At 66.4% G+C, this 57,671-nt stretch carries 50 protein-coding genes and 3 pseudogenes; 21 read left to right on the plus strand and 32 right to left on the minus strand.

All coding sequences use genetic code 11. The features are described from left to right. The first annotated feature begins 293 nt into the window (after positions 1–293). From ACIQ9G_RS10655 to ACIQ9G_RS10685, 7 genes are all read left to right on the plus strand, one after another. The gene (locus ACIQ9G_RS10655) at positions 294–830 is read left to right on the plus strand and encodes an SLATT domain-containing protein (RefSeq protein WP_403608117.1); all 537 of its coding nucleotides are present in this window, start codon (positions 294–296) and stop codon (positions 828–830) included. A gap of 2 nt (positions 831–832) precedes the next feature. Next, a complete protein-coding gene (locus tag ACIQ9G_RS10660) occupies positions 833–1,702 on the plus strand; it encodes a nucleotidyltransferase (protein WP_403608119.1) in 870 nt (289 codons plus the stop codon). Between the two features lie 408 nt (positions 1,703–2,110). Continuing rightward, positions 2,111–2,857: a hypothetical protein gene (locus ACIQ9G_RS10665; RefSeq protein ID WP_403608121.1), complete on the plus strand. Its 747-nt coding sequence runs from the start codon at positions 2,111–2,113 to the stop codon at positions 2,855–2,857. Next, the gene (locus tag ACIQ9G_RS10670; protein WP_403608123.1) at positions 2,854–3,393 is read left to right on the plus strand and encodes a restriction endonuclease; all 540 of its coding nucleotides are present in this window, start codon (positions 2,854–2,856) and stop codon (positions 3,391–3,393) included. The genes ACIQ9G_RS10665 and ACIQ9G_RS10670 overlap by 4 nt, the downstream gene beginning before the upstream one ends. An 897-nt stretch (positions 3,394–4,290) precedes the next feature. Next, positions 4,291–4,452 carry a hypothetical protein gene (locus ACIQ9G_RS10675; RefSeq protein ID WP_403608125.1) on the plus strand — a complete coding sequence of 54 codons (162 nt, stop codon included), beginning with the start codon at positions 4,291–4,293 and terminating at the stop codon, positions 4,450–4,452. Positions 4,453–4,717: 265 nt separating this feature from the next. Then, positions 4,718–5,809: a DUF262 domain-containing protein gene (locus ACIQ9G_RS10680; protein WP_403608127.1), complete on the plus strand. Its 1,092-nt coding sequence runs from the start codon at positions 4,718–4,720 to the stop codon at positions 5,807–5,809. 2 nt (positions 5,810–5,811) lie between these two features. Continuing rightward, positions 5,812–6,567 (plus strand): HEPN domain-containing protein, encoded by a 756-nt coding sequence (locus ACIQ9G_RS10685; RefSeq protein ID WP_403608129.1) that lies wholly within the window; start codon positions 5,812–5,814, stop codon positions 6,565–6,567. Between the two features lie 211 nt (positions 6,568–6,778). Here the strand turns inward: ACIQ9G_RS10685 and ACIQ9G_RS10690 are convergent, their stop codons facing one another. Both ACIQ9G_RS10690 and ACIQ9G_RS10695 read right to left on the minus strand, forming a co-directional pair. Further along, positions 6,779–7,147, minus strand: a complete 369-nt coding sequence (locus ACIQ9G_RS10690; protein WP_403608848.1) for a hypothetical protein — start codon at positions 7,145–7,147, stop codon at positions 6,779–6,781. A 30-nt stretch (positions 7,148–7,177) separates the two neighbouring features. Beyond that, positions 7,178–7,366: pseudogene (locus ACIQ9G_RS10695) on the minus strand (HNH endonuclease); the annotation flags it as partial. A 403-nt stretch (positions 7,367–7,769) separates the two neighbouring features. Between ACIQ9G_RS10695 and ACIQ9G_RS10700 the strand changes: the two are divergent. Continuing rightward, positions 7,770–8,306, plus strand: a complete 537-nt coding sequence (locus tag ACIQ9G_RS10700) for a hypothetical protein (protein WP_403608131.1) — start codon at positions 7,770–7,772, stop codon at positions 8,304–8,306. A gap of 62 nt (positions 8,307–8,368) precedes the next feature. On the opposite strand, the pseudogene ACIQ9G_RS10705 reads toward ACIQ9G_RS10700, so the two are convergent. The 17 genes and pseudogenes from ACIQ9G_RS10705 to ACIQ9G_RS10785 all read right to left on the minus strand — a co-directional run. After that, positions 8,369–8,416, minus strand: a pseudogene (locus ACIQ9G_RS10705) (hypothetical protein); the annotation flags it as partial. Between the two features lie 1,171 nt (positions 8,417–9,587). Further along, positions 9,588–10,262, minus strand: a complete 675-nt coding sequence (locus ACIQ9G_RS10710; RefSeq protein WP_403608132.1) for a hypothetical protein — start codon at positions 10,260–10,262, stop codon at positions 9,588–9,590. A 265-nt stretch (positions 10,263–10,527) separates the two neighbouring features. Next, complete coding sequence (locus ACIQ9G_RS10715) at positions 10,528–10,752, minus strand: hypothetical protein (RefSeq protein ID WP_403608134.1); 225 nt, start codon at positions 10,750–10,752, stop codon at positions 10,528–10,530. 44 nt (positions 10,753–10,796) lie between these two features. Next, on the minus strand, positions 10,797–11,030 hold the full coding sequence (locus ACIQ9G_RS10720; protein ID WP_403608136.1) for a hypothetical protein: 234 nt from the start codon (positions 11,028–11,030) through the stop codon (positions 10,797–10,799). A 473-nt stretch (positions 11,031–11,503) separates the two neighbouring features. Continuing rightward, positions 11,504–12,642, minus strand: a pseudogene (locus ACIQ9G_RS10725) (IS3 family transposase). Positions 12,643–12,962: 320 nt separating this feature from the next. Beyond that, a complete protein-coding gene (gene dpdD, locus ACIQ9G_RS10730; protein WP_403608138.1) occupies positions 12,963–15,050 on the minus strand; it encodes a protein DpdD in 2,088 nt (695 codons plus the stop codon). Next, the gene (gene dpdK / locus ACIQ9G_RS10735) at positions 15,047–15,568 is read right to left on the minus strand and encodes a phospholipase D-like domain-containing protein DpdK (RefSeq protein ID WP_403608140.1); all 522 of its coding nucleotides are present in this window, start codon (positions 15,566–15,568) and stop codon (positions 15,047–15,049) included. The genes dpdD and dpdK overlap by 4 nt, the downstream gene beginning before the upstream one ends. Then, the gene (gene dpdJ / locus ACIQ9G_RS10740; RefSeq protein WP_403608142.1) at positions 15,565–20,085 is read right to left on the minus strand and encodes a protein DpdJ; all 4,521 of its coding nucleotides are present in this window, start codon (positions 20,083–20,085) and stop codon (positions 15,565–15,567) included. Before dpdJ ends, dpdK begins: the two co-directional genes overlap by 4 nt. Beyond that, positions 20,082–20,771: a hypothetical protein gene (locus tag ACIQ9G_RS10745; RefSeq protein ID WP_403608144.1), complete on the minus strand. Its 690-nt coding sequence runs from the start codon at positions 20,769–20,771 to the stop codon at positions 20,082–20,084. The genes dpdJ and ACIQ9G_RS10745 overlap by 4 nt, the downstream gene beginning before the upstream one ends. Beyond that, positions 20,768–23,803: a protein DpdH gene (gene dpdH / locus ACIQ9G_RS10750; protein ID WP_403608146.1), complete on the minus strand. Its 3,036-nt coding sequence runs from the start codon at positions 23,801–23,803 to the stop codon at positions 20,768–20,770. Before dpdH ends, ACIQ9G_RS10745 begins: the two co-directional genes overlap by 4 nt. After that, positions 23,796–24,686: a protein DpdG gene (dpdG, locus tag ACIQ9G_RS10755; protein ID WP_403608148.1), complete on the minus strand. Its 891-nt coding sequence runs from the start codon at positions 24,684–24,686 to the stop codon at positions 23,796–23,798. Before dpdG ends, dpdH begins: the two co-directional genes overlap by 8 nt. Next, a complete protein-coding gene (dpdF, locus tag ACIQ9G_RS10760; RefSeq protein ID WP_403608150.1) occupies positions 24,686–27,280 on the minus strand; it encodes a protein DpdF in 2,595 nt (864 codons plus the stop codon). Before dpdF ends, dpdG begins: the two co-directional genes overlap by 1 nt. After that, positions 27,273–30,584 (minus strand): protein DpdE, encoded by a 3,312-nt coding sequence (gene dpdE / locus ACIQ9G_RS10765; RefSeq protein WP_403608152.1) that lies wholly within the window; start codon positions 30,582–30,584, stop codon positions 27,273–27,275. The genes dpdF and dpdE overlap by 8 nt, the downstream gene beginning before the upstream one ends. 768 nt (positions 30,585–31,352) lie before the next feature. Then, the gene (gene dbpB / locus ACIQ9G_RS10770) at positions 31,353–32,456 is read right to left on the minus strand and encodes a DGQHR domain-containing protein DpdB (protein ID WP_403608154.1); all 1,104 of its coding nucleotides are present in this window, start codon (positions 32,454–32,456) and stop codon (positions 31,353–31,355) included. A gap of 37 nt (positions 32,457–32,493) precedes the next feature. Next, positions 32,494–33,714, minus strand: a complete 1,221-nt coding sequence (gene dpdA / locus ACIQ9G_RS10775) for a tRNA-guanine transglycosylase DpdA (RefSeq protein ID WP_403608156.1) — start codon at positions 33,712–33,714, stop codon at positions 32,494–32,496. Beyond that, on the minus strand, positions 33,711–34,844 hold the full coding sequence (dbpB, locus tag ACIQ9G_RS10780; protein ID WP_403608157.1) for a DGQHR domain-containing protein DpdB: 1,134 nt from the start codon (positions 34,842–34,844) through the stop codon (positions 33,711–33,713). Before dbpB (ACIQ9G_RS10780) ends, dpdA begins: the two co-directional genes overlap by 4 nt. Next, on the minus strand, positions 34,841–35,737 hold the full coding sequence (locus ACIQ9G_RS10785) for a hypothetical protein (protein WP_403608158.1): 897 nt from the start codon (positions 35,735–35,737) through the stop codon (positions 34,841–34,843). The genes dbpB (ACIQ9G_RS10780) and ACIQ9G_RS10785 overlap by 4 nt, the downstream gene beginning before the upstream one ends. A 123-nt stretch (positions 35,738–35,860) precedes the next feature. Here ACIQ9G_RS10785 and queC point away from each other — a divergent pair, with 123 nt between their 5' ends. The 5 genes from queC (at position 35,861) to ACIQ9G_RS10810 (ending at position 39,236) form a co-directional block, all read left to right on the plus strand. After that, complete coding sequence (gene queC, locus ACIQ9G_RS10790) at positions 35,861–36,556, plus strand: 7-cyano-7-deazaguanine synthase QueC (protein ID WP_403608159.1); 696 nt, start codon at positions 35,861–35,863, stop codon at positions 36,554–36,556. 2 nt (positions 36,557–36,558) lie between these two features. Continuing rightward, the gene (queE, locus tag ACIQ9G_RS10795; RefSeq protein WP_403608160.1) at positions 36,559–37,194 is read left to right on the plus strand and encodes a 7-carboxy-7-deazaguanine synthase; all 636 of its coding nucleotides are present in this window, start codon (positions 36,559–36,561) and stop codon (positions 37,192–37,194) included. Next, positions 37,194–37,550: a 6-carboxytetrahydropterin synthase QueD gene (gene queD, locus ACIQ9G_RS10800; protein WP_403608161.1), complete on the plus strand. Its 357-nt coding sequence runs from the start codon at positions 37,194–37,196 to the stop codon at positions 37,548–37,550. Before queE ends, queD begins: the two co-directional genes overlap by 1 nt. Before the next feature lie 4 nt (positions 37,551–37,554). After that, the gene (locus tag ACIQ9G_RS10805) at positions 37,555–38,328 is read left to right on the plus strand and encodes a GTP cyclohydrolase I FolE2 (protein ID WP_403608162.1); all 774 of its coding nucleotides are present in this window, start codon (positions 37,555–37,557) and stop codon (positions 38,326–38,328) included. Positions 38,329–38,765: 437 nt separating this feature from the next. Then, positions 38,766–39,236: a VUT family protein gene (locus ACIQ9G_RS10810; protein WP_403608163.1), complete on the plus strand. Its 471-nt coding sequence runs from the start codon at positions 38,766–38,768 to the stop codon at positions 39,234–39,236. Positions 39,237–39,501: 265 nt separating this feature from the next. Here the strand turns inward: ACIQ9G_RS10810 and ACIQ9G_RS10815 are convergent, their stop codons facing one another. From ACIQ9G_RS10815 to ACIQ9G_RS10830, 4 genes are all read right to left on the minus strand, one after another. Further along, positions 39,502–40,416: a protein NO VEIN domain-containing protein gene (locus ACIQ9G_RS10815; protein ID WP_403608164.1), complete on the minus strand. Its 915-nt coding sequence runs from the start codon at positions 40,414–40,416 to the stop codon at positions 39,502–39,504. 396 nt (positions 40,417–40,812) lie between these two features. Beyond that, the gene (locus ACIQ9G_RS10820; protein WP_403608165.1) at positions 40,813–42,036 is read right to left on the minus strand and encodes a hypothetical protein; all 1,224 of its coding nucleotides are present in this window, start codon (positions 42,034–42,036) and stop codon (positions 40,813–40,815) included. Next, positions 42,029–42,247, minus strand: a complete 219-nt coding sequence (locus tag ACIQ9G_RS10825) for a hypothetical protein (protein ID WP_403608166.1) — start codon at positions 42,245–42,247, stop codon at positions 42,029–42,031. The genes ACIQ9G_RS10820 and ACIQ9G_RS10825 overlap by 8 nt, the downstream gene beginning before the upstream one ends. A gap of 796 nt (positions 42,248–43,043) precedes the next feature. Beyond that, positions 43,044–43,466: a hypothetical protein gene (locus ACIQ9G_RS10830; RefSeq protein WP_403608167.1), complete on the minus strand. Its 423-nt coding sequence runs from the start codon at positions 43,464–43,466 to the stop codon at positions 43,044–43,046. A 102-nt stretch (positions 43,467–43,568) separates the two neighbouring features. Here ACIQ9G_RS10830 and ACIQ9G_RS10835 point away from each other — a divergent pair, with 102 nt between their 5' ends. The 5 genes from ACIQ9G_RS10835 to ACIQ9G_RS10855 all read left to right on the plus strand — a co-directional run bounded on the left by ACIQ9G_RS10835 (position 43,569) and on the right by ACIQ9G_RS10855 (position 46,751). Next, a complete protein-coding gene (locus ACIQ9G_RS10835) occupies positions 43,569–44,261 on the plus strand; it encodes a hypothetical protein (RefSeq protein ID WP_403608797.1) in 693 nt (230 codons plus the stop codon). A 73-nt stretch (positions 44,262–44,334) separates the two neighbouring features. Further along, complete coding sequence (locus ACIQ9G_RS10840; RefSeq protein ID WP_403608798.1) at positions 44,335–44,790, plus strand: GNAT family N-acetyltransferase; 456 nt, start codon at positions 44,335–44,337, stop codon at positions 44,788–44,790. A gap of 614 nt (positions 44,791–45,404) precedes the next feature. Then, positions 45,405–45,830, plus strand: a complete 426-nt coding sequence (locus ACIQ9G_RS10845; RefSeq protein ID WP_403608168.1) for a YrdB family protein — start codon at positions 45,405–45,407, stop codon at positions 45,828–45,830. A gap of 247 nt (positions 45,831–46,077) precedes the next feature. Further along, entirely contained in the window at positions 46,078–46,341 is a 264-nt protein-coding gene (locus tag ACIQ9G_RS10850; RefSeq protein WP_403608169.1) for a CopG family transcriptional regulator, read from the plus strand. After that, entirely contained in the window at positions 46,338–46,751 is a 414-nt protein-coding gene (locus ACIQ9G_RS10855; protein WP_403608170.1) for a PIN domain-containing protein, read from the plus strand. The genes ACIQ9G_RS10850 and ACIQ9G_RS10855 overlap by 4 nt, the downstream gene beginning before the upstream one ends. A gap of 90 nt (positions 46,752–46,841) precedes the next feature. On the opposite strand, the gene ACIQ9G_RS10860 is transcribed toward ACIQ9G_RS10855, so the two are convergent. From ACIQ9G_RS10860 to ACIQ9G_RS10890, 7 genes are all read right to left on the minus strand, one after another. Beyond that, positions 46,842–47,291 (minus strand): hypothetical protein, encoded by a 450-nt coding sequence (locus ACIQ9G_RS10860; protein WP_403608171.1) that lies wholly within the window; start codon positions 47,289–47,291, stop codon positions 46,842–46,844. A 152-nt stretch (positions 47,292–47,443) separates the two neighbouring features. Continuing rightward, on the minus strand, positions 47,444–48,121 hold the full coding sequence (locus tag ACIQ9G_RS10865) for a DUF429 domain-containing protein (RefSeq protein ID WP_403608172.1): 678 nt from the start codon (positions 48,119–48,121) through the stop codon (positions 47,444–47,446). A 198-nt stretch (positions 48,122–48,319) separates the two neighbouring features. Next, a complete protein-coding gene (locus tag ACIQ9G_RS10870) occupies positions 48,320–48,937 on the minus strand; it encodes an ester cyclase (protein ID WP_403608173.1) in 618 nt (205 codons plus the stop codon). 129 nt (positions 48,938–49,066) lie between these two features. Beyond that, positions 49,067–49,348 (minus strand): hypothetical protein, encoded by a 282-nt coding sequence (locus ACIQ9G_RS10875; RefSeq protein ID WP_403608174.1) that lies wholly within the window; start codon positions 49,346–49,348, stop codon positions 49,067–49,069. A gap of 330 nt (positions 49,349–49,678) precedes the next feature. Beyond that, positions 49,679–49,873: a hypothetical protein gene (locus ACIQ9G_RS10880; protein WP_403608175.1), complete on the minus strand. Its 195-nt coding sequence runs from the start codon at positions 49,871–49,873 to the stop codon at positions 49,679–49,681. Between the two features lie 47 nt (positions 49,874–49,920). Then, complete coding sequence (locus tag ACIQ9G_RS10885) at positions 49,921–50,574, minus strand: class I SAM-dependent methyltransferase (RefSeq protein WP_403608799.1); 654 nt, start codon at positions 50,572–50,574, stop codon at positions 49,921–49,923. 565 nt (positions 50,575–51,139) lie between these two features. Beyond that, complete coding sequence (locus ACIQ9G_RS10890; protein WP_403608176.1) at positions 51,140–51,871, minus strand: hypothetical protein; 732 nt, start codon at positions 51,869–51,871, stop codon at positions 51,140–51,142. A 317-nt stretch (positions 51,872–52,188) separates the two neighbouring features. On the opposite strand from ACIQ9G_RS10890, the gene ACIQ9G_RS10895 reads away from it, so the two are divergent. Beyond that, a complete protein-coding gene (locus tag ACIQ9G_RS10895) occupies positions 52,189–53,946 on the plus strand; it encodes a beta-ketoacyl-[acyl-carrier-protein] synthase family protein (protein WP_403608177.1) in 1,758 nt (585 codons plus the stop codon). 59 nt (positions 53,947–54,005) lie between these two features. Here the strand turns inward: ACIQ9G_RS10895 and ACIQ9G_RS10900 are convergent, their stop codons facing one another. After that, positions 54,006–55,070: a Ku protein gene (locus tag ACIQ9G_RS10900; protein ID WP_403608178.1), complete on the minus strand. Its 1,065-nt coding sequence runs from the start codon at positions 55,068–55,070 to the stop codon at positions 54,006–54,008. 73 nt (positions 55,071–55,143) lie between these two features. Here ACIQ9G_RS10900 and ligD point away from each other — a divergent pair, with 73 nt between their 5' ends. Next, complete coding sequence (gene ligD, locus ACIQ9G_RS10905; RefSeq protein ID WP_403608179.1) at positions 55,144–56,025, plus strand: non-homologous end-joining DNA ligase; 882 nt, start codon at positions 55,144–55,146, stop codon at positions 56,023–56,025. 96 nt (positions 56,026–56,121) lie between these two features. Here the strand turns inward: ligD and ACIQ9G_RS10910 are convergent, their stop codons facing one another. Further along, positions 56,122–56,925, minus strand: a complete 804-nt coding sequence (locus ACIQ9G_RS10910) for a nuclease-related domain-containing protein (protein WP_403608180.1) — start codon at positions 56,923–56,925, stop codon at positions 56,122–56,124. A 98-nt stretch (positions 56,926–57,023) separates the two neighbouring features. Here ACIQ9G_RS10910 and ACIQ9G_RS10915 point away from each other — a divergent pair, with 98 nt between their 5' ends. Next, the gene (locus ACIQ9G_RS10915; protein WP_403608181.1) at positions 57,024–57,530 is read left to right on the plus strand and encodes a dual specificity protein phosphatase family protein; all 507 of its coding nucleotides are present in this window, start codon (positions 57,024–57,026) and stop codon (positions 57,528–57,530) included. The last annotated feature ends 141 nt before the right edge of the window (positions 57,531–57,671 follow it).

Below are 57,671 nucleotides of genomic sequence, written 5' to 3' on the forward strand. Positions count from 1 at the left end.
CTTCTTTTACAAACCCCCCCCTCTGTCTAACCCCCCCCCCCCCGGGCGGGGGGGGGGGGGGGGGTGGGGGCCCCCCCGCTCGGCGCCCCGCGGGCCCCCCCCACCCCCCGCCACGCCAGCGACTCCAAGCCAGTACGGACGAGAGACCCTCTGCGGCTGGCGCAGTAGGCTCGCGGCACGTGGCTAACCAGCCCTAATTATGAATAAAGTAACCAAACTGTCAATTTATTCACAATTCGTCGACCTTAACATACTGCTTCCTTTGGGACTCAAAGGCAAGTTATTGTCTTCTGGTGACAGAAGAAAGCACTCGAGAGGCACGGCGCAAAAAATCTATCGAGACGGAACTAAAGCGCCTCGAAGAGAGCGCCATGTATAGCTCACAAATGCAGTTTGAGCAAACAAAACAATGGAGAGGGGTAAACCTTATTTTGGGGCTACCTGCGAGCCTACTCGCCGCCATCGCAGGGACTGCTGCACTAGTAAATACGGGAGGTCGAGTAGCCGCAGGAATCATAGCGCTTGCCTCAGCAGGATTTGGCGCCACCCTTACAACAGTCAATGCATCACATCGAATGAATCAGGCCGCTGCAGCAGCGAACGCATACTTGGAAATCCAAACAGCAGCCCGCCAAACGCGAGAGATAGACCTACCTTATCTATCAATCGAAGAGGCGAGAGCCCTCCTTGTGGAGTTGACCGCGCGCCGCGACGAACAAAACAAGACGGCCGAGCCACCCAATAGACGGTCTTACAAAAGAGCTCAAAAGAACATCAATTCCGGCGGTCAAACTTACACAGTGGATGGAACGGAATCACCCGAGGAGTAACAATGGCACTGTCTGTCGCGCAAGGATTCTCGATCTTCTTGGACAGGCTCATCCCTCTGCAATCCCAGCGAGCGGCGACAGCCAGGCATCGAGCCAGCGTCGAAACGTCGCTGCGAAATGCTCTATCCGTGAGCCTCTTTCGGGAAACGGGCTCGTTTACGCATGGAACAGGCGTGCGCAATCACGCAGACGTGGACCTACTAGTCAGCCTCAAAGGAGCTAGGCCAGGCAGTTCAGACACGGCCCTGTCCTGGGTCCGTAACGCACTGGCAGCCAGCTTCCCCTATACAGTAGTCCGCACTAGCCGTCCGGCAGTCGTCATCGAATTTGCCAACGGGGACGAGACCTGGGAGGTGATTCCCGGATTTATTACTAGCCGCGGACCGGCTGATGTATCTGTTTACGACATTCCTGGGCCATCAACAGGATGGATCGACTCGGCACCCACAGCACACTTGAAGTATGTAACGGAGGTAAACGCAGAGGCAAAAATTGCAGGAGGTGCGAAGAAGCTCGCCCGCCTCGCAAAAGCCTGGAAGTACTACAACCGTGTTCCGATCTCCTCTTTCTACCTGGAGATGAGGGCCGCAAAATATCTGTCCAGAGACTCCCTTTTTGACCCCACGATGGATGTTTGTCTATACCTAGAGCACCTGAAAAGCATCGGGCTCGCTTCAATGCAAGACCCAAAGGGAGCCTCCGGCAAGTTCTACGCATGCTCCACCACTGCTAAGGCTGAAGATGCCCTATCAAAGCTTTCTACTGCTGCGACTAGAGCCAGGAAGGCTTTGAACGCCACCAACTCTGGGGACATTGATACCGCATTTCGCTACCTTGATTTGCTGTTCGGTGGAAGGTTCCCTGCCCGCTAACCGCGGTTGCAGCGCAATGCCAGCCCGAGGCGACGGCTGCACGAATGTACAGCGGCTACGACCCGTTGCTCTGGAGATGGCATGGCGGCCCCGAATGATCTTCCGGCTCTTGAGCTAGTTGGTCTTCCATGCAGGCCCTGACTTGGTTGTGGACGGCGTACACACCCGGGCACCGGCCCCTAGCAGCCGCCGTCCATGCCGTGCGGGGCCCGTACAGCCAGAAGTGGAGCGATCGGAGCTGCAACCCAGTACTGTGCCGCTGTGAGATGCCTACTGTCCTCAAGTGAGTACGCCTCAGACACAGTCCCCGAGGCCCTCGCCATCGCAGGGATCGAGTTTGTACGTAGTAAAGACCTCCGTACGGATTGGCTCACGGAGGACACTGCCGATGTCGACTTCCTTTGTGCAGTGCTGGACGGAACGGGGCGAGATGAGCCGCCGGCCATCTACCTTGAGATCGGTGTTGCCCTCGGCCGTGAGCTGCCTGTCTTGATCATCGCTGCACCAAACAGGCGACTCCCTCTTGCTATTGCAGGGCTTCAGAGGGTGGACGTAGGTCTAGAAAACACTGAAGCCATCGCGCACCACCTTCACATTTTCGCTTCGGCGCTCGACTCCCGCAGACCATCCAGCCGGGAAATAAGCCACAGGTTGAAATCTGAGAGGGGAACGTCAAAACGCTTGCGTGCCCAACTCGAAGCCCTTTCTCTGGAGCCTAGCAACTGGAGATCAAACCTTGGCGAATTGAGTCGCGAATACGAGCGCCTCGTGCAGAGTATTCTGTCATCTGCAGGCGCCGAATCCTCGTCTTCGCAAACCGACGGGGGATCTGATGTCGCTGCTTGGATTGATCACGCCAGTGAGATCCTGGGTGGGCCCATCCTGGTGCAATGCAAGATTGCGGCTAGAATCGACAGGAAAACTCTCCAGCTCGCGGCAGAAAAATTAACGAGCACACTTGGATTCCGTTCGGTTAAGTTTGGGCTCATCGTCTACCATAGTCTAGAAAACCCGCACTATAAAGCGCAATTCCATAGTCCCTATCCTGTCTGGGCATTTTCTGCTTCAGAATTGATCGACATGACCGAGCAGGACTCGCTCAGTGACACGATCATCACGCTTCGGAACGAGTTGATGCATCGGCAGGGGTCATGACCGACCTTCATGTTGTGACACTGACGCGGCTTCTCGATACCGCCGAGGATATGGCAAACACAACGGCGATGCGCGGACGGTCCTACGAGGATGCACTCGACCATGCCATGAGTCGCATTTCTGGTTGCCAAGTGCAACGCAATAGCCTGAACGAGTTTAAGTCTGAGGAAGTCGATCTCTCTGTAAGTAACTACCGAGAGATGAACGGCCTACGGATGTTGCCAGAAATCTTTTTGGTCGAATGTAAAAACTGGAGCAAGCCAGTTGACTCCATGGCCGTGGCCTACTTCGCCACCAAAATCCGCCATCGCGGATGCAGCCTCGGGGTCCTTGTAGCGGCTCAAGGCGTGACCGGAGATCCCGTCGAACGGACGGCCGCGCTTCACCAGGCCGGTCAGTCGCTAGCCGAAGGAATCAAGATTCTCCTGATTACGACTAAGGATCTCAGGAGCCTGCAAACGATCTCAGACCTAGTCAACCTCCTTCATCGCAGATTTCTCGACCTACATGCCGCAGGAACGATGACTCTTGCGTAATTGGGTCCCTAAGGCCGCCTACAGGCAGGGCGTTTGGTTCCCCTGTCAAGCACCTCGTCAATGCGATGGATGTCCACACACGCCGAGGCCAAATGCAGCCCAGGTGCCCTACGGCCCGGCCGGCAGAGCTTGCTCCGGTCGACGGCATAGCAGCGTGGCTGCGGCCGGTGGGTGCGGAGCGAGGCATACGCGTGCCTGCTCGGTCGGCGCACCCACCATCGTGGCGGACTGTCGTCGGCTGGGGCACAAGCACCGTGATTCCCAGCCGTGTTCAAGGCGAAGGCGTGAAGCCGGCGGACTGGTCCAGGTGGCGGTGCGGTCTGACACGGCCACGGCCGCCCCGCGCAGCATGGGTGGACAGGCGGTCAGACCGAGTTCCTAAAGCGGGTGTCGCAGGTTCGAATCCTGCCGGGGGGCGCGAGGGGTTGCCTCCCGCGCTGGCCCTTCGTCGTGTCCGGGGTCGTGCCACACGCGTGCCATCTAGTCCACCCGTAGTCCACATCCCCAAGGCGGAAGCCTCTCCCCCACCCTTACAAATCATGGCTCCGAGACGATCGGCGATGGTCCGGTCACGGTCGCTGGTCATGTGCTGGTAGATCACGCGGCCCGGGAGCTGCTGTGCCCCATCCGCGTCATCAGCTCCCGCGTACTGGCCCCGCCGTCGAGGCCACGGTGTTGCCCGTGTGCCGAAGATCGTGGAAGTGCAGCTCAGCTGAGACGCCCGCAGCCTTCCGGGCCTTGCCCCAGTCGTCGCGGAAGTTGCTCCGCAGCAACTGCCCGCCCTGCAGCCCGACAAAGAAGTGACCCTCACGGCCAGGAGCGGCGAACTCCCTGCGATTCGGGGAGCTGGCGCCCCTGCGGCGCTGGGCCATCGACCTGGAAGGGCTGACCGTCACCGTGCGCCGCGCTCAGGCCGAGCTGCAGGCCGGCTGGCTCTTCGACAAGGCGCCGAAGTCCGCGGCCGGCGTGCGCCCCGTCTCCTTCCCAGCCGCACTCCTCGACGCGGTCACGCACTACCTGGAGCAGGTGAAGACCACCGGGAGCACGAGCAGCCGATAGCGCGGCGCTATCGAGTCGGCCACAGCGAAGACCTCCGCCACCGTGAGAACCGGCCGCTCGGCACGTCGTAACGGTCCACGCCGCTGATGCGGCACGTAACCCTGCAATGCGCAAGCCGCTGTAGGTTCGTGGGGTACTACGCATGGAGTGACGGCACAGCACGTAGGAAGGCAGCGAGAAGGCTCCTGCAGTCGAAGTCCACCAGGGGGCGACGCAGCACTTGCTCCCGGGCACTGACAGTCAGCGCATCCTGCAGAAATCAACGATGGAGGGGATTTTGATGCAAGGCAAAAACCAGGACAAGGAAACCGTTAGTGAAGCCATTCAGGATGATTGGGAAGCCCTTCGATCCGACATCCGAACTCACGCCATGGACTTCAACATTGAGTCACTCGCAAGGCTTTTCGAGCAAGGAGAGTTGGTTATTCCGGCTTTCGCTCGCCCTATGGTTTGGAGTCAGATGCAGAAGTCACAGTTCATCGAATCACTCCTCCTGGACTTGCCCGTCCCGCCCCTCTTTTTTTCCGAGAATCCAGAAACCTACCAATATTCAGTACTTGATGGAGCGCAACGACTGCGCGCCGCAATTTCCTACCTGCGAGGGGAGTACGCACTCACCGGCCTCACCGACCTCATCTCGGCGAATGAAACCCATTTTGAGGATTTGCCGATTCGAATGCAGAGGCATCTCCGCATGTCCACAATGCGAGCGGTGATCATCAGTTCAGCATCGAGCACCCACGTGCAGGCGGAAGTCTTCTCTCGCCTTAACACCGGAGGGACAGCCCTAACCACCCAGGAACTGCGGAATGCTACGCACCAGGGACCGTTCAATACACTCACAGTCGAACTCTCCCGCCTGCCAGACTTTCGACAAGCAATCGGCGCAGGGCCGAACTCAACTGGCAATCTTCGCGACGCAGAATTGGTGCTCCGATATTTTGTCCTATCCGAGGAGAGGGGTCGCGATTTCGCAATTTCCCAACGCATGTTCACGGACTTTCTACGGAGGAAGAATGAATCCTCGCCATCAGAGCTCGAAAAGTATCACACGTCATTTGTAAAGTCACTGGAGAAGTGCCTAGACGCCTTTGATGACGAGGCATTTAGGCGCTGGCGCCCGGAATCCGGAAAGTCTGATCCTAGGTTTTCCGTCCCGCTTTATGATGCGCAAATGTTGGCTGTTAATGAATTTTCGCGCGGCCTGATCTTTCGACATGCGCACGAAATTCGACTCGGGATGCGCAAGCTTTTCTCAAGCAAGGAGTTCACGAACTCACTGAAAGTGACCACCGCGCACTCGCTGAACTTCAGAGTTAGCAGTGTCGTGGAGATGATTGAAAGCGTCGCGAGGTAGCGATGCCTACCCAAAAATTCACCACACAACTCGATGACGTCGAAGAGCTATTGAATCTTGCCGAGTCCATTACGCTACGCCATCCGGCGTTCTCGTACTTGTCTCAGCGGCCGACTCCAGGGCCCATTCTCGCGGGCGCAGTCGTGCTCCTTTGTGCGCGATTTGAAGAGTTCGTGAAAGACGTCGCCACATATGCGTTGGAGCAGCATCAGGAAGCAGATCCAAACCTGCTTCTTTGGGATCTCCCGGAGCAACTACAGGTGCTCCTAATCTCCAAGAACATGACGGCCGCTTTACAGGCTAAAAGATTTGGGAGGCCACGCAGTCCGGCCGATAGACTCAGGGATGGACTGGCTGTCGCCCAGGACATCGTCCAAGGGCGAATCAACGCGGGCAAAGCAATCGAAACCGGCGGGAATCCTGGCCCTGACACGGTTGCTGACTTGATGAAGCTTGTCGGCGTGGCAAAACCATGGGCTGAGATTGCGAAATACTTCGATGCGAGATATGAACCCCCCGCTAGTCCAGAACTTGCGGGCATAGCGGTTGGAGACCTGCAGGAGCGGCTTAGAGAACTCGTCGGCTTGCGAAACGTTGTCGCCCACAGCGGTGCACGCATCCCCTCCTCTCCGGCAGAGATCAGATTCGATGTTCACTTCACAAGGCATCTCGCGTCTGCGATATATCACGTGCTGAAGGAGCATGTTCACGCTTACGTGCGATCCGTTGGGAGAATTCCAGGAGCGTGGGCGCTCTAAGTGCTGTGGCAACGTAGGGAGGTTCGTGCCACAACCGTGCCAGATGCAGGAGTCAGCCACGGTCAACACCGGTGCCCTGCGGTCGAGTAGCCGCTCGCTGCCTTGGCCGACGATGCCGCAGATGAGCCCGCAGATCACCCCGCCTCTCTCCTAGAGCGGTGGCTTCCTGACAAGAGGCTAGGGACGTATGTACTCGTAACTCCAAGGCTGACTAGATGGGTTCTGCGGCGATCATGCGCTCAATGAGACCCAACCCCTTAGGCGTGAGCACCACAACACCGTCTGGCTTATCGACTGGCGACTCTCCCCAGTCGGGCACCTGTTTGAGCACTTCAACGATTCCGTCGTCAACAAGGTTTGTGACAAGCCACACCATGCCCCGATGGATCGCGATGTCGGCAAGGCCGAACGTGCTGTTCCCCTTCAACGTGGCCTGCAACATGCTGATCACTGATGGCGCACCATCACTGACCCCCTTCGCAATGTCCCCCAGCACTCGGGCGTAGATCTTAAGAATCTGGCGCTCAACGTCGGTGTAGCGGCCGTTCAGCACCTCAAGGTTCTGCTTGTACTGCAGCATCGACTTGCGATCCATCTCGCCTCGATCAAAGCGCGTATGGCACGTCGGGCACAGAGCGATCAGGTTCTCGAAAGTGTGCTCCTTAACCTTTGACCACGGCGTAATGTGTGCTAGTTCCACTGGGGTTTGTCTGCACGTGGGGATCGCACACCGGTGGCCTGATTCAACAAGTACAGCCCTCTTGAGAGCCGTTGGAATGTCTGGTCGGTCCTGAGCCATGCCGACGACCCTAGCTAGGACAAAATGTGATCAGCAAGAGCCAGCCACTGACATCCACGTTGCCCCGGGGAGGCGGACTCTGATGGCCACCACGCCGTCGTCACGGCCCCGGCCGTCGCGACTTGCTGCGGTCGACGACAGGCCCGATAGCGTGGCTGAGCAAGGGGGTGCAGCGAGACACGCGCGCGGCTCATCGGTCGGCGCCCTCGCCGTCGTGGATGACTTCGTCGGCTGAGGCCCCAGAACGTGCTTCCCGGCTGAGGCGGGAGGGTAGTGACGCCGTCGTGAGCGATGGTCAGAGGAAAGAACTACGCGATCTCGTCGTACCTGAGCGCCGACGCATGCCCACCGCCATCTTCTACGGTGAAGTCAAGTAGCCCCCACCACAGGGAAAGAGACCCGTATGCAGACGCGTACCGTGTGCCTGTCCCTCCTACTCGTGGCAGTCCTGGGCTCGGTGACCGCCTGCGGCCACGGCGCGGGCACCGCATCCAAGGAGACCGACGGCAACGCCAAGGGCAACGAGCAGACCAAGGACAGCGGCACCCTGACCGTCGCCCTGGGCCACAGGGCCAAGTGGCCCGACGGTACGACCGCCACCCTTTCCGACTTCACTCGGGGCGTCACGAGCGAGTACGCCTCTGTCAAGCCGCAGCCGTTCGTCGCCTTCAAGGTGACCGTGCACAACGGCGCCAGCGAGATAATGGACCTCACCCGGTTCTCCCTCTCCTGCGCCGACGGCGAGCCTGTCTACGACAGGACCCAGGGACTCGAAGCGGCGGGGTCGGCGGGGGGGGCGAAAAGCTACGTGGACCCGGGGGAGGACACCACCTGGAAGGACGCCTGCCCTCTCCCGAAGGACGCGCACAAGGTGCAGATCAAGGTCACGCCCGAGGCCATCGAGTACCAAACCGCGATCTTCTCGGGCGACGTCAAGTAGCCCCGACCACAACCGCCACAGGCTTGCCACTCAACTCGGGGCATCTTCAAGCAAACCAGGATTCACCCCCACTCACAGCCAACGCCATCCCCGTCTGCGTCGAGCCACGGTGCATAGCCCCTCTCGCCCTTTCGGACCGGGACGCTTGCGGGCGCACCCTGCTCGTTGGCGTAGGCCTCCCGGCGGGCCGAGTTCCAGGCGAAGGCGCCCGCTGTCCCACGCCTCCGCGAGCGGCACCATGTGCGCGATGTCCAAGCCGGACGCGGAAGTGACCCATGTGGCGTCGTAGTACGACCACCAGCGCCCGCCGGTCAGACGGCAGCCGGTGGCGGAAGGCGTTGCGGCTGTAGTCGTCGCGGGGCTCGACGGCCGGCTGCAGGCTGGCCACGGCCTCCGCGAGGAGCACGGTCTCGGCAGCATGCGCCGGCGCGGAACTAGCGAGCGGGAAAAAGAAGAAGGCGAGGGCGGCAAGGCAGCGCACCATGGTTGGAGCAGGCCCCGGTGATAGCGGATTCCGCGGGAGCGCGGTGTCGGCCTCCGGCTGCGCGCCGCCCGTATGGCGGCAATGGCGGTACCGGGGCGCGCGTGAGCGATCCCGCCCGATTTCAGGTCGTCCCCGTCCGGCAGGTCGAGGCGTGGGCGAAGGAGCAGGGCGTCGAGGTCAACGGCCGCGATCGAGCCCTCGCGAACATCCGCGAGGCGTAGGCTCACGCCTGGTTTACAGAGCTACCAAGTCCGCTGGACCGAGAACGATAAGGAGTACGTCTCCGCGGTGGCCACGGGCCGAAGAGCATGCAGGCGTACATGGAAGAGCTAAAGGCCCGCGAGGGCGTCTCCAACGTCGAGACGCTCTCCGTGAAATCGGGGGAGTGATGGGGAACCTACGCAGGTATCAGGAAATCACGACGCTGGCGAAGAGCGTGGGAGGCGTCGACAAGCTCATCAGTGCCATTGAGAAGGCCGCGTTCACGAAGGGCGCGGCTGTGGGCGCGGTGGTCGGCGGAGCTGCCGTCAGCGGAGCTGCTGTCGCGGTCAAGCGCTACCAGTCTGAAGGCAGCAGTAGCGGAGTTCGTCAGCGACTCTTGAAACTAGGAAGAGCCCCGGCCGCCGAAGGCAGCCGGGGCGGGGTCGTGACGAAGAGGTCGTGCCATACGCGTGCCAGATTCTGCGGGGAACCACGGGGATCCGCAGGCAACCATGGAACTGGCTCGCGAGACGCTGATAACCTTCCGTCGCAGGTCATCGCCACAGCGAGCCCTGGATCACCTCAGCTTCCCAAGCTCAGGGCTCATCTACGCGACCGTTCAGATGGAAGAGAAGCCACTCAAGCCAGTCCGCCGTCACTCCCAAAGACGAGGCCCAGCCGTGCATGGAGCTGACGTAGGCGGCGTATCGGGTGGGCCAGTGGCGTGTGCCGGCCGCCTTCCAACTGATCCACCCCAGGGCGTTGAGCGAACTGAAGACCCGGTCGTCGAGGATCAAGGCCCGGTCGCATGGGGCGTCGCGATCGTCCACGGCCGCGAACCACTTGGTGAAGAAGGACCGCCCCACCCCCTTGAGGGCGAACTGCCGGTAGGCCTCGATCAGGTCGCCGTCTCGGACCGCTTCGCGCGTGGACCGGAGGACAGTGGGCATGCGCGCGTCGGACAGAGCAGCTTCCGTGTACCGCGGCCCACGTCCGTTCGTGGTGCCCGAGCCCCAGATCATGACGGCCACGAACAGATCACGCAGGCTGTCGGGATCATCGTCAGCAACGCGGTCACGAAGATGGGCCAGGTCGCCCCGGCCGATGAGGCGGTCACCGTCCGACCCGCTCCCACATCCAACGCCGATATCTAGAACGTGCGCTGCTCCGTGCGACTCCAACCGCGAGCGCCACGTTTCTGGACGGAAGCGCACGGGCTTCTGTTCGCAATCGCCGTAGCGGACAACGAGCTTCCGAAGCTGCTCCATCATGCTCCCCCCTGGCCATGACGGCGGCGTGCCGTGAGCCACAGCGTATGGGAGTAGATACCAAGAGGACACGCCTATCTGCGAGACGGAAGGACGAACTCACGACCAGCACGGTCAGAATCGACAGCGCCAACGCCAAACGGTGGTTGCCGCATCGTAGGAGCGGAACACCATGGCGAGCGTGCATGGGCGGATGCCCGGCCTGCGGTACGGAACCCCCGCACCACAAGCGCACCAGATCGGGCGGCTGTCTTGGCTGGGGAGGGCGTCAGTTGCTCGTCTCCGGGCCCCAGCGTTCAGGCCCCACCGCGTGCCAGTCGATCCACGGGGACTCCGCCACCTCCGCCGGGTCGATCTCCAGCCCGGTTCGGCGCAGGAACTCGGCGACGTCGGCCACGTTGTGGGCCAGGCCGAGGATCTCGCCGTCCACGCGCACCCGTCGGCCTCCTGTGGGTGACGGCGGATGAACGATCACACGGATCGGGCCGGACATGCCTTCAGAATCCTCTGGGCCATGCGGCCCCGCATTCCAGCGCGTCATGGGTGAGGCCGCTCGCGCTTGTGTCCGTCTGGCCGTCCCAGGTCACGCAGTTCCGACCATGCTGCGGGGCTTGGACGCCGTTGCTGCCAGTGGGGATGGAAGTACAGCTGATTGGACAGCCGGTGCAGACGCCGGCGCAACTCGGTACGGCCGGGCCGCTCGGCGAGCAGTCGGTAGGTGGCACTCCACTCCTGCTGCGCCTGGGCGAGGTCGCCGGGGAACGATCGCATGGCCAGATTCAAGCATGTGTTCGATTTATTGGTCCATCGACGATGCTGCCGGCGACGTGGTCGTGGCACGCAACGAGGGGGGAAGGTAAGTCGTGGGGGATCACGCCGGGGGCGGTGAATCCTGGGAGAAGCTCGGGCCGTCCCTGGGCCGTCCGAGGTCGCTCGACAGTGGCCAATGACGACCAACGACGACCACCAGGCGCACGAGCCCCCCGCCCCTGAACAGCAAAAACCCAGCTCCCCCAAGATCCCCGGCAAGACCCAGGGTGAGAAGACATGGAGACCGCCGGTCTGACTGCAGTCTTTGACGGCAACACCAGTGCATCCTGCCGTACCAAGGGAGTCGATGCCGGACACTGCGCGGGACGCTAGCGAGTCGCATACCCAGCCCTTGGGCCTCAGGAAGGAAGGGACTGCTGCAGGATCGGGTGACAGCGTGACCTGCCCCACGGTTTGGGTTCCAGCTGCGGTGACTAACTGACGGCGGGGATGGTGTCTTGTTCGGAGAGTAGTTCGTACTCGATCGGGGTGCGATAGCCCAGTGCTGAGTGGCGCCGCTGTCGGTTGTGGAAGACCTCGATGTACTCGAAGATCGCGTTCGCCAACTCGACCCGGGTCTTCCACCGTTTGCGGTTCAGCAGCTCGATCTGCATCGAGGACCAGAACGACTCCATCATCGCGTTGTCCAGGCCGTCTCCGACCGTGCCGAACGATGGCAGGAGCCCGGCGGAGCGGATCCTTTCCCCGAAGACCCAGGAGGTGAACTGGGTGCCGTGATCGGCGTGCACTATCCCGCCTGGTTCGGGGCGCCGGTTGCGGAGGGCCATGTCTAACGCGTTGACCACGAGGGTGGAGTCCTGTCTGGAGTCGATCGACCAGCCCACGATCTTGCGGCTGAACGCGTCCAGGACCGCCGCGCAGTACACCCACCCTTCTCTGGTGCGGTGTTGCGTGATGTCGGTGACCCACAGCTCGTTGGGACGCAGCCGATGGAACTTCCGGTTGACCAGGTCATCGGCGGTGACGACACCCCGCAGGCGCTTGATCCGCACCGGCCCGGGCAGTCCGTAGATCCCGGCCTGTGTCATCAGCACCGACACGGTCCTCGAGCACACCTGGATACCCATGCCCAGGGTGAGCTCGGCGTGGACGCGGCGGTAGCCGTAGGTGCCGCGTGAGGCGACGTGGATCTCCCGGATCAGCCCGGTCAGCCACTCCTGTCGCAGCTGCCGCGGTGTGGTCGGGGTGCGCTTGTGTTTGTAGTAGTTCTGCCGGGCGACCCCGAGGATCCGGCAGCATCGGCCGCCCGGTGCCCCGGCATCGACGAGACGGTCGATCACGGGGTAGAGCCTTTTGGGGCCGCCTTGTCCTCGCCGAGGAACCTGGCGGCCTTGCGGACGATCTCGAGCTCGGTTTCCAGCTCGCGGATTCGTCGCTGCGCTGCACGCAGCTCTGCGGACTCCTCCGAGACCCTGCCAGGGCGCCGGCCGTTGTCGATGTCGTCCTGGCGCAAATGGATGCCGAGGTCAACGGCGGTCTGCTTCTGTTCTTTTCCTGCCCGCACCAAGGCGATGGCGCGGGCGCGGAACTCAGCGGGATAGGCGCGGGGCATGTCCGGCAGCCTTTCGTGAAGGCCGTCAGTTAGCCATCAAAACTGGAACCTGAGAGGTGGGGCAGGTCAAGGTGTCACCCAACCCTGCAGCAGTCCCACTCGTCGCCCTCGCGGCTACCACAATCCTAGGCGTTTGCGCAGGAATGGACATCGACAAGTAGAATCGTTGGGTCGGCGCAGCAGTTTTGCTATTCCTCTCGCATTTCATGTTTACGCTGCTGCTGATCCTGAAGCGTATTCGATCAGCTTTCTTGAACTCCCTAACCTAGATGCAGCTTGCCGATCCGCCATATAGCCACGACTCGATGCCGGGGCGGCTGTCAGTCTCCGTGCACAGTGCGCAGCAAACCATGTACCGCGGCGCGCATGAGAGAGGCTGAGCCGCTCCCGTCCGCGTAGTCGATGACGGCTGCTTTCGCGTGCTGGGTAATAAAGCCTGTTGCGGCATGTTTGGCGCAACGGGTGGCCAACACGACCACATCGGCCTGCCGGGCCTTTTGACGTAGTGGCGGGCTGCCGACGCTGTCGTGCGCACTGGCGACTTTGACCCCAGGCGCAAGTTGCTGCAGGGCTTCGCTGACGCGGTCCAGCACTCGCTGGTCGAGGGAGTAGAGCAGAACGTTGCGGCCCGCGGCCTTCTGCAGTCTGGCGTCGGTATCCTGCACTAGGTCGTCGTCAGGCTGCTCGTGCCAGTCGAGTTCGATGCCGAGTTCCAAGGACAGGCGCCGGGCCATGGCGATGTCTGCGAGGTCCAGACGTCCCTGGTGCACACTGAGCGGCAGGAGCAGTGCCAATGCGAGGGACTCGCGGGCGTCCGGGTCAGGACAAGCCTCCAAGACCAGCCGGTCTGCGAAGTCCAGCGCAATAGAGGCCCGTTCGGGAGCGACCCAGCGCTCGCACGTATCGGCGAGTTCTCCCAATAGTTGCCCGTAGACCACGGCGGAAGGGCTCGAACGCAGGACGATCTCGGTCAGTGCCTGCACAGCCAGCAGGTCACCGGGCCCTAGCCAGTCGTAGGCCAGCGCACACGTGATGAGAGCGCGAGCGCTGAGCGGTGCGGGCTGGTCGTATCCGACGCTTTCGATGAAGGCCCCAACACAGCGCCAGACCTTCCTTTGGCCCTCGTCGTGCAGTTCTTCCAGCAGGGCAGCGACTGCCCGGTCGTCAGCGGCGGGTGAGGGCCACGCGGTCCAGACCTCATGCTCCAAGATGGCGTTCATGCCGGTGTATCCGTCGGCGATCGCGCTGATCAAATCCGCCCACGAGGCGGGTATTGGTTCGACCGCGGCCCCGTCAGTGTCCTGCATTCGGGACGGCGGGGTTGACGGCTTCGGCGAAGCAACCGGGGTACCTGCCACCTCATGAGCGGGCTTGTTTTGGGAAGCGTTCTGCGGACTGAGAAGAGTCGTCGCGGCTTCCCTGAGGACAGGCGGCAGAACGTCGCGCGACGCAGTGTGCTCGATGGCGGTGAGTATGCGCTGGCTGCTGTGAAGGGCACCACGCGTCACCGCTGCCAGGAGCAGGACGACGAGTGCGTCGGCGGAGTAGGACTCCATGTCGTCCTCGAAGGGAGCCAGCGCAAGGAAGCCCCGATCGTGGAGGGCCTGTTGCGCGTGAGGCAGATCGCCGCGGCTCAGGGGCTCCTGCACGTCGCAGGAGAAGACGGCATCCAGCACCGCTGCTTTCACCGGGGCGGGCGGGTCTTGCCGCAGGACGTCGCCCAGGCCGGGGTAGTCGAGCAGTTCTCGGTCGAGTCCGAGCCGAGTGAGTCGCTTGATGTGCAGGTGGGCGAGGTTGGCGGCGGTGATGCCTCCTTGGCCGACCAGTTGATCGAGTACCGCTTGGGAGGCGGCTTGACCGCCAGCCGCCAGGGCGGCGTCGAATTCGGCCAGCAGCCGTCCGGTCGGCTTCACTGCCCGCCACAGTCGCGGCGGACGATGAGCCAACGTGTGCTGCATGAGCAGGGCCACGTCTGTCAGCCTCTGGCGGAAGCGGCGGTTTGGGTGGGTCTCGAGCCGGAAGGTGGTCGTCGCCGTTCCGGCGAACTCCTGCACCGCTGCCTCGATCGGATCGTCGGAGTCCAGGGTGCAGGGGTGCACGCCGGCGCCACTGAGGTAGGTGGCGCCGGCGAAGGCAGTGATGATGTTGCCGACGAGAGTCGCGTGAGCATCGTCGCGGGCGATGACATAGATCGCGAAGCGGTCCTGGGCCTGCTGGTAGCGCGGCAGCACGATCGGGATGTCGCTGCCGCTGCGCAGCAGATCGACGAAAGGTCGGGCTCGGTCGCCCTTGCCCGGGTCGGGATCCATGTCCGGCCAGGCGTCGTTACCCTGGCTGAAGAAGCGCTGCAGGAAGGCTTCCAGGTCTTGGGCGCTTGGGGCGGGGGCAGCCGGGCGCTCGGCGGTCACTGGTGTTCCTTCCATCGCTGGGCGAGTTCGAGGCGTGCCTGGGCCGCGTCGCTGCCTCCCACCTTGTAGCTCACCGCCTCGTCGTTCTCCAGTAGGCCCCGTACCGTGAAGTTCATGGACCCGGTGAGCATCCAGTCCCGGCCGCAGATGGTCTTCTCGTGCACGGCGGGGCTCTGGACGATGCGCACGGTGTGACGAGGGGCCAGGCGATGTAGTCGCCCCAGGAATTGGACGTTGTGCGTGTCGGGGCGCGTGACCACGGTCAGGGAGGTACCGGCCGCCGTGATCCGGGCAAGCAGGTCGGCCAACGAGCAACTGCTGGGAGGGTTGTCGTCGAACAGGTCGTCGTATGTTCCCTGGCTGTTGTCGAGGATCTTCACATCGCTGATCCATGGTGAGACCAGCCACATCACCGGTCCGGGAGACATGAGTTCTCCGACGAGGGCCATGGCCAAGATGGCGTCGGCGCGCACGCCGGTATGTCCACCGGTGCGTACGGGGCGCTCGATGCCGCTCACTGCGTGGCCTCCCGGATGTCCACTCGGACTCGCCACTGCTGGCCGTCGCGTCGCATTCCTTGCATCTCTCCGTACAGGCGTAGCACGTCCCAGTCCACGGTCAGTACGGGCACGCGGACGATGGCGTCGGACAGAGCCGTCGCGGCGTTCGTGTCGGCGGTCAATTCCACGGCGGCGTGCTGGGTTATGGCGGCCTGATAGCGCTGTTCCCAGCCGTCTTCGGTGACGTCGATGCACGGCAGTTGCTCGTCGTGTGCTGCGGCAGCGAGGAGACGGTCCAGCACGGGTGGCCGATCGAGGTAGGGCTGGTAGTGCTGAAGATGGTGCGTTCGGGCGTCCCGGCCCCGCGGCCAGAGCATGCTGAATGCCTGGTCGGCCGACAGGCCTGGGCCGGGGCCGGTGGGCAGGCGCCCGGAGCCGACGGCGTAGGCGATGACGCGGGCGTCGATTTCTACGCCGAGCCGGTGCTCGAGGGCCTGCCATGCGTCGATGAGGGCCAGGGCGCTGGCATCGGTGGTGGGGCTGCTGCCCGGGCGGAGCAGTCGGGTGGACAGGGCTGCCACGGCGCTGTGGCGTGGCGGTCCGTCGAGTGTGCTCCACGCCTTGCGAAGGTCGGTGAGTGCTTGGCGGGAGTCGGCTGCGGAGGTGCGGGCCCGTAGACCTGCCATGGCCTGTGCTGCTGGGCCGGCCGGTGCTGTGGTCACGTGGCGCAGGAGTCGGGTGACGGTGGTGTCGACGTATTCGTAGTCGTTGGGGGTCAGGGCTGTCTCGACCAGGCGCCAGAAGCGCCGTGGGTCCTCGGCGTAGTAGCGGGAGAGCTGTTCGATCACTCCCAGGCCGCCGATGGAGGTCTCGCTGAGCCATACGGTGGCCGGATGTCCGTCCTGGGGTGCAGGGACTACGTCGACGATCAGGTCGCCGTCCTGTGCGTCCGGGCAGGCACGCAGTGCTGCAGCGAGCACGGCAGCGGCCACGGTGTCGGTGTAGGCCCGCCGTGCCAGGTCGGTGGTGCGGACGGCGATGTCGGGTGTCACCAGGAGGTGTCCGGCCCGGTCCAGGGCGTCCATGACAGCGGGGACGGCGCTCAGTTCGGTGAGTGTGGCGATGAGCCGTTCGTTGGTGTGGGCGGGCTGGCCGGTGGGCTCGTCGCGGTAGAGCACACTGAGGATTTCGGCCAGGTCCTCCCGCCAGCTGCCGTCCGCCAGGGCGGCACGAATCGATGACGGATCGGGGCCGTCGTCGCTCATGCCTCGTAGGGAGAACGCCGTCAGGTAGACAAGGGCGAGCCAACCGCGCTGGAACTGGTTGGTCACCTCTGCCAGTGCCCGATCGTCGTTCACCGCCTGGAAGAAGGCAAGGGTCCGCCATTGGGGAGAGGCGAGGTAGTGGGAGATCTCGGGGCGGGTGGTGTCCAGCGGGGCGAGGGTGAACGACGCGGCGTCCACGCTGAGCCGGAATCCGAGGGCTGCGGGTTCCCCGTTGCAGGTGTAGCGCACGGTGCGGGCATCTGTTGTGCCCGAGTCGTAGCTCACCTCGAAGCGGGCTCCGGCAGTCATCCGGCGCACTTCGACGGGGTTGCCTGCTGCGTGCAGGGAGAAGCCGACGGCAGTGATGCGGTCCTGCCACGAGGAAGGACGGGGAACGTCCCCGGACAGGGGCGAGGTGTTGGTGTCGACGACGATCTGCGAGCCCCACAACGGAAAGCCTTGTGACCGGTCGGCGACCGGCCTGGGCGGCTGGCTCAGGTGCAGGCGATGGGGGCGTAGTACGACCAGCCCCGTCTGGTCGTACCCCGGAGGGAACCATCGGCCTTCGGGTGTGGGGTCCGGGACGAGGCTTTCGTCGAGTTCCAGGGTGTCCTGGCCAAGTGGGGGGACGGGCAGCCAGGTGCGGTGGTCGTTTCGCTGGTAGCCGTAACGGCGGCTGACGCGGCCGGGTACGGCTTCTCTGAGAGCCCTGGCGATCGGCAGCAGTTCGTCGGTGTTGTCCTGCACGGCGTCGCCGGCGGCCTGGCGCGCAGCGAAGGGCAGGGTCAGTGCGACCTCGGGCACGTTGAGCGGGTCGAATAGGGCGCGCGTCACGAACTCCGGCAACATGGTCCCGGGTTCGGCGCCGGGGTCCTTGTCCTGGAGGGTCTGCCAGTTGCTCTTCAGTCGGCGGGTCGCGGTGGGTACCACGCTGAGCAGCAGTGATCGCGGCTCCTCCCACAGCAGGGCCTGCACCTCGTCGGCGCTCAACTGGAGTGCCGTTTTGAGGTGACGTGCCAGATCGTCCTGGAGGGTGGCATTGGTCAGCAGACTCTCCAGCAGATACGCGAACTGCTGGCGGGCGCCGTCGTCCTGAGTCTTGATGCCGTTTCGTGGCGCGGTCAGCAGTTGCCTGGGGTCGTTCCAGATTTGGCGGGAGCGCAGTTTCCGCCCGGCCCAGTCCAGCAGCGACTGCGCTCCCTGGATCTTGATCACAAAGCGGTTGTTGACCGGGAGGTGGCGTGCGGCCACTTCCGGCTGGAACAGCGTCTCGTATGCCTGGTAGGCGAGCCGGTCCCGGCCGTAGTCGGAGAGGGTGATGACCGTGATGGGGCGCATAGCGCGCTGACGGCCGGCGCGGCCACGTCGCTGGATGAAGGCCGCTGCGTCGTGGGGTGCCTTGTGCTGGAGGACCAGTCCGACGCGCGGGTCGTTGAAACCGACTTCGAGGGAGGCGGTCGCCACCGTCAGATCGGCGTGCAGATCGACTCCGACGTCCTGCGACGACGTGCGAGCCACGCGCAGGGCATGGCTGCCCGCACCGGGGGCGAGTACATGGCCGATCTTCTCCATGAGGTCCCATGACTGACCGTCGCGGTAACGGGCGCGGTGCTGGGGGCTGGCCGGAGCGCGGAGGGCAGCGAGGGCGGGATGGCGGCCGCTTGGCCGGCCGTAGCGGTCTTGCCTTCCCTCGGCGTCACGCAGGTCGTCGTAGAAGCGGTTGGTGACGTCCAGGTCGTCGGTGAAGAGGAATCCGGTGGACCCGTACAGGGCGGCATCCTCCTCGGGGTCGAGCATGCGCCCGAAGAGCATGGCCGTTTGGATGGAGGTGGACAGCAAGCTGCTGCCGGCGATCGGATCGCCGCGCAGTGCGAGGGCGTATTCGCGGCCTTCCTCGTCCATGCTGTCGTCGACAGGCTGGATGTACTCGACGTCGTTGTCGCGCAGACCCACCAGGCGGGCGAAGAACGCATTGGCGTCGCGCAGCGTGGCGCTCAGTCCGACGAAAGTGACCGGTTTACGGACTGCCTGCTGCCATCGGCGCAGCAGGAGGGCCGTCTGTGCTCCGTGAAGCCCAGCGTAGGTGTGCACCTCGTCGAGCAGGACCAGCGAGGGGACCGCGCCTGCCTGCCAGCCCAGCAGTCGGCCGATGCCTCCTGCGGCGCTGTAGAGGTTGAGCATCTCGGTGGTGGTGAACAGCAGGTCCGGTGGCTGCTCGCGCTGGCTTTGGCGGGTGAGAGCCAGGCGCCCCTCCTGGATGACGCTCTGGCAGGTGGGGTTGAGGCATGTCAGTCGTTCTTTGTTGTTGCGGCGGTCGGCGTCGTGCCACAGGAGTTCACCGCGCTCGCATTGCGGGCACGTCAGGTAGGGGCAAATGGCGCCTTGCTGAGTCCGCTTCCAGGCTGTGCGGCCGTTGGCGCCGGATTCAAGGCGTTTGTCCTGGGGGTCGTAGGGCGTGTCTCCGTAGAGAGCTCCCAGGCGAAGCGGTCGGCGCTCGCAGCTTTGCAGGGTGGGTTCCAGTGCGTGGGCGGTACTCAGTGCCTCCCGCAGTTGGTCACGCAGCAGTTCCTTGCGTGGATACAGCGCCAGGGTATGCAGTCGGAAACTGTTCGGGCGGGCGCGTTCGGCCATGGCCGCGAAGGCGGGCAGGTAGAAGGACAGTGTTTTGCCGCTACCGGTGCCGGCGCCCACGATCACACCGCTGGAGTGCGGGCGCTTGAGGGCATTAGTCACCGCCGCGGCGGCATCGATCTGGAACCGGGCGAGGTCTCGGGAACCGATCTGCGCCTGGGCCACGAACTGCTGGAGGCGACTCCACCCCGGCAGATCGGCGAGTTCCTTCAGTGCGGTCGCCGCGGGGATGTTGCGCTGAGGGTAGCGGCGCGGCGCAATGTGCAGGCGGTAGTCGGCGACGAGTCGTTTGCCGCTCTGCCACCACGGCGTGGCCTCCTCGCGGACCTGCCAGGGGAAGAGTTGCCGCAGTTGGGCTGCCAGACGGACGGTCTCGGCCAGCCGCGTGCGATATTGCGGGGGCGAGGTGTCCGGCACCTTGAACAGCCAGGCACGCTCCCGGAATTCGTACAGCAGGTCTTCGCTCGATATGCCTGCCGCTTCCTGCGGGGCGTCGAGCAGGCAAAGATCGATGGCCTCGAGGACTTCACTCTCGGTCAGGGCGCCGTCCGTGATGCCCCAGGACACGAGGGGCAACTCGCGGTCCTCGAGCGTGTTGAGGACATGGTTGTAGAAACGAGCGCGGGGCGGTGTGATCACGTGCGCCTCCTGCGGACTTCCAGGTCAGCGTCGAGATCGACGCGACGCAGCAGTGCGATCTCCTCGTCCGTGATGTCGCTGAGCAGCAGGGCGGTGCCGGAGGCCAGGCGATCCAGGAGCGTCTGCAGTCCTTCCGGCGGCGGTGGCGCGGTCTCGAGCAGTTCAGCCAGTTCGGCGTGGGCGTTGGCGAACAGAGTGATCACAGCTGCGTCGACGTCGGCGCGAGCAGTCTTGATGAGGTCCTGGTGCAGTGCTTTGGCCCGTGCCTGGTCCTGCAACGAGAGCATGGCTTGCCGCGCCATCTGCAAGGCCGCCAGTTGGGCTTGTGACCACTGCCGCCATGCTTCCTGACTGTCCTGGGCTATGCGGTCGGCGACCTTTTGTACGGCTGTCGAAGCCCTGGTGAAGGCGGAGTTGGGAGGCAGTCCGCCGCCTTCGCAGTGGCGAGTGAACGCTGCCAGGCCCGTGTCGAGCCCGGAGAGGTCGATGTCGCCCGCCGCTGGCTGGGCCATCAAGGAGCGGGCGATACGCAGGCGTCGCTGCAAAGACATCAACTGGTTGTGCAGGACGCTGATGCGTTCGCTGATGCGCCTCGCTTCCTCCTCTCCCTTCTCCCCCTCGTTGAGCCGGCGTGCCTCCCCCTGCAGGCGCTCGGCCTTTTGCAACACGGACAGGGGCGCGCTCATCGATCCTCCTCCGGTACGCTCAGCGACCGCCACTCGGTCAAAAGTTCCTGGACACCCCTGGCCGCCTCATCGCCATGGGAGTTGGTGCGGGATGCAGCGTGCTCCAAGGCGGTGGTCAGCCATGCATCGCTGGCCTGCAGAAGGCCGCTGACCACCTGGATGGTGACGCCTCGGTCACGCACGGCCGCCGTGATGCGCGCCGCGTCGGGGGCCTCGGGCTCTTCCGCCCGCAGGAGATCGTCCTCGAGTTGGTTCAGGATCTTCCAGTCGGCATCTTGCGCCCGCGCCAGACGTTCGGTGATATCCGCCCTGGTGGCCAGCGGAACCGGGATGCTGGCATCCTCGGCCGCAAGGAGCGCATCGCGCACGGCGGCCAGGACCTGCGCCCCGGTCGTACCCCGCGGATGGTGCCGGCGTATGCCATCCAACTTCCGGCGCAGCGACGCATTTTGCGCCTCGACCATGTCCGTCCAGTCGGCGAAGTTCTTGACGGCCTTCTTCACCCACTCCGGTACGTCCGATCCCGTCACCTGCCAGTCCCACTGTGCTACCGCTCGGCGCAGCAGCGGTAGCGCCCTCGCCGCGTCGATCATCCGTGCCTTCCCTTCGCCCTGGGCCACGCCCAGGGCGTCGCGCAGCCGCTCGATGAGGGGGGGCCGGTACTGGAGGTGGCCCTCCAGGGCCCGACTCCATGCGCTTTCGCGGTCCGCGGCGTCCTGGCGCGCCCAGGAGCGTCCGTCGGCGAACGCGATCGCCAGCAGTTCGGCCTCGTCCATGCCGGGCCATGCCAGCCCGGCCAGAGCGGCCCCGATCAGGGCTGCCCGCAATCCGAGGACCAAGTCGTCATCGGTGATCTGCAGGTTCTTCTGCAGGACGGTGGTCAGCGACGCGGTGTAGCGGTCGGCGTCTGTGCTCAGCCGGCGTACGTGTTCGGCACGCTGGGCGGGCTGGCCGTTCTTGAGCAACAGCACGCTGCGCAGGTATCGGCTGTTTCGTGCCGTCCGCTTGAACTTGATCGGGGCTGTCTCCGCGCCCTGGATGTTCTCCGTTGCGCCTTCGATCGAGACCACACGGGCATTGAGAGGCCAGGCTGAGCGGATCGTCGCCTGTGTCTGTTCCCGCATCAGCGGATTGATCCAGCGGTAGCGCTGCGCAACGGCGGTCGCGATGACGGTGCGCAAGTCGCTGGCCACGGCCTGCGGCAGTACTTGTTCGCGGGTAAGCCAGTCCTCCACGGCATTGACCTTGGCCTGGAGAGAGGGAGGCAGCTTTTCAGTGGTGGTTTCCGTCTCGGTCTGCTGCTTTTCCCGCTCCGCCGGTTGGACTCTGACCGGCTGCCGAGGAGTGGCGCTGGCCCCCGAGAAGGTGCGGGGTTCAAGAGCAAAGGCTTCTATGACCGCGGACGGCAGCGCGCCGGCGTGGTCGGGGGCCCCGCCCCAGAACTCGAGGACAATCTTCCGGCGGTCTGCGTCGAGATGATCCTCTGCCTCGACGACTTCCTGTACATCGGTGGACAGCGGCTCGTCGATGTCCGCGGTGGGGAACTGGGTACGGAAACGGGCGTCGGGGAAGGTGCCTTCCTTGAGTGCGCCGGCGTGGTCGACCAGGACGGGGCGGATCACGCTGCCGAGCACGGTGCGCGGGACGAAGGCGTAGGGGTCGTTGCGCGGAGCCGTCGCGTGGATGGTGCGGACTAGGGCGGAGGAGTTGAACGGATACAGGCCGAAGCCCTCGGAGGTTACTCCGAACTGCTCATGGCATCGGGAGACCAGGTCGCAGGTCTCACAGGGATTGCGTACCTGCTGCTCGCCCTCGTTCTCCAGGGCGTCCCGCCCGACCCGGGCGGCGTTGAGATACCGTCCGACGAACGAGGTGATCTCAGATTCTCCGCGGTCGTCTCTGGTGAAGGGGACGTTGAGGTTGTAGACGTAGCCGGCGGTGGCCCGGACACGAGTGAGCGCGGTCTCCGGGAGGTCGCTGAAGTAGCCCGTGGTGACCGCCATGAGGGTGCGGATCGGGGCCAGGGTGGTGGTGCCGTAGCGGTTGGCGGCCTCGATGACCGCATCGAGGAGGTCTTTCTGCACGCCTTGGATCAGCGCGAAGTCCTCGATGAGCAGGATGATCTCCTTGCCCTTGCGGGCGTACTCCCGCCGCACCTGCAGCATGGCGTCCTGCAGGCGGCCCGCGCCCAGGCTCGCCACCCGTTTGACGGCCGCTTCCAGGTGCTGGTTCAGCAGGTCGACGGCGGCCTGCTGCAGCTGCGTGTTACCCGAGATCACATTGATCAGCTTGATCGTGACCTGGGCGGCACGGTGGAGGTCTAGCAGGTCGGTGGGGAGATCATCCATGGTGAACGCCATCGGGCGGTCCGGCTCGCCGTCCGCGCGGTCCTGCAGCAGTTGTTCCGCCAGCCTGGGAATGAACTTGCCCTGTCCGAGCATGAAGGCGCTCACGTGGGGGTCCTGCAGGACGACCGTGAGGCCGCGGGGACCGGCGAGCGGACGGGCGTGCTGAGGGACGTCCCGGGCCGTCGTAGCGGCCAGGGACTCGCTGAGGGCGTTCACCAGACTTCTGCTCAACGTGGTCGCGTCCACGCCGTCGGTGAACCGGTGGATGTCAGTGCGCAACTGAGCCAGCGCGCCGCTGTCCGCGTCGGCAAGCAGGGCGTCGATCACAGCGCGGAGGCTGGTCTTGGCCTTCTCGAGATAGATGACCTTGTATTTGTCCGAGGGGGGCAGGTTCTCGCGCACCCAGCGCACCAGGTGCGACTTTCCGGTCCCGGAGTCACCGACGATCGGCAACAGGAGCGCGCCGGTGTCGGACTGCAGCGACAGGAAGTCCTTCAGGACGGTGTTCTCGTCGATGAGCGGGCCGTCGGAGACGATGGCACGTCCGTCCAGGCCAGCCCGGCGGATGCGCAGCGGCGCATGCGTGGCCAGGAAGACCGCACGAGAGGGGCTGACCGCCTCGGTGTTGATCGTCGCGGCCGCGGTTTCGGGCGTCCAGCACAGGAAGCCGCGGAAGTCAGCCATGCTGGTCCTCCGAGATGACGATGTCGGACACGTAGTGCGACGGACGGTCGGGGTCATGAAGGGTCAAGACGCGCTGGGCGTCGGCGTCCTGCTGCAGGACGAGCCAACCCTCGTCTTCGCCGCGCAGCAGGGCGTAGGACAAGGCGGCCCCTGCTGACTGGGCGCCCGGGTCGGAAATGCCCATGGCATTGGCGTAGTCCCCGCCCGGCAGGACCGGCAGGGCGGTGCGCAGGGTTCGAGCAGCGTCGACGGCGTTGACGCGTTCTCCGACAGGCCACAGCCTTTGCACCAGCTGCTTGACGGCCTCTGTGCAGTCCGGCAGCAGGGGGCCCGCGCCGCTGGTGGGCAACAAGGGGGCTGCGGCCAGGCCCAGAGCCGGCGCCCAGTGCACGAAACGGTTCCAGCGCGTGTCGTTTCGCGACGCAGTGCCCGCGTCGGGATTGAGGTCGATGGACTGCTCGCGTTGGACGATGGCCCAGGTGGCCGGTCCGTCGAGCGGATCGCAGGAGAGGAACCATACGAGGATGCGGGTGAGGTCGCGCGAACCGGTCTGTCCTGCGTCGTCAGCCAGTCCGACATTGAGCTCATCGGCCAAGACAGCCTGGCGCAGGGCGCTGCTGAAGGACGAGAAGTCCGTGCCGTCGAGGTCGCCGGCGTGTCCGGCGAGCGAGAGGGGGTCTTTGTCCTCGGCGATCAACTGCAACTCGCGCAGGGTCCGCAGGGCTTGGTCGAAGGCCTTGTTCTCCTTGCCCTCGGTCAGGGAGGGGGGAGCCAGAAGAGCCCGCGCGCGATCGGTCGCCAGCGGCTTTCCCTCTGCGGCAAGAAGGCGAACGACGGCCCACATAAACGGTGGTATCGAGGATTCGGCGAGAAGCAGGGCCACTAGAACGACTCCAAGGCAGTACGCACCCACAAATGGGCGCGGTGGATTGCAACAAGTGGGGCGTCGGGGCGATCCGGGTGCGCCAAAGGCCGTGGATGCAGCAGGTAGGTTACATCCTGGGAATCGAAGCGCATCGCCAGATCGTCTCCCATGTGTGAGGCAGAAGAGTCCAGCAGCCAGACCATCGGGTTGGTGTAGCGGCCCAGGAGGTCCTCGTCCCTGTCGACGATGAGGGGGCGGGGGCGCACGTCGCGTTGCAGCCGTCGGGTGGCCAGGCGGGCAAGCCCCGGACCGCCGAGCACCGACATCCCCCGCACGGCCAGGTGCTCGAGCAGTTCGGGCATCAGGTCGGTGAACTCCTGCTCGTTCTCCCAGTAGATGGAAAGGCACGACAGGTCACCGCGGAACCGCTTCAGGGGGTCCTCGCGTCGGTTCGGCCACGACGGCACGGCGGGCCAGGGCTCGACCGCGAGTCGGTAGTAACCCTCCGGGGCGGTGCGCGGCGGACCCTGCTTCCGGCAGGGCGGGCATCCGCGGCAGGTGACTCCGGTGGTCAGGACGCCTTGGCGGTAGGGCACGCGGTAGTGGTCGGCGAGCGCCTCGCCCCAGCAGCGGTCGCCGCGCAGGATCTTTCGCAGCCGGCCGGCGGCGTCACGTTGGTCGTTGATGATCAGCCGACGGACGTCGTTGAATCGTTGCAGGAAGTAGGTGCGGTCGTTGGTCTGGCCGTCCACGAGGAAGACGTCGAACTGCTTGCCCAAGGACGTGTAGAACGCGTCGAGGCGTCCTTGCCAAGTCGTGTCGGTTTCCCTCTCGTCGCGCTGCGGGGGTTCGGGAATGGTCACCTTGATGAGGCCAGCTCTGACCATGAAGTTGAGAATGCGTTCGTTCCAACTGCGGTGCCGGCCGAAGCCTTCGGGCATGTCGGCAGGCAGGGCTTCGAGGCTGAGCCGGTGAGCGCCGTTGTCGGTGGCGGTGCGCCCCACCCACATGGCACGCCACCGGGCCCAGGCGCGTTCGGCGGTCAATTGCGGGCTGCGATTGATGCTTTCGGCCAGCTCCTCGTCCCCGGGAGCGGTGGCCATGTAGGCGATGCAGGGGTTCCCGTCCCGCCCGGCGCGGCCGACCTCCTGGTAGTAGCGGTCCGTAGTTTCCGGAAGGCAAGCGTGGACCACGGTGCGCACGTCGGTGAGGTCGACTCCCAGGCCGAAGGCCGAGGTGCCCACGACCACATCGAAGCGTGTGCGCTCGGCTCCGGCTGGGGTCGATCCCGCCCAGCCCTCGAGAGCCTGCCGCCGCTGGTCGTCGGTGGACTTTCCGGTGACCTGGGTGACGCGGCGAAAGCCCGCCTGGCGGAGCCGTTCAGCCCAGTCGACGGCGTCCTTGACCCGGGTGGTGTAGAGCGCCAGGGGCCGAGGCAGCATGGCGACTGCGTCGATGACGGCTTGGTTCCGGCTCTGATCGTCGGGACAGGTGTCGACGTAGTAGCTGGGCTCGTGGCGGAGTTGGGACGCCCATACCACCTGGGCTTGCCCCTCCTCGGCGAACAACTGTTCCAGAAGGCTGACTTGTTGGTGGGTGAGAGTGGCGCTCATCGCCACGGTCACTGGTGCCTGGTCCTGGGGGGCCTTGCGCAGCCAGGTACGCCGGTGGCCGGCCATGGTCTGGAACTCGGGCCGAAACCCGGTGCCCCACTGTTCGACCAGGTGCGCCTCGTCGATGACGAAGTACTGCAGCAGTCCGGCTTCAGCGGCGTCCTCCAGTGGCTTCTTCAGCGCCGTCACCACCGCTTCGGGGGAGGTGAACAGCACGCGCTGGCGGCCGGTTCGGACGTCGTCGCAAATCTGCCGCTTGGTCTCCTGCGGCATGCCGCCGGTGTAGGCGTACCGGCCGGTCGGACTCTGCCTGCCCTGGCGTGCGAGGGCGGCTTGTGTTCTGGCCTCCATGTCCAGGGCGAGAATGACGGTAGGGACGACCACGACGGACACTCCCCCGCGGGCGCCTGCCAGCAGGGCGGCGGCTTGGGCCACTGCGGTCTTGCCGTGGCCAGTGGGCAGGCACACGATCGTGGTACTGCCCGCGGGAGCCAGCGCGACGGCCCGTGCGGCCTGCTGCTGTCCCACGGAGACGTACTCCTGGTAGCCGAGCGCCTCCGTCCAATAGGGGTCGGCCGACTGGGATTCGAGGCGCCGTCGGTGCGGTGAGTCCTCCCCCAGGTGGACCTGCTTCAGGTCTTCCCGTGCGCTCTGCTGTGCTTCAGGGGTCAGGGCTCGTGGGTGCCACTCCAGGGCAAAGACGCGCAGTCCGCTTCCGGTGGGCAGCGTCCTGCACGCCATCTGCTCCCACTGCTCTCGGCTGGGCAGGGCCGCGTCCAACGGCACCTTGAGCCCGGCATGGTTGCCCCTGACCGCGGCCTCCAGCAGGACTTGGCGAGTCAGGGCGGCGATGTCGCGCCAGCCGACCGCGTCCGTGCGGTGGGCCGCTCGGTCGGCCAGGGCATCCCTCAACCGCCGCAACGTCCCCGTCGCGGTCGTCGCGGGAACCGCGGGCCAGGCCGAAAACAACGCCTGTGCGTGCGCCCACAGATCACCCATGGTGGTTCACCGTCCGGTATCCACCGCGCACGATGCAGGTGGCGGCTACCACGCGCACCGAGGGGCGGCTCAGTCCCTCTGTCAGATCCCGGGCCACGGTGACGTCCAGCAGATAGCTTTCCGTGTCGCCCAGCAGGTGGCCGGCCGCCCGTCGCGCCTGCGCCTGCGCGCTCGTCACGGCAAGTTGCTGTCGTGCCTGTTCCTGGGCCTGGACGCACTTGCTGACCAGATCGGTTGCCTGGACGAGGTGGGCGCGGGCCACGTCCTGGGCTGCTTCGGCCGCGCGGCGGTACTCCTGCCCGCCTCCGAACAAGGCGAGCAGTTGCTGATGGTTGGTGAAGTTGTAGTTCTGATCGCCCTGTCTGCCGTAGGGCTCGTCCAGCCACTCGCAGGCCTTGGGGTTGGTGAGAGGCTCTCGGTGACCAGCCGGCACCCAGACCTTGCGGGTGAACGGAGCGAGCAGGCGGTCGGCCTGGCGCCGCAGTGCCCGACCGGCTTCCGGTACGTCGTCGACGTGCTGCAAGGCGGAACCGATGTCGGCCTCCACGAGGTACTCAAACCCGAAGTACGCCTCGTCGGCGCCCCGGCAAGCCGGGTCGAAGCGTCGGAAGGCCGTGGCCTGCCCGCGTTCGTCGGCGAAGACGATACCGGCGAGCATGTCGACGAAGGGGTTGCCCGAACGGAAGAGCCGGGTCCCCGGTGCGCGCAGGGCGGTGGAGCGGTTGAACACGCCCTGGGACATGTGGGGGTGGATGCTTTCGGTGGCCGCCTTGTGGCGTCGGGGATCGACCAGGGGGCGCGAGGAGGCGACATCGAAGCAGTCACGCTGGTGACCGGCGACGGTGCGCAGGTCATGTCGGAAGCGCAGGCCGCCGCTGCTGTCGCCGGCGTAGTGCACCAGGCTCTTCCGCAGTGTGCGCCAGTCCTGTTCCAGGCGGTCAAGCGCGCCCGTGGTCTGACGTGCCTGTTCCGACGTCTCGTGGATGGACTCCAGCATGTCCATGGTGTCGATGTCCCGTTTGGCCTGGCGGAGGTCCTCACGCAGGGCAGGTGCCAGCGCCGTAAGTCCTGCGGGCCCGTCGGTCAGCGCCTGCCGCCACACTCGGGCCAGCCCTTCGGCAATGATGTCCTGCAGGGTCGAAACCGACGCCGTGAACAGGTCATATCCCTCATGGAGGAGGGCGGCCCAGGCGCCGCAGAACAGTTCGTTGCCTTCCCGGTCACCGATGCGGAACTGCTGCGCCGGCCGATTCTGCCGCAGAGATTCCACTCCCCGGTAGCGGTCCACCCTTCCGATCCGCTGCTCGAGGCGATTGGGGGACCACGGCAGCCGCATATGCACCAGCGCGTCGGCGACCTGCAGGTTCAGCCCGTCCTCGGCCGAGGTGTCGGCGACGAGGACCTGGCACAGTCCCGCGTCCTGCGGGGCACGCCATGCCTGGACCGCACGTTCGCAGGCGTCCGCGCCGGCTTCCGTCGTATGCAGGCCCACAACTGCAGTTGCCGCGTGGGCGGCGATGAGGGCAGTCGCCAACTGCGCGGCCAGGGAACCCGGACCGCAGAAGATCACCACCTTGGTCCCGGGACGCATCACCGGTGCCAGCACCTGGGCAAGGAAGGTGCAGGCGGGGGCTTCAGAGGAGCCGGCGCACTGGTTGCTGTATGTCTCCACCAGGCTGTCTTCGGCCGGCAGGGCGCGTGGCGCCGCGAGCAGGTGCCGTTCCTGTTCGGTGAGTCCGGCACGGTCTGCGGCGTGCTCGTCGAGGTGGGTGCGCCAGCGCAGTGCGCACAGCAAGTCCAGGGCCGGGCCCCCAGCCCGGGAGGCCAGCACCGCCAGTGCCATGGCGAAAGCCGCGTACTGGTCGTCGTCTGCTTCCGTGTCCATCAGGTGGTCGGCGGCCAGCGTGCGCCACTCGAGCAACAACTCCTGGCCCAGGTGGTGCCCTTCCAGATCCACCGCGAGCAATCGCGGGCGCGTCCGCCCCCTGACCTCGTAGGGCACCAGGTCCGTCTCCTCGTCCTCCGTTAGCACGGAGGCACGACGATGACGGATGACCCTGCGGTGCAGACGGTAGGTCTCGCTGAGGTGAGCCCTCAGGCTCTCCACGCGCAGGCCCAGTTCGGGGGCCTGGTCCTCGTCCGCCAGATCAGCGTCCTCGGTGAGCAGCGCCAGCACACCGGCAGCCAGGTCTTCGAAGTGTGCATCGGGCGGCAGGAGGTCTCGCAGGCCTTCGATGGTCATCGGCAGCAGTGCGGGGAAGTAGGCGTCCAGTTGAAACACGCCGTCGGCCAGCCTCTTGCGCTGCTGGTAGCGTTCCTCGAACGCGGCCCGGTCGTCCCATCGGTACAAATCCTTGTCCAGCAGATGCAGCAGGCCGAGGTGGGTGACGTAGTGAGAGGTCACCGGAGTGGCCGACAGCAGCAGCAGTCGGGCGGCCGAGTGGGCGATGCCGCACAGTTCCCGGTACGGCGATTGCCCCGGCTCGGTGATGCCGTGGACTAGGAGGTGGGCCTCGTCCACGATGAGCAGGTCGGCGCCTCGGTAGGTCTCCCATTTGCGGGGGGTCTCGTGGGCGGTGAAGGTGATGCGTGCATCTGGGAAGTCGTCGATGAAAAACTTCTCCAGCATCTCGCTGCGCCACTGCCTCACCAGGGGTTGGGGCGCGACGACGACGATCCTGGCGCGGGGGTTGTCGATGAGGACCTGCCGCATGACGTAACCAGCCTGGACGGTCTTCCCGAGCCCCACCTCATCGGCCAGCAAGTAGCGCTGCACCGGGTCGGAGAGGACCGTCAAGGCGGCCTGCACCTGGTGGGGGTAGATCTCCACGGCGGCGGAGAGCAGAGCGGGGATGCTACCGCTGGCACTGCGCTGGGCGATGAGGCTGTGCAGCATCGGCAGGCGGGCGTCGTGGAAGTAGCCGGACTCGTTTCCGCCCGCCCCGAGGGTGGCCACCGGATTGCGTACCGGTTCGTCCCAGCGCACGTGCAACTCCGCTGCCTTGACGGGCAAGTGCACGTCCGGATGGTTGGGGAACTGCACGTAGTACACGCCCGGGTCGCTGCCCCGCACCCGCCCCACGATCCACACGCCCGTGCTGGGATCGCGCCGGTAGACCCGGGTCTCCTCCGGCAGGGACACAGGCGTGCACAACCGTGCAGCGATGCACTGCTGTTGCGCAACAGGTTCCGCTATCGACTCGAAGAAGTCGACCTGAACGCAGGCTCCTTCAAGCGCCCCTACACGCCCCACCCCCGGCGAACCGGCGAACCGGACGAAATCCCCCACCCTCAGCCCCGACATCGCACTTCCTTCACGAGATGTTCACATCCAGCCGGTTGAAGCGTAAACCGCACCACCGACAACGCCCTCGTCGAGTGGACGACCTTGGGCGATCGCGATTCATTGACGTTAGGCCACCGCACCGAAGCCGCAAGCCGGGCCGCCCGTCACCCCTCCGTCCAGCGCCGCCCTACCCCCACCACCCCTCCACGCCCACCCCACAGGAACACCGGGGGTGAGATCACGATAAGGATGATCATGTAGTTTCATAGCCCATACAGTTGCCCCGGTCAATATTGAGCACAAACGGTCAGTGCCTGACGCTGCGGGACATCCCGATGCCCGCGGTGCCGGGACACTGCAGGCGCTGCGGGCCGGGGAGGACATCCAACCTGCCCCGGCTGATGTGACCGGAAGGTAAGGGGTGACGCGAGTCCTGCCGCACGGACAGATGCAAACGTGGCAGGACGCGGCGCCAACCAGTTGGCGGCTTCGTTCGAGCTACCCCACTGCCCGTCATCGGGTTGACGACGGTTACCGGATACGGCTGCAGGTTCATCAACACCAGCCACCAGGGCCTCGGTCCCGCTATCGGCCCGGGCCGACGCTCACCGGGGTCAGACGGCATCCTCATGGGCTGGTGTACGACGGCGGAGCGCTGGCGTCAGCACCGCACGAGCAGCCGGCTACTGCCGCCTTGAAAACGGATTCGCCCGCCACCGGATGCCGGCAGCGGGCGAATTGCGTCATTCGCGGTGCCCTGGAGCCGGGGCACGGCGAACGGTCAGGTCAGCTGTGCACGGCGCGGACCAGCAGGTCGGTCAGGAGGCGAACATCATTGGGGGTGTTCTGCAGGCCGTTCCAGCGGCGCTGCTCGCCGTCGGCGAAGCGCCACATGCCGGAGGTCCAGGCGGTGATCGGCATAAGGCCCAGGACGGCGTTGCGCACCACGTCGCAGTCGACGTCTTCGGCAGGCATGCCGTCGGTGAGGCTGTCCATAACGAAGCCCATGGCCTGGATGCCCGCGCCGTGGGTGAGGCGGGACTGGCGGGGCGGGAGCTTCCAGGCGTCGCTGAAGGTGTCCTTGACGATGGCCCAGAAAGAGCGCAGATGCAGCAGCATACGGTCGACGTCGCCGGAGCCGTCTTCGGGGTTGCGGTACTGGTAGAGGGCGCCCTCGAAGAGGCTGTGCTCCAGCATGCGGAGAACGGCAGTGTCTTTGATGTTGCCATCGGGTGAGGTGGGGCTGGCGATGCGGCCGTAGAAGGGGCCCTGGCCGTCGGTGTTGAGGCGGGTCATCAGCTGGGCGGGCAGACGCTTGCGGGCGTAGGTGGGCGGGAGGTGGCCGCTGGTCTCGGGCAGGAGCTCGTGGATGAGGCCCTTGGGTAGCGGCTTGGTGGAGTTGACCAGAATGAACTGGGAGCGCTGATCGTCGTGGTTGTCGGCGATGAACCCGACGGCGGCGACGGGGAATTCGACCAGGTCGGCGTCGCGGATGGCGGCGCTGCGCTGCTGGCCGTCGACGATCAGGGCGGGCTTGTCCTCGTCGGAAAGGGACTCATCAACGGGAATCACCAACTCGCCGGGGACGGAGTAGTCGACGCCGGCGGCCCGCCGTGCCCCGCTCTCGAACCTGACACTTTCGTCGAAGGCCAGGACTAGGGCGTTGGGGAGCATGGCGTTGTCGGACTCGAGGTAGCGGCGGATGCCGCGAATGTGGCTGAGGACCTCGGGACGCTGGTAGCCCTGGAGGTTGCTGTCGTCGTCGCGGCGTACGCGGGAGACCGCGGCGAAGCTGTGAACCTTCTTGCCGTCTACGGCGAAGCAGTAGATCTTTCTACCGCCCTGGCGAATCTCGAGCGCCGGGAGCCTGAGTTCGTATCGGTCGGCCATTGCATCTCCAGACATATCAAAAGAAGAAAAGTGGGGTTCACCCGAAGGTGAGGGAGCGCATTTTGGCCTCGAGCACGGTCAGATTGTGGAATCCTCGGCGCTTGTTCCGCTCGGTTCCCCGGAATATTGCGATCTCGATGCCATGTTTCTTGCACAGGGCGCAGGGGCAGGTCCGCCAGGGAGCGTCGCTGAGGATGCGCTCGTAGTATGCGAGGTAGCTCTTCTTCTTCGGGCCGAGAACGAGCGACTCGTAGGCGGCGAGGGCGTCTAGTACTTCTTCGAGCGAGTTCTCTCCGCTGTCGAATTCCCGCAGTGCGCGCAGGCAGGCCCGTTCTGCGGTGATGGCCTGAGCCTGGGAGACGCTTCCGGACAGGATGAGGCGTTTGAGTGCGGGGTTGCCGTCGACTTGGGGGACTCTGATGGCGGTGTAGGCGCCGGTGGCGGTGTGGTAGTTGTTGCGGTCGTCCATGAAGGCCTGGCGGAAGGCGGAGGTGCTGTCGAAGCTGGTTACGCCGTGGCGGGCGAACTGCTCCATGCTGTCGACGCGGTTGATGCCGAGCAGGTGTAGTTCGGTGTCGTGGTTGCGTACTTCGTCGATGGCTCGCAGGCAGGTCAGGATCTCGTGGGACTTGAGGGGGACCATGCCGCCGAGGGCGATACGCCGGTATCCCATTTTCTGCAGTTGCGCGACGGAGTGGGCGTAGCTGGCGGGTCCCCACCCCTGGGCGGCGCCGACGGGTTCGAAGCGGGCGCCGTGCTTTTTGGTCGCGGCGAGAAAGTTCTCGGCGAGTTCCAGGGAGATCTGTTGGCGCTCTACCCACGCCGCTTCTGGTTCCGTGTCGGATTCTTGAGGAATGTAGCCGAAGATGATGTGGTCGATGCTTATGCCGGCATCGAATCCGCATCGGCCGTAGAAGTCAAGGACTTCGTCGACTTCGTAGGGTGGGCGCTCTTCATCGATGTAGTTGAAGGCGCCGCAGTCTCCGATGGTGGAGCATTCGTCGGGGAGGCGGAAGAAGTTCCTCACGCCCAGGCGGTAGAAGCGCTCGCGCTGGGGGGCAGAGTATTTACCTGCACCCTTCATGGATCCATCGACAACCGCCTTGCTGACAAGGATCCCGTCGTAGGGGATCGGTGTCACGGCCTGGTGGGCGTAGACGTCATCACGCTGACGGACTCGGTAGGGCGAGTACTCGTCGTTGATGAAGTCGTATGTGGGGCTCACCAGGTCCTGGCTGTCAGGGAAATAGAATTTCACGCGGCCTTTGCCTTTTCCTGCACATAGATACGGAGGAGGTAATTCGACAGGGTGCTGATGTGGCGGGGGTTGTTCTGGAGTTCGTTCCAAGGGGTGTTCAGGTCGGGCCAGCGTCCCTGGGTCCAGCGGCAGTGCGGTGCGATCAAGGCGAGTTCGGCCCGCGCCAACTCCACGGCATGGGGTGAGGCGGGGTCGATGGCCATCATGACGCGATCCATCAAGCGTCCCATGGAGCGGATGCCGACGCCGTGCATCAGCCGACTCTTGGTCGCCGGCAGCCCCCACGCGTCGGGGAAGGTGTCGCGCACCGCGGTCCAGTAGACGACGAGGATCTGGCGGATGGTGGCCGTGTCGACCGTGCCATTGGACAGGTTTTTGTAGGGAAAGAAAGCGCCTGACGGGGAGTTGAGGGATTCCTGGATGGCCGTGGTGAGGCTGTTGTCCGTGACGACGGCGTCCGTCTTCTGCTCGGCCGTGGTGGACGGGCGGCGCACCAGGCCTCGAAAGGGTGAGTCCTTGTCGTGGTTGAGGGCCTCGACCAGCACGGCGGGGAGTTTGCGGGCGGAGAGCTTGGTCGGCAACAGGGTGCCGACTTCCGGAAGGAGTTCGGTGACGAGATTGGTGGGCAGCGGGGACACCGTGTTCACGCGCAAGAACTGGTCGCGCTGGGTTTCCAGGTCTTCGGCGACGAAGCCGGCGATGGTCACAGCCAGGCGGTTGTTGCGGGTGCGGGCCAGGGCGAGGCTGCGCTGCTGGCCGTCGACGATCCAGGCGGGCCGGGGGGCGTCGGAGGCATCGGGCAGGGGGATTTCCAGCGTGCCCGAGGTGCACAAGCCGTCACTGCTGCCCGGGCCCGGGCTGGACTTGAACCGCACACTCGAGGGAAGCGCCATGATCAGCCCGTTGGGAAACAGGACCTCGTCGCCGTCTAGGTACTCGAGGATCTGCTTCACGTGCTGCTTCTTCTCGGGGCGTTGGTAGCCGATCAGTTTGCCCGCTTCGTCTCGGGAGATGCGGGCGACGTCGGCGACCTGGTGGACCTCTTCTGCCGCCAGGGTGAACACATACAGCGGGATCGTGGGGTGCTGCTCGATCCGCAGGGCCCGGCGTTTAAGCACAAGGGAGGTCATCGGGGGCCAATCGTCGCTGTGTACAGGTCCGCGAAGCGCTTTTGTTCACAGGCCATTCCCTGGTCTCGCAACAGGCGCAGCAGGCGGGTGCGGGAGTAGCCGGGGTGGCTGCCCTTCGACTGTTCAATGAAGTCGATCACGGCTTCGTCCGTCATCGGCCGGCGCTCGTAGCGTTCGGGGCGGGCGACCTGGGCAACCCAGTCTTTCCAACGCTGCAGTGCGCTGGGGGTAATGAGGTGGCCGGGCGTGCAGTGCTCGAGCCAGGAAGCCGCCATGCGGACGTTCAAGCTGGTGCGGGTGCCGCCCAGGGCGTGGCGCAGGGCGGCGTTGGCCGGCATACGCACGATGCCGTCCAACTCGCAGGCGCCCCCGATCAGCACCACCTCGGCTCCCGTGGCCGCCAGCGCGGCAAGGTCGCGATGCATGGCCCCTGCGTAGGTCTCGGACAGCACCACCAGCGCCCGGCCGGCGGCGGCTGCGATCTGAGGCAGCTGGCAACTGACGTCCATGCGCTGCAGATGATCCCACCAGTCAGTGGTCTGCGCGCTGGAAGAAGCCACGGAATCTGCGTGTCGGGGCAGGAACGTCGCCGCGTAAGAGGGCGCGAGGCTGGAGACTGACCGCAGGCCCAGACCGGCCGAGGCCACGTAGAGTCGGGGAACAAAACCGGCCCGAGATGCGGCTTTTGTGAGGACTTGAGCGCGCCGCCACTGGTCGCCCTGATACAGGTCCTCCAGCGCGATGCGCGGCCCTGGCACGGTGTGCAGGCGGTGGGCCCATTCCGCGGCCCGCTCCACCAGGCCCGTCTTGGGCAGGGCGCGGGCCTGCAGGGTGGCCTCGGGGGGTGAGGTCTTCCGGTCCGTGCACGTGACCACGATGGGCAACTCGTTCACTGCGGTTCGACCTCTGACTTCCGTAACTCGTTTCTGGTTGTGATTACTGTAGCCGGTAGTTAAGACGGTAGGCTGCCACTGCCTCAACGGAGGCAACTGGACATCAGATAAGGGAGTGACAGCATGGACCGTCCCGCGATCGTGTTGCTGAGCGGCGGCCTGGACTCGACCACGGTGCTGGCCATCGCCAAGGACCAGGGTTTCACTCCGTACGCGCTCAGCTTCCGCTACGGTCAGCGCCACTCCATCGAGTTGGAGGCGGCCCAGCAGGTCGCCCAGGCGCAGGGAGTGGCCCGACACGTCATCGCCGACATCGATCTGCGGGTCTTCGGCGGCTCCGCCCTGACCGCCGACATCGAGGTGCCCAAGCACGACTCACTTCAGGACACGCCCCAGTCCGGGGTACCGATCACGTACGTGCCGGCCCGCAACACGATCTTCCTGTCGTTCGCGCTGGCGTTCGCCGAGACCGTCGGCGCCAGCGACATCTTCACCGGGGTCACGGCCGTGGACTACAGCGGCTACCCCGACTGCCGCCCCGAGTACATGGAGGCCTTTGCCACCATGGCCAACCTGGCCACCCGGGCCGGAGTCGAAGGCACCTCCAAGATCACGCTGCACTCCCCCCTGATCGCCCTGTCCAAGGCCGACATCGTCCGCGAGGGCCTGCGCCTGGGCGTGGACTACTCCCTGACCTCCTCCTGCTACGACCCCGACGACCAGGGACGGGCCTGCGGCAAGTGCGAGACCTGCCTACTGCGCCTGAAAGGCTTCGCCGAGGCCGGCGTGACGGATCCGGTCCAGTACCAGAGCGCCTGAGCATGACCTACCTGATCAAGGAAATCTTCTACACCCTCCAAGGGGAAGGCACTCACGCAGGGCGCCCTGCGGTCTTCTGCCGATTCTCGCGCTGCAACTTGTGGACCGGCCGGGAACGCGACCGCGCCCGCGCCATCTGCCAGTTCTGCGACACCGACTTCGTCGGCACCGACGGCGAAGGCGGCGGCCGCTTCACCACCGCCGCCGACCTGGCCGCCGCGGTGGAGGCCGCCTGGCCTACTGCCGAGCGTGCACACCGGTTCGTGGTGTGCACCGGAGGAGAACCCCTGCTGCAGTTGGACGAGAACGCCATCGACGCCCTCCACGACCGCGGCTTCGAAGTCGCGGTGGAAACCAACGGCACCCGTTCGGCACCCCGAGGTGTCGACTGGCTGTGCGTGAGCCCGAAGATCGGCTCTACCCTGGTCCTCACCAACGGCGACGAACTCAAACTGGTCTACCCCCAGGCCGGCGGCGACCCCGCCCAGTTCGAACACCTCGACTTTCGCCACTTCCGCCTGCAACCGCTGGATGACGCCGACCGCGAGGCCCACACCCGTGCCGCCGTCGAGTACTGCATGAAGAACCCGCGCTGGACGCTCTCCCTCCAGACGCACAAGTATCTGGGAATTCAGTAATGGAAATCTTCCGCGAGTTCACCTTCGAAGCGGCCCACCGCCTGCCGCACGTGCCCGAGGGCCACAAGTGCGCCCGCCTGCACGGCCACTCCTACAAGGTCACCGTGCACGTGGAGGCACCCGTCGATCCGGAGGCGGGCTGGGTGATGGACTTCGGAGACATCAAAAAGGCTTTTAAGCCCATTGATGCACAACTCGACCATTACTACCTGAACGACATCGAAGGCCTGGAAAACCCCACCAGCGAGAACCTGGCCCGCTGGATCTGGGACCGAATGATCGCCGAACTCCCCGCCCTATCGGCGATCACCGTGCGCGAGACCTGCACCTCCGGCTGCACCTACCGAGGTGAGTAGCGGCATGCACGACATCCAGAACGAGGCCGACCCCCGCGGCATCGCCATCGACGAAGTAGGGATCAGCGGCTTGCGCTATCCCATCACGTTCGATGACGGTCACACGCGCCAGTACGGCATCGCCGACATCAGTGTCACCGTCGGCCTGCAATCCCACCGGCGCGGCACCCACATGAGCCGCATGATCGCCCTGGTGCACGAGGAAGTGGCCACCCTCGCCCCGCAGGAGTTGCCCATCGCCCTCAAACGAGGGCTCACACTGCTCGACGCCCCCACCCTGACCCTGACGTTGTCCCTGCCTATCGCCACGACCGTGACCGCACCCGCCAGTAGGCGGCAATCGTGGCAAACCCACGACGTCACCATCACCGGCCGCATCACCGCCGACACCTGCGCCGTCGCCACCACGGTGACCACCGACGTCACCAGCCTGTGCCCGTGCTCCAAGGCCATCTCCGACTACGGTGCCCACAACCAGCGCAGCGAGATCACCCTCACGGTCACCGGGACCACCGACGCGCCCTACCCCCTGGCGATCCACGAAATCGTCGACCTGCTGCGCAACGTCGGCTCCGCCCCTGTCTTCCCGCTCATCAAGCGGCCCGACGAGCGCGTCGTCACCATGCAGGCCTACGACCACCCCGTCTTCGTCGAAGACATCATCCGCGACATAAGCCTTGCATGCCGCGAAAAGGGCCTAAATCACGCGATCCGGGCGAGGAATCTGGAAAGTATTCACAGCCACGACGCCATCGCCAGCCTGGCCTACACCGACTGAGCCCCCGCACACGCCCTGGGCCGGAAAGGGGGATGCCATCCCCTTCTCTACGCCGTGCCTGCGGCGGCAAGGCGCACGGCTCCGCCCGAACCCGCGGGAGGCGTCCGCTGGCCACTATGCACGCGCCACGTGGGCCCGTACAGCCGGCCGGCGCCCGCGACGCTGACTGGCGCGTTCGCCATTCAGAGACCCGCCCGAGTCCCTCAGCGCAGCATCGCCCAACCCCACCGGGACCTTACTCACCCCCGGTAGCAGGCACTTCCCCAGCACTGCAGCGCGGACAGACACCTTAAGGATGTCAGTGTCGTGCGCTGTACTGTCTGCACGTTCGTCCCACCGTCCCGCCGCTGGAGCCGAGCGCAGCACCCCACCGCCGAGACAGAAAGTAGATCGTGAAGGCCCCCGCTCCTGCCGGTATCGCCACACTCATCGCCTACATGGCCACCATCCCGGCCGCCAACTTGGCCGTCACCCACTTCGGCGCGGTACCCGTCGGCCTCGGTTACGTGGCGCCCGCTGGCGTCTACTTCGTCGGGCTGGCGCTCGTCCTGCGCGACCTTGCACGCGAGGCGACCGGCCGTGGCGCCATCCTCGCCGCCATAGCCATCGGCACCGTCCTCTCCTACCTTCTCGCCGACCCCAGCCTCGCCACTGCCTCAGCGGTTGCCTTCGCCGTCGCCGAAACCATGGACTTCGTCGTCTACGAACCCCTGCGCCGGCGAGGACTTCTGGTTGCGATACTCGCCTCGAACGCCGTCGGGCTTCTCGTCGACAGCCTCCTGTTCCTCCACCTTGCCTTCGGCTCCCTCAATTACCTGCCTGGACAAATCCTCGGCAAAACGTGGATGACTTTCGCGGCCGTCATGGTCCTTGGGCTGCTGCGCCGTCGTTACCGCGTTATCGTCTGAAGGTCCCAGCCTGCCATCCACGCTTGGCAGGAAACCTCACCGCAATCGCCTTCACTCAGACCTTGGGCAGGGCTCAAGCGGCCGCTTGCAGGTGTACGCCTCAGGGCCCCTGTTCCGCGGCGAACTACCGCACCCCGCCACCCGCAAACTCATCGCACTGCTAGACCTCAGGAAGCCGTAGGCAGCGGAGACTGGGCAGGACCCCGCTCGACCGGCCCGTACAGCAGGCGCCCTGGCAGGGCGTGGTGCGCACTGTCCCATCCGGCTACTCGTGCGCAGTCGGACAGTACTGGTACGTCATCGGGCGACTTCCTGCCATCACCTCGGCGGCCGTCAACTCTGTGATCGCCGGCCGGGTTCCGAGGGCATCGGTCACTGCGACCAGACGCCAAGCGGAATCGGCAGCCGCAGTCCGGTATTCGTTGGCGGTCAGGAGGAAGCGCAGCGTCGTCCCTGATATGCCCTTGACCTCCAGATGTAGTTCGCCACGGCCAGGGGCCGTGCAGGTGACGTCCCAGCCGCACTTGCGATCCGACACGTCGCTGACTGACCAACCCCGTTCCTCGTAATGTGCCAAGACCGCGTTCATGGCGACGCCTTCAACCACCGCGTTGGTAAGGGGGTCGCCGAAGGCCGCTCCGGTGCCGCCGAGCGTGATCTCCAAGGGCGCGTCGCCCGGATACTCCGGCCACGGGCCGAGCCGGGTCTCCAGCGCGGCCATCTCTTCGGGACTGACGTAGATGGGGTTGCTCATCTGTTGGGCACGAAATAGCTCCATCCCCGCCAGTTCAGGTATGGCCCTTATCTCGTGTGCGCTGACCGGTGTGGGAAGTATGTCGGCGTTCAGAGGAACCGTCCGCTTCAAGCGAGTAGCTCGTTGCTCGTCGAGCCAGTACTCAGACAGCCCCTCGAAGTCGGCTACCCACACGTCCGCCTGTCCGGTGACGTAGCCGATCCCCCATACTCCGACCGTCCAGGCCGCGCTCACAGGCCCACCCACCCACAGAACAACACGCTGGCCGCTGCCCATCAACTCCGTGCGGTAGTTATTGGCAACGAGCCAAGAGCAGACCTTGGTCTCTCCGTTCTCGACCTCCCCGGGCAGGTCGTAGACATCCGGATTACACCTCAGAATCCACCCACCGAGGTTGTCGACGGTTATGCGCGGTGTCTTCGCCATAGCCCCTCCCCCTCCACGTATCACCTCTGCTCGCGTGATGACGCCTCCGTGAGCGCCGGTGCCGGCACACCGACGCTACGCCCTACTGGTACCGCAAGGCGTGAACTTGACCCGCGTCCGCGGCACGGCCCAGTCACGAGGCCCGGTGCTGGCCACACTCTGGGCGGCCGGGCGGAGAAGAACTAGTGGAGCGCGCCGCAAGTTATCTGCCGGCTGCGATCGTGCGATTCAGTCACCTGGTGTAGTCGGTGAAGTGGATAGAGGCCGGCGGTGGCCAAGACGTGGAGGAACCCTAATGGGCTGACTAGGCCGCATGCCCCTCGCCACATGACCGGCAACCGGGAAGCGACTCGCAGCGCGCTGCACTAGGTCTGCGAGTGGCAAAGACTTCGGGACTCAGACGATCGACCTGATGGTCTTGTTCGCGTACCGCAGCGTCTCGTCAATGGCCTTGTTCATCTCTTGCAAAGCGTCGAGCTTTGCCGTGAGGAGAGCACTGACGTTGATGCTGCTCACGGCCAGGAGGCATCCCGCCACGGTGAGGAACTCCTTGTACCGTTTCTGCCCCTCATGCCCGAGCGATTCCCAGTCCCGGGGCGCCGGCGGCAGACTCGCCCTCCACTTCTCAAGGGCGTGGGTGCCGTGAACGCTGACGTATTCCATGATGTCCGGGGCGCGGTTCAGTACGTCGACCATCGCGTCGAAGCCTTGCTGTGACTGTTCCAGAGCCGCCTCTGCAGCCTCGACCTCGGCTCGAAGACGCTCCTCCTCTTTCTTGTTCCGGCGCTGCCTCAAGACGTAGAAGCCGGCGGCCGCCAGCGCTGCAACCGGGGCGGCGACCATGCCTGTGAGCAGGAGAGTGCCACCCGCCATACCCGCACCGCCGGAAGCCAGCGTGCCTCCCCCCAGGACCGCCAGAGTCGCGTTGGTCGCGGCAACGCCGGACAGCGTCGAAATAGCTGTTCCAGTGGAGGCGGTCCCGAACAACGCGGCGGCAGTGAACGCACCGTAGGCCGCGGCCCCGCCAGTTGCTACACCAACCGCGCCTCCAGCGGCGGCACCGCGGATCGCATTGGCGATCCCGGCGGACATAGCCTCGATACGTATCGCAGTAGGGATGTCACCCGCGCTCTCGATTGCCTCCTCACTCGGCCTCTCTGGCTCGGGCGCCTCGCTGATGCTCTCGGCCAACTCCACGAACCTCAGAAAGAACTCGTCGCGCGCGGCATCATGAACATGGTTGAAGGCTTCCCCGTACTCCTGGGTGATCTTCGACCGCTGGGCCACCTTCTCGGTGATCTCGGCGTGACGTCTTTTCGTCTCTGCGACCTGGTCGCGCAACTTCACCGGCCGCTGACCCCGCTGACGAGCGAGAGTCCTGGTTCGGTCCTCCGCCTCCTGCTTGAGTTGCTCGGGTGTCAGTTCGAGCGCGAGAGCGATGGCGGCTAGACGGTGCTCCCCGGGGCTGATGAGTCCGCTCTCAATCCGGGAGATCGAGACCGCGCCGCCCTTCCCGTAATCGGCCCGCTTCGCCAACTCTTCCTGGGTCATCGGGGGTCTCTGCGCCTGGCGGTGCTCCCGGATCACGAGGCCCATCGCCTCTGCGCTGAAATCACTCATCGGTTCCGGTCCCCTTGGTCAGCGGGCTGTGGCGACGCCAGGAGGATTGAACCTCACGTACTAGCGCACCGCCCGTGCGGAGAGCCTGGGCTCCGTCTTCCATGAACTGCTTGGCCGCCTTAACGACGGCTGGGTCACGACGGACTTTGTCGGCGGTCTGGATGTTCTGGACGGCGGCGAGGGACAGTTGGGCGAGGTCGAGGCGGGACATGGCAGTGAACCTTCCGTCGCTAATGGGGCCTGCGTTCGCAAAACATAGCGTCACTTAGTGCGCGCTGCCCACACTATGGCAACACTAACTGCGACGGTGACACGCTCAGCCTCTGGGACCGCTTGAGCCGCAAGGGCTAGCGCGGCGCGTGGGAGCTTCTTTGCCCGTTGCCAGTGAGTGGGTGGGGTCACACTGCCGACGCCGCCGAGATCGTGAGGGTGTTGAGCGCGGGGTTCGAGGTAGCGGACATGCGCGTCGTCCGCGCCGTAGCGCCACCGGTAGGGGCGGCCCGTTCGGTGGTAGGGGACGATGCAGGCAGTGATCAGTGCTTCCAGGTCGCCGCGGGGGGCCGAAGCCGACGCGTCGGAGCAAGCGGCCAGTCAGCGCGCTGAACCATTGCTCGATCACGTTTCCGTCTGTCACGTGCTGAGCGACACCCAACCTGTTACGAGGGGCGTGGACTATCCGTGGACGGGGTGGCACAACGCAGCGGACCGCAAGGCTTTGAGCTGGGCGAATGGCCCACTTACCCACGGCCTCCGGAGCCGTGTGCGCAGGTTCGAATCCTGCCGGGGGCACCCTTCATGAGGTGCCCAAAGACCCCGTCACCAGCGGAAAAGCTGAGGCCGGGGTCTTCGCGTATGTGCAGGTGTGTGCCGCCCGGAGCGGCCGTACGTCGGGGTCCGTGGATGAGGCGTGGACGGGATCTTGATGCATCGCGCCAGGTGAGCACCGCAAAACGTTGTGGCCCGGGACAGGTGCGGGGGCCTCATCGCAAAGCGGTACCGGTGCCCTCCTAGTCGGCGGTGGCCCCCCAGTAGCCGATTTGCACGGGCCAACCGTCGCGGTAGAGCACTGTGCAGTTCCCCCGGGCGCGGTCTGGGAAGTCCAACCGCTCGGAATCGAGAGCGGCGTCCCACTCCTCGTAGGTGGGCCGGCCGTGAGGAGCCCACGCACGCACCTCGTCATCGGTCAGCGGCCGCATGAACGGACCGTCGTCGGTGTCCGCGGCCTCGATCATGAGAGGGAAGTCCAGCACGGTGCCCGTGCCACCGGTGAAGATGTACTCCTGCCACTCCGGGTCGCACCAGAGCTCCTCGACGGACTGTCCCTCGAAGCCGTGGTTGTCCCGCGCCAACTCGTCTTCCTGGGCCTGCCGGAAAGCGGCCGCCAGATCACGCTGATACGGGCCCGTGTGAGTCCATGCGCTGCCGCCCATCCGCGTCCCCTCTCCATTCGAACTGTGTGTTCAAGAGCGGAGCGTAAGGAACGGCACTGACAGGGCCCCCAACGTGTCAGAGGTGTGCGCTTGGATGCACAGGTGACCGTTCATGATGTTGCTCGGCGGCTGCCCGAGATAGCCGTCCTCCGTGAGCACTGCCGTTCCATGGCCATCCTGGAGGCAGTCCTGAACCCCGAGTGGTCGGGCCGCGATCACTCCTTCGACGACCACTGGTCCGAGAACGAGTCGATGGCCTCGATGCGGAACGGATCGGGCGACGACTACTCGATCGCTTTCTCAGCCGCCGGCGCCTGCATTCGTGGGTTCGATCACGAATCGCCGATGAGCCCCTACGCGGCGGAGGTCAGGCTGCGGCCCGGAGTACTCGACGAGATTCCTGACGTCCTCCGACCGTGTGTTGAGGACCCCGCGTTCTCGTATGACGGACTGCCTCGCGTCACTGCGTGCATATGGCGAGAGACGGGTGACGACGGCTGGAGAACAGGGACGATCGACTTCCCCAGGGAAGCAGCGGAAGACCCGGACGGTTCCGGATACCTCTTCCAACTACTGGTGGACCGCTCACCGGAAGCGTTTCAGCGTCGGGCCGAGGACAACCACGAGGTCCCGGTCGACCTCGAAGCCGTTCGTCACGTCTTCTCTTCGCGTCCTCTGACCGAGGACGTGGTCCGCGCATTGAACTCAGAGATCGTCCTGGCAGACCTCGCTGAGGACATCGCGGAGATTGGCTACCCGATGTCTCAGCAACGAAGAGGCCCCGGAACCCGGTGAGCGGCTCCCACCCGAGGCCACCTAAAGTGACGCGACACTGGTGGTCGCGGCGTCGGAGGGACGAGTGGGCAAGATGAGAATCGTCGTGGACGACCTGTCTGGCCCGCAGATCGCCCAGTTCCTCGCCGAGCACGTCCAGCAGATGCGGTCGCTTACGCCCCTGGAAAGCAAGCACGCTCTCGATCTCGACGGACTCCGCCGCGCCGAGGTCACCTTCTGGTCGGCACGGGAGGACGACGCCGTCGTGGGCTGCGGCGCGATCACAAGACTGGACGCTCGCCACGCCGAGCTGAAGTCGATGCGCACCGCGCCGACGCGCACCCGCAGCGGAATCGCCTCCCGGTTGCTGGAGCACATCCTCACCGAGGCCAAGCGTCTCGGCTTCACCCGGCTGAGCCTGGAGACCGGCGCGGCCGATTTCTTCCTGCCGGCCAGAAAGCTCTACGCGAAGTTCGGATTCGACTACTGCGAGCCTTTCGCCGACTACCGGCCCGACCCCAATAGCGTGTTCATGACCAAGGCGCTCTAGCCGAGCAGGCCGGCCTCGCGGACCTGCATCTGAGCCCCGGGCCACCCCTTGTCACCGTCGCGACCGCGTGCCGGGTGGCCCCGGCCAGGACCTGCACGACGAGCGCCGACAGACACAATGAGTAGTTCTCGCCTGCAGGAACGGGCCATGCCTCCTGCCTCTGCGGTTCCGCTGGGAGCGGGCCTGCCAGAACCTCGGCACCGGCGCCCCCGCCGTGCGAAGGCTCTGAGGGCAAAAAACAGTCCCCGGTAGTACTGCGCGTGTCCTGAAGCTTCAGTCGTCACTGTCGCCTCGGTATCGCGCCGGCTTGCCGGGGGCCTGAACCACATCCTGTCCAAGTCACTCCGCCGACTAGACGTCCTCATCGACTTTGCAGCTCTTTCGGTGTTATGGCCTACTAACCACGATCCACGCCGGACGCCATGAGTCAATACCCTTTGGGTAAGTTTCAGGGGAAAATTACCGCGATCAACTTCGACCGTGACACCCGGCTTGTCCGAGCATGCCGGATCTTCGGGTGTTCCCTCAGGTAAATCCCGCCCAAGCGTTTCGTTCCGTCCACGCCATGACCGCCGCCGTGTCATGCTGGCATGCCGGAGCGGGGGGAGGATCGGATGGCGGGGGACACCAGTGGTGTGGCCGGGCTGGGTGCACGGCCCTGGTATGGCGCCAATGAAGTCCTGGCGTTCTTGCTCGAGCTCGCAGCGCTGGGCTTTCTGAGCTGGTGGGGATTCGGTGCGGGTCATGAGGGTGCTCTCCGGATCCTGCTCGGCGTGGGAACGCCCCTGCTGGCCATCATGGTCTGGGCGCTGTTCGCCGCGCCCCGGGCTCGTCTGCGGCCCCGGCTTCCGCTGGTCCTGGTGGTTAAGGCGCTGGTGCTCGGCGGTGGTGCCGCCGCTCTGTACGGCGTGGGTCATCCCGTCGCGGCGGGTGTCGTCGCTGTCGTGACGGCCGTCAACACGGCGGTGGCGGAGATCTTCCGTGCCACCCCGCCCAGCGCGGTGCCGGCCGGGCTTCACCGTCCGAGTGCCCCCGACTGACCACCAGTTGGTTCAAGGACTGTCGCCAGAGCGCGGTTCTCCGCAGCCCGTCCTCGGTAGGGCTGCGCTGCGATCATCGTCCGCGGCCCACGCCTGCCTCCTCTTGGGAGCACCGCGTGTCTGACCTGCCGAACTCCGCATGGCATCCACGGCCTGCCTCCAGGCCAACGCATCGCTTGCAGCAGCAACGTCGGGAGGCAGAGCGCACGAGGCCCGCAGCAGGAGCATGAGAGGTAGGATCAGTGGCATGAGTGAGCCTACCGGCAAGTACTCCATCACCATGCCGCGCGACATCGCCGAGGCTGCCAAGGCCCGCAGCGGACCCTCCGGGCTGTCCGCCTATGTGGCCGCGGCCGTGGCCCGCCAGACCGAACGGGACAACCTCAATGAGCTGATCCAGGTGGCAGAGGCCGAGCACGGACCCATCACAGAAGAAGAGATCCAGTCCCTGCGGGACCAGCTGCACCAGGCACGCGAGCAGCAGACGCGGGGCGGAGCGACCGCAGCGTGACTCGTACCCCCGCCGTCCCCGGCGGCACCCTGGTCCTTGACAGCGAAGGGCTGGCCAAGGCTGTCCTGCGAGACCGTACAGTGACCGGCTGGCTCGCCCTGGCTCGCGCCGATGACCTGCGTGTGATCACTTCGGCAGCCACCCTCGTAGAAGTAGTCCATCCCCGGATCAACCGCCCGGCGCTGGAGTGGACCCATTCCCGCCTCGTCGTCGAACCGGTCACCGAGTCGGTCGCCCGGCACGCCGCCGCGCTCCTCGCCGACGCCGGCCTCCACGGCCACAAGAACGCCGTCGACGCCATGCTCAGCGCCACCGCCCTCACCGCGCCCGGCCCCGTCACGGTGCTCACCTCCGATCCTGAGGACGTCGCAGCACTGTGCGGCGGGCGTATCACAGTGATCAAGGTCTGACGACGTGCGTTGAGCGCCCGAGTCCGGATGGGGGCGCGTCGAGCGAAGGTGGCCGGGCCCGGTCATTCGTCGCCGATCGCCCACTCGCGCTCATGACCTCGTTCGTCGAGCAGCGGTCTTCTTCGCCCTCCGCGCACGTACAGCTGCGGTCCCGGGGTCCGTCGATGCGGCGTCCAAGACCTGGGAGGCGAACGTGAGCCGAGCTCGGGCGTCCGCGCCGTCGAGGTCGTCGGTCCACATCAAGGTGTCGTTCGGACCGCCGCCCCTCGTCCCATGGACCGATGCCGTTCTTCGCGACCGCTCCTTCTTGCGCTCCCGCTTCCACGCACAGTCGGGGAGGTCGAGCATGTCGGCGTGCTCCCCGAAGATCGTACGGCTGTCCTTCATGGCCACGGTGAAGTCAGGACGGACGACACGCCCGTCCGCGCCGGTGAGCGGCTCCTCGCAGAGCCACCGTCCCGGTGCCGGGCGGTCGAGGAGGCCCGCGATGACGACCTCGTTCTTCGAAGCCATCGGCGTGCCGTCGGCGGACAGGCGCATCAACCTGCGGTCGTACCGAATTCCGAGCCCTGCGACTTGTGCACCGTGACGGCCCACGCCGGCTCCAGCAGGGCATCGTGCTTGTCCGGGGGCCAGTAGCTGTACTCGTGGCCGGGCTGCGAGCAAGCGAGTCGTCGAAGGTGATGGATTGATCAGTATCGAATCTCGACGAGGCGCCCTTCTGCATCCGGCTCGGACACCTCAGGGACCCGATTTGCTGTCCCCAGCGCGATCCGGTTCGCCGACCAGGCCGCGGCAGCGGCGTCGAGTACGTCGTCCACGGCAATGCGGTCCGCCTCGCCGAGCTCGTCCGGGAGCACGAGGCCGGCCGCGGCCAGCAGCGAGCGGCGCAGGTTCTGGCCGCGCCAGGTCTTCTTGGCGTAAGGCAGCGGCACTCCGTCGGCCAAAGCGTAGAAGGACACCTCGGGGTGCACCTCGTGGATCCGCTCATCGGCGAGCCAACACGCCCGCGCCTCAAGCAGCTTCGGTCTCAACGCCCACGCCTGCCGGCTCAGCCGATTGCCGGTGAGCTCCTGGCATCGGCCGGCGGCCGCCCTGTAGTGCTGCTCCTCCCACGCCACCCTCGGCGCTGCGGGGAAAACACTGCTGCGCCGCACCCCGAGCAGCGCCCTGGCCGCGAGATCGGCGGCACGCCAGCCCTTCTCGACCAGGCCCAACGGCATGTCCACCGCGACCGCGTCCACCTCGGCGGCACGCTCGATCAGCTTCTCGAGCCGGAGATCCACCAGGCTGCCCGCGCACGCGCCGTCCGTGAGCCTGATCCCGACCCACCCCTGCTTGCCGCAGGCGTCGACCCCAAGAACGTCCATCCCACCCCACCCCCTCGCGCGCAGGCCCGAGCCGCAACGTAGCAGCACCCACGGTCCCAGAAACCGCCGCTCACAGCCGTTCCCACGTCCCGAGCCCGCCCCCGCAGCACATCACGCGTGCAAGGCCATCGGAGACCTCCGCTACCACGCGTGGGGCAGAGCCTTCCGCCAGGGCCCGGGAAGAGACGCCGCGCAGCGCTACTCGGTGCTGCGGTGGACGTTGGCGGAAGGCGTCCCGCCGCGGAGCTCGTTCAGGAACCTGTCGAAGTTCCCTTCCGACCAGTGCTCGACGATCTGGCCGTGTTTCACGCGGTCGATGGAGATGCCGCTGAGGTGGACCTCGTGGCCGGAGGCGGGGATGCCGAAGATCGTACCGGTGTGGACGCCTCCGAAGCTCCAGCGCGTGACGGCCTTGTCGCCTTCCACGATCTGGTCCTGGACGGTCATCTTGTAGTCGCTGATCCCCGCCTTGATGGCGAGGTCGGCCTGGACCCAGTCCTCGCGCTTCGCGGGTCCGTCGAACCCGTGGAGTACCAGGTCCTTCGAGATGTAGCGATCGAAGCCGGCGGCCAGGTCGCCGTTGTAGCTGGCGTAGAACGCCGAGGAGACCTGCCGCGGCGACAGAGAGTGGTGGCGCGCGTGGGCGGACGCGGCGCCGTGCGAGCCCTGACTCTGTGCCGCCGCCGGGATGGCCATGCCGGTCAGCGTGGCGGCGACGGCGAGGCCCGTTATGGCGCCGATGACCTTCCTGCGCTGTTTGGGGGCGGAGGTGGCGGTGGGGGCGGATGCGGCCTTGCGGATCTTCCTTGGGATCACGGGACACTCCTGATAGTTCGCGTCAATTCCTGACATCGAATTCGATGACGCGGCAAGCATGCCCCCGCCGAGCCTCACAAGCGTCACGGTTGGACCCGAAATCGTCTCGACTTCGAGCGGCACTCAAGGCTAGGGGCCGCTTGAGCCGCCGAAGGACTTGGCGCAGCGGCTCGGCAGGACCTCCACGCCGGCGCCCCCGCTGCTGCCCGCGCGTTCGGCGACTCCGTCGCGGCCGGCGGCCGGGCCCGAGAACACCGCGGCGGCCGACCGGTGTTCGGCAAGTCCCCCTCGGACGGGCGCCAGTTCGTCAAGAAGAACGGCGTCTGGAGAGCGGTCCACCCCAAGAGTGGTGCTGCGCAACACCGTCACCGACCCGGACTGCAGTCCCAGCAGCACGAACTGATCGGCCAAGATGCCGGCGCCTCGGCATCCGCGCCCCGCCGCGGACGTAGGGCACGCCGGGTGGCGGCCGCACTCTGCTCTGCCCCAGCGATTCAGCACCGGATCAGGCCCTCTACTGTCGCATCGGCCCACGCTCGCCCCTGTTAGTGAGCCAGGCGAACACCCCCGCGCCGGCGGGTGCGCCCACGAGGGAGGCTGCGAGAAGACCCAGGTCGTGGTCAGCCAGCAGCGGAGACATCCCGCCCGCCGCTATGCCGAAAAACGTGGTGACCGTCATCGTCGCGAGGAGGGCGGCGACGGCGGCGCGCCGACGAGGCGGTCTTGTGCGGTACAGCTCGCTCACGGGCCCGGCCGCGAACATGGCGGGGACGGCGAGGAAAGAGGCGGGTCGGGCAGCCATCCGAACGGCCGGAGCGCCAGGGCGATGGCGCCGCACGCGGCGAGGCCCGCGAGTTCCCACACGATGGTGGTCACCACCAGGTCCCTCGGCCGGCGCGGGACCAGGCTGCTCTCGGTGTTCCTCTCATCGGCCACGCCAAGAGGATTAGTCTTCAGCAGGGCGAATGTTCCCTGGTGGGACACTAGTTGGCATCGCGGCGGCGGCGGGCGAGAAGGATTCCCCCGAGCGTGCTCTCCGCGGAGCTGAGAGTCCTGTGGGTCTCGACGGTGAAGCCGGCCTCGTCGAGCCAGGTGGTCATTTGGCCGTGCTGCCGGCGATGGACGTAGACCTTCATCGGATGGCCGCCGTAGCCCTCTGTCTTCAGCCGTGATTCATCACCGACGTGGAAGCCGAGCAGCAGTGGGCCGCCGGGCCTCAGCACTCGCCGGAAGTGGGTGAGGACCAGGCCGATCTCGTCGTCGGGGACGTGGATCAGCGAGTACCAGGCGACCAGGCCGGCCAGCGAGGCGTCGGCCAGGTGGAGGTCCGTCATGGAACCGACCTCGAACCGCAGGCCGGGGTGGTCTCGCCGAGCCACCTCGATCATGCCGGGGGACAGATCGATCCCGAACGCGTCCACGTCCATCTTGGACAAGTGGGCCGTGATCCGCCCCGGACCGCAGCCCACGTCCGCCACCGGCCCGCCGCCGACGGCGTGCACCCGCTCGGTGAACAGCGCCAGTACCGCGCGTTCCTCCTGTGTGCTGTCCAGGAGGTTTCGCGTCTGGTCCGCGTAGCTCTCGGCGACGGTGTCGTAGGACGTCCGGGTGTCCGCCAACCAGCCTTCACGGCTCACGCTGATTCCCACGCCCGCAGGCTACCCACCCGCAGGGTTCCGGGTGGAACGGTTCGGACGACTTCGGAGCTGTGCCGGGGACGGGCACGCCGGAACCCGGGGCCGGACGTGGCGGGGCCCGGGAGTCGTATCCAGCTCCCGGGTCCCTGGGGATGCCACCCTCGTGCGCACGCCGATGGCGTTTAAGAGTGCGGATCAGTTGTCAGGCCGTCGTGTTCTTCCTTTGAACTACCGCACCGTGGAAAGGTGCAGGCGAGAGTCGAACTCGCATCCGGCGGCGGTCGTCCGTACTCGGTCGATCCGGCGATCGGTGGCGGATGCTGAAGCTGGAGCGAGAGTCTGAGTCTGACGGCGGCTGCCTCTACCGGTTGGGCTACCCCGGCCCGTACGTGGGTGTGCTGTGCCGGGGGGAGGATTCGAACCTCCACTGTCACCGCTGACTTCAGGCTGAACCTCAGTTTCAGCTTGCGCTCGGGGCGCGGGCCGGTCCTCAGGCCGGCCTCTGCCCGGTGCGCACCCCCGCGCTCGCACACGGGGGCGATTCAGAAGCTACCTTGCTCCGGCCTCAGCCGAACAGGTAGCCGAACACCGCGTCGCCGACCCGCTGGTCGGTGACCTCGGCGCCATTGGCCTCCTCGCGGGCGAACTTGACCGCCTGCTGGAGCTTCTCGACCCGTTCCAGCAGTTCGTTCACCCGCCTCGCGGGGAGTGCTCCGGAGAACTTCACCGTGGTCCAGTAACCGATGGCCACGTCCTCGTAGTACACCTCGACCTGCGCCGGGTGCTTCTCGGTCGCCTCGGCCTTCACGTGGTTGCGCGGGACCTTCTTCGTGCGGATCGTGCGGACCGGGTCCGTCTTCCACCAGTCCGTCGACGGGTCGAGCGACCAGGACTCGGCCGCGTCAAGGACGGGGAGCTTCTTGACGAAGGTGTGCAGGTCCGTGAGCTGCTTCTCCAGGAACAGCAGGTAGCTGACCGGGACTTCGGCGACGACGGTCCTGCCGTCGACGGTCACGTCCGCGCGGGCCGCGCAGTTCGCCCAGTCCTTCGTGGCGGTCACGTCGAACAGGCGCGTCAGCGACGCGGACATCTCCCGCAGGATCTCCTCGGCCTTGACCTGGACCCGGGTCGACTCGGGCGGCAGCTGCTCGCCCTCCTCGTCCTTGGGCTGGTACGTCCGCGAGATGCCGGCCAGCAGCGCGGGCTTCTGCACCTTGTGGTGGGCCGCGGTGATGTCCTGGAGCGACTTGCTCTTGACACCCTTTTCCACGGCGATGATCTGATTGAGCTTCGCCACGTCTCCCCCTTCGAACAGCAGCAACATAGCCCGGCAGGGGGTCTCGTCTCGCTTCATTTTTCGCTGGTCGCCGTCGCGGACGTGGCGGGGCTCACACTCGTCGCGCCCTTGGCGTGAGCTGCCGCACATCGGGCCGGAGCTTCTCGCTCAAGTCGGCGGCTGCGCACGCGCGTTGCGGGTATTCGTACACCCGTCCTGTTTGGGACCCATATCTATTTCCATGGTTTTTCGGGCCTTCGCCCCTTTCACTCGTGATGGTCCGCCATACGCCACTTCGCGCCACAGGAAGCTGTACGGATATGTCCTATTCGCCCGAGATGCCAGAAGTCCCCCTCGCTCCCCACGCGGTTACCGCCGCCGAGGTAGTCCCCGGCGACCTGGTCGCCCTCTCGCCGCAGGACGTGGAGCGGCAGCGGTGGTGTGTCGTGATGCACACGCTGCCCGAGACGCCCGAGACGATTCGCATGACCCTGCGGCCGCCGCTCGGGGGCGTGGACCGGGAGGAGGTTCTGGACCGGGGGCAACAGGTGGTCGTCGCCTCCCGGCGGGTGGACGTGGAGGGCGTTCCGTCCGTGTCGTCGCCGCGCCTCGACGAGGTCGTGTTCCGGGACGGGGACCGGGTGAGCCGGCTGCGGGCGGTGGATCCGCAGGGCGTCGAGGAGACGTACGTACGCCGGTGGGGCGTATGGCACCGGGATCTCGACTCCGGCAGCGGTGAGACCGTCTCCGACGCCGAGGTGCGGGGGTGGGCCGCCGGCGCCGATCGGGAGGGGTACGTCGTACGGCATCACGCGCGGCCGACACGCGAGCCCTCGGGGGCCGGGCCGCGGCGGGTGGTCGTGACCGGCCTCGGGGCGCTCACGCCGCTCGGTGTCGGGGTGGGCGAGCTGTGGCGGGGGCTGCTCGACGGACGGCACGGGATAAGGGAGTTGACCGGGGAGGAGTTCGCGGAGCTGCCGGTGCGGGTGGCAGGGGTCGTGCCCGTGGACCCCGCCGGGCTGCTGCCCCGCGCGGCCGCCCGGCGGATGAACCGGGCCGCCCAGTTCGCCGTGCTCGCGGCCCGGGAGGCGTGGGCCGACGCCGGGTTCGCCGACGGCGGGACCCGGGAGAGCGGACTCGATCCCGAACGGGTCGGGGTCAGCCTCGGCGCCATCCTCGGGGACGCCTCGGTGCTGGTCGGCGGGGACCGCCGGCTGCGGGACAAGGGGCCCCGCGGAGTGTCCCCGCTCACCACACCCATGACCGTGCCCTCACAGGCCTCCTCACAGGTCTCGCTCGACCTGCACATCACCGGTGAGGCCCGGACCGTGACCAGCGCCTGCGCCTCCGGGACCGAGGCGATCGGGCAGGCCATCGACCGCATACGGTACGGCCGTGTCGACGTCGCCCTCGCGGGCGGCGCCGAGGCGGTCGTCACGCCGGCGATCATGGCTTCGTTCGCCGCGATGCGGGCTCTGTCCGACCACGGTCTCGAGGACGGCACCTCGCCGTCGCGGCCCTTCGCCAAGGACCGGGACGGGTTCGTCAACGGGGAAGGGGCCGGGCTGCTCGTGCTGGAGGCCGAGGAACACGCCCGGGCCCGCGGTGCCCGGATCTACTGCGAGGCCGCCGGGTGGGGGCTGTCCGCCGACGCGCACCACATGGCCGCGCCCGACCCGTCGGGGAGCGGGGTCGCGCTGGCGCTGCGGCGGGCGCTGCGGGACGCGGGCGGGCACGTCGTCGACGTCGTGCACGTCAACGCGCACGCCACCGCCACCGTGGAGGGGGATCTGGCCGAGGCCGGTGCGCTGCGGGCCGTGCTCGGGCGGCGCGGGGTGCCGGTGACCGCGCTCAAGGGGCACCTCGGGCACCTTCAGGGGGCCGCCGGCGGGGTCGAGGCGGTCGCGGCGGCGCTCACCCTGCATCACGGGCTGGTGCCGCCGACCGTGGGGTGCGCCGAGGTCGACGAGGAGATCGCGCTAGACGTGGTGACGGGGGCGGCGCGCAAGCTGCCCGGGAACGGGGATCTCGTGCTGAGCAACTCGTTCGGGTTCGGCGGGCACAACGCGGTGCTGGCGCTGCGGCGCGTCCGGTAGCACGTCCCGCACGCGCGGGACGGAGGGGCCGGGGGCCGGCCGGGCGCGCCCCCGCCCGCTCAAGCCGTCCGCTTGCGGGCCGCCGTCTTCTTGGCCGGCGTCTTCTTGGCCGCGGTCTTGCCGGAGGCGGACGTCTTCTTCGGTTCCTGGGACCGGGCCGACTTCGCCGCCGTCTTCTTCGCGGACGCGGACTTCTTCGCCGCCGTCTTCTTCGTGGTGGAGGCCGACTTCCGGCCGGCCGGTTCCTTGGGGGTGGCGCGGGCCGTCTTGCGGCGCGGGAGGTGCCGGACCTCGGCCTTCTCCCCCTCCTCCGCACCCGCCTCCTCCGGGGCCTGCTCCACCTCCTCCCCACGGGACTCCCGGGCGGCGCGGACGCTGCTCTCCAGGGCGGCCATCAGGTCGAGGACCTTGCCGCCGCGGGCGGGTTCGGGGGCCTCGGGGATCGCCTCGCCGGAGACCTTGGCCGCGATGACCTCCTCCAGCGCCTCGCGGTACTCGTCGTGCAGGTCCTCCAGGTCCACCTCGCCCAGGGTGTCCATCAGTGCGTCCGCCAGGTCCAGCTCCTTGTCGCGGACGGTGACGTCGGTGTCCGGGGCCACTCCCTCGGGGGCGCGGATCTCGTCGGGCCAGAGCAGCCCGTGCATGGCGATGACGTCGTCCACCACGCGCAGCATCCCCAGGCGCTCGCGGCCACGCAGGGCGAACTTGGCGATGGCGACCTTCCGGCTGCGCTTGAGGGCCTCGCGCAGCAGGGTGTACGGCTTGGCGGCGGGGGCTCCGCTCGCGGCCAGGTAGTACGCGTTCTCCATCTGGAGCGGGTCGATCCGGTCGGCCGGGACGAAGGCCACGATGTCGATCGTCCGTGCGGTCGGGAGCGGCAGATGGGCCAGGTCCTCGTCGGTGATGGGGATGATCGTGCCGTCCGCCTCCTCGTAGCCCTTGCCGATCTCCCCCTGGGTGACCTCGCGGTCCTCCAGCTCGCAGACCTTGCGGTAGCGGATGCGGCCGCCGTCCTCGGTGTGGATCTGGCGGAAGGAGACGGTGTGGCTCTCGGTGGCGTTCACCAGTTTGATCGGGATGCTGACCAGGCCGAACGAGATGGCGCCGTTCCAGATGGATCGCACGTGCAGCACCTTCCCCATCGTTTCGGGCATCGCTTGAAAACGGTTCGTCACGATTTCGTGGTTTTCTTATCGTATGGCGCCGATCACAGAGGTGGAGGGGCGACGGCTCGCGCTCAGCAACCTGGACAAGGTGCTGTATCCGGCGACCGGGACCACCAAGGGCGAGGTGCTGCACTACTACGCGACGGTCGCCGGTGTCCTGCTCCCCCATCTGCGGGACCGGCCGCTGTCCTTCCTGCGGTATCCGGACGGCCCGGACGGCGAGGTGTTCTTCGTCAAGAACGTGCCCGCGGGTACGCCCGAGTGGGTCACCACCGCCGAGGTGCCCCGCTCGGAGGGCCCGACCCGGATGGTGCTGGTGCAGGACCTGCCCAGTCTGATGTGGGCGGCCAATCTGGTGACCGAGTTCCACACGCCGCAGTGGGTGATCCAGGCGCCCGGGCAGGCCGACCGGCTGGTGTTCGATCTCGACCCCGGGCCGCCGGCGGACGTGATGGACTGCTGCCGGGTGGCGCTGTGGCTGCGGGAGCGGCTGGCCGGGGACGGGATCGAGGCGTACGCCAAGACGTCCGGGTCGAAGGGGCTGCATCTGCTGGCCGCGGTGCGGGAGGCGTCGAGCGAGCGGACGTCGGAGTACGCCAAGGGGCTGGCCGTGGAGGCGGAGCAGGCGATGCCGCGGCTGGTGCTGCACCGGATGACCCGCAGTCTGCGGCCCGGCAAGGTGTTCGTCGACTGGAGCCAGAACGCCGCGCGGAAGACGACGGCGGCCCCCTACACCCTGCGGGCGCGGGCCGAGCCGCTGGTCTCGGCGCCGGTCACCTGGGAGGAGGTCGAGGCGTGCCGGGCGCCCCGGGAGCTGGAGTTCCGGGCCGACGACATCGCGCCCCGGGTGGGGGACCACGGGGACCTGCTGGCTCCGCTGCTGGACGGCGGGCGTGCCCGTCCGCTGCCCTGAAGGCTGCTGAAGGCCGCTCCTGTCGGCGGCAGAAGACTGCTGAAGGTCGTTCCTGACAGCAACTGAAGGCCGCCGGCGGTGCCGCCCGGGGCTCGGTCAGACCTTTCCCCAGGTCCGCCGGTCGCGGGCCATGGCGTGCAGGCCCTCCACGTCCGCCGGTTTGAGGACGCCGCCCAGGCGGGCCAGGCCGGGCAGTTCCGTGTCCCGCAGGACGCGGACGTCGCGGGGCGGGGCGGTGACGCGCAGGTCGGCGGGGCCGGTGAGGGCCAGGAGGGCGTGGACCTCGGCGGTGAGGGCGTAGGAGGCGCGGTCGGCCTCGGCGCGGATGCGGCGCAGCAGTGGCTCCGGATCGCGGCGGCCCAGTGTGACCATGGGGTCGGCGACCTGGACCCGCTGCTTGCGGGCGTTCAGGGTGTGGACGGCGAAGAGGCCGCCGGGGCCGATCGCCAGGTGGTGGATGCGGCCGCCGCCGGGCAGCGGGATCGAGTGCAGGGTGTGCCAGCCGGCGCCGTCCAGGCGGTCCAGGGCCTCGCCGACCGTCTGCTCGGCGGCGAGCGCCCGGAGGCGCGGGTCCGGGCGGAGGCGGTGCGCGGGGCCCGGGTCCCGGTCGAGGGCGATCAGCAGCGCCTCGCCGGGGCGGTTGGGCGCGAGGTCGTCGTCGGGATGCAGGCTCAGCCGCGCAAGCTCGGCCGGGTTGGGCACCGGGGGCGGGCCCACCGTGACCGGGCCGGTCAGGAAGGGGCCGAGAGCCTCCAGTACGTCGTCGCGGTGGCTCTCGCCGAGCAGGTTGACCCGGGCGGCCTCACGGTCGTACCAGGCGACGTTGCTGCCGTCGGCGCGGCAGACGTACAGCCGTTCCTGTCCGTGGCGCCAGGTCGGTATGACGCGCAGTCCACTCATGCACCATCACCCCACGACCATGGGAACAGGCGGGGTGCTCCAGGGGCAAGAACCCGGCTACCTTTGAGAGCGGTTGGGAGGGCATCTGGGAGGCGTCGTTGCGGACCCGAGGGAAGCAACCCGACGTACCGGCTCCGGGCAGTCCGTGGAGCGAGATCGTGCCCGGCCTGTGGATGGGCGGACACGAGTTCGAGGGGCGCTCCGGGGCACGGGAGTTCGCCGTCGTGCGGGACGAGTTCGATCTGGTGCAGACCCTGCTCAGGCTGCCGGGACACGGACCGGATCCGGGGGTCGAGCACCATGTGTGGCCGATCCCGGACGGACCGCTGGACGGTACCCAGCTCGCGGGTGTCATACGGCTGGCGCGGGCCGCCTGCGACGCGCTGGACGACGGCCGCCGGGTCCTGGTCCGCTGCTTCCACGGGTACAACCGCTCGGGTCTGGTCGTCGCGCACGCGCTGATCCGGCGGGGGCGCTCCGCCGACGAGGCGATCCGGCTGGTCCGGGCCCGCCGCTCCCCCTGGGCGCTGCACAACGACCTGTTCGTCGCCTATCTGCGGGCGGGGCTGCCGACGGCCCGATTACTGGAGGAGCTGGCCGAGTAATCGTTTCGTCGGAAGATGCGTAAGGTGTGCCCGGCACCTGATCGGTGTGCGCCCCCGCGCGGGCGGGACCGCCCGGCGCGTGACCGGCTCGCGCTCGGCATGTGCCCGCTACCGCTCGGCGCGGACCCGGCATCGCCCGGC

The organism is Streptomyces sp. NPDC096152 (assembly GCF_044763235.1).
GTDB lineage: Bacteria > Actinomycetota > Actinomycetes > Streptomycetales > Streptomycetaceae > Streptomyces.

Coding starts and splice junctions, on each gene's coding strand:
- ACIQ9G_RS10660 (WP_403608119.1), top strand. CDS start 833: ATGGCACTGTCTGTCGCGCAAGGATTCTCGATCTTCTTGGACAGGCTC.
- ACIQ9G_RS10670 (WP_403608123.1), top strand. CDS start 2,854: ATGACCGACCTTCATGTTGTGACACTGACGCGGCTTCTCGATACCGCC.
- ACIQ9G_RS10680 (WP_403608127.1), top strand. CDS start 4,718: ATGGAGGGGATTTTGATGCAAGGCAAAAACCAGGACAAGGAAACCGTT.
- ACIQ9G_RS10685 (WP_403608129.1), top strand. CDS start 5,812: ATGCCTACCCAAAAATTCACCACACAACTCGATGACGTCGAAGAGCTA.
- ACIQ9G_RS10690 (WP_403608848.1), bottom strand. CDS start 7,147: ATGCTGCAGTACAAGCAGAACCTTGAGGTGCTGAACGGCCGCTACACC.
- ACIQ9G_RS10700 (WP_403608131.1), top strand. CDS start 7,770: ATGCAGACGCGTACCGTGTGCCTGTCCCTCCTACTCGTGGCAGTCCTG.
- ACIQ9G_RS10710 (WP_403608132.1), bottom strand. CDS start 10,262: ATGATGGAGCAGCTTCGGAAGCTCGTTGTCCGCTACGGCGATTGCGAA.
- ACIQ9G_RS10715 (WP_403608134.1), bottom strand. CDS start 10,752: ATGTCCGGCCCGATCCGTGTGATCGTTCATCCGCCGTCACCCACAGGA.
- ACIQ9G_RS10720 (WP_403608136.1), bottom strand. CDS start 11,030: ATGCGATCGTTCCCCGGCGACCTCGCCCAGGCGCAGCAGGAGTGGAGT.
- ACIQ9G_RS10745 (WP_403608144.1), bottom strand. CDS start 20,771: ATGAGCGCGCCCCTGTCCGTGTTGCAAAAGGCCGAGCGCCTGCAGGGG.
- dpdH (WP_403608146.1), bottom strand. CDS start 23,803: ATGGCTGACTTCCGCGGCTTCCTGTGCTGGACGCCCGAAACCGCGGCC.
- dpdF (WP_403608150.1), bottom strand. CDS start 27,280: ATGGGTGATCTGTGGGCGCACGCACAGGCGTTGTTTTCGGCCTGGCCC.
- dpdE (WP_403608152.1), bottom strand. CDS start 30,584: ATGTCGGGGCTGAGGGTGGGGGATTTCGTCCGGTTCGCCGGTTCGCCG.
- dbpB (WP_403608154.1), bottom strand. CDS start 32,456: ATGGCCGACCGATACGAACTCAGGCTCCCGGCGCTCGAGATTCGCCAG.
- dbpB (WP_403608157.1), bottom strand. CDS start 34,844: ATGACCTCCCTTGTGCTTAAACGCCGGGCCCTGCGGATCGAGCAGCAC.
- queC (WP_403608159.1), top strand. CDS start 35,861: ATGGACCGTCCCGCGATCGTGTTGCTGAGCGGCGGCCTGGACTCGACC.
- queE (WP_403608160.1), top strand. CDS start 36,559: ATGACCTACCTGATCAAGGAAATCTTCTACACCCTCCAAGGGGAAGGC.
- queD (WP_403608161.1), top strand. CDS start 37,194: ATGGAAATCTTCCGCGAGTTCACCTTCGAAGCGGCCCACCGCCTGCCG.
- ACIQ9G_RS10805 (WP_403608162.1), top strand. CDS start 37,555: ATGCACGACATCCAGAACGAGGCCGACCCCCGCGGCATCGCCATCGAC.
- ACIQ9G_RS10810 (WP_403608163.1), top strand. CDS start 38,766: ATGGCCACCATCCCGGCCGCCAACTTGGCCGTCACCCACTTCGGCGCG.
- ACIQ9G_RS10815 (WP_403608164.1), bottom strand. CDS start 40,416: ATGGCGAAGACACCGCGCATAACCGTCGACAACCTCGGTGGGTGGATT.
- ACIQ9G_RS10820 (WP_403608165.1), bottom strand. CDS start 42,036: ATGAGTGATTTCAGCGCAGAGGCGATGGGCCTCGTGATCCGGGAGCAC.
- ACIQ9G_RS10825 (WP_403608166.1), bottom strand. CDS start 42,247: ATGTCCCGCCTCGACCTCGCCCAACTGTCCCTCGCCGCCGTCCAGAAC.
- ACIQ9G_RS10830 (WP_403608167.1), bottom strand. CDS start 43,466: ATGGGCGGCAGCGCATGGACTCACACGGGCCCGTATCAGCGTGATCTG.
- ACIQ9G_RS10840 (WP_403608798.1), top strand. CDS start 44,335: ATGAGAATCGTCGTGGACGACCTGTCTGGCCCGCAGATCGCCCAGTTC.
- ACIQ9G_RS10845 (WP_403608168.1), top strand. CDS start 45,405: ATGGCGGGGGACACCAGTGGTGTGGCCGGGCTGGGTGCACGGCCCTGG.
- ACIQ9G_RS10850 (WP_403608169.1), top strand. CDS start 46,078: ATGAGTGAGCCTACCGGCAAGTACTCCATCACCATGCCGCGCGACATC.
- ACIQ9G_RS10860 (WP_403608171.1), bottom strand. CDS start 47,291: ATGCGCCTGTCCGCCGACGGCACGCCGATGGCTTCGAAGAACGAGGTC.
- ACIQ9G_RS10865 (WP_403608172.1), bottom strand. CDS start 48,121: ATGGACGTTCTTGGGGTCGACGCCTGCGGCAAGCAGGGGTGGGTCGGG.
- ACIQ9G_RS10895 (WP_403608177.1), top strand. CDS start 52,189: ATGCCAGAAGTCCCCCTCGCTCCCCACGCGGTTACCGCCGCCGAGGTA.
- ligD (WP_403608179.1), top strand. CDS start 55,144: ATGGCGCCGATCACAGAGGTGGAGGGGCGACGGCTCGCGCTCAGCAAC.
- ACIQ9G_RS10910 (WP_403608180.1), bottom strand. CDS start 56,925: ATGAGTGGACTGCGCGTCATACCGACCTGGCGCCACGGACAGGAACGG.